Below are 55,288 nucleotides of genomic sequence, written 5' to 3'. Positions count from 1 at the left end.
TCCGCGGCGCGACCGTCGACGGCCGGGCGGACCACCGGATCGTGATGGCGCTCGCGGTCGCCGCGCTCGCGGCGGAGGGGACGACGACGATCCGCGGTGGCGAGCACGTCGACGTCTCCTTCCCGACGTTCTTCGAGACGATGGCCGACCTCGGGGCGAGGGTCGAACGCGAGGCGTGAACGCGACCCGGCGCGGTCGGCCCGGCCGACGCGACCGCGGAGCCGGCGCGGCCGTCGGCCCTACCCGCCCGCCGCCGGCAGCCGAACCGTGACGAGCCCGCCGTCGCCGTCGGCCCGGTCGCCGATCGACAGGCTCCCGTCGTAGTGTTCGATCACCCACTTGGCGAGCCACAGCCCGAGCCCGTTGCTGTGCTGTAGCTGCGTCTCGGTCCGGTCCTCATTGATGAGCGCCGTCTCGTCGTTCGGGAAGCCGTCGCCGTCGTCGAGGATCTCGATCCGAATCGTCCCGTCGGTTCGCTCTCCGGTGACGGTGACGGCGGGCGGGTCCCCGCCGTGTTCGAACGCGTTGTCGATCAGCTCCCCGAGCGCCGTGTCCACGTGGTCGCCCGCCAGCGCGGTACACCCCTCAGCGAGGTCCGTCTCGAGGCTCCCGTCCGGGTACTCCTCCTCCCAGCCGGATCGCCGGTCCTCGAGCGCCGCGGCGAGGTCGACGGCCGTTCGCTCGTCGTCGCGCTCGAGGACGTCGTCGAAGACGCGGATCTTCGACTGGGTTTCGCCGAGGTCGGAGCCGATCTCCGAGATCCGCCGGCCGAGGTCGACGTCGAGATCGAGATCGGCCTCCGTCTCCGTCCAGTCCGCCTCGCGGTCGTCGACGGCCGAGAGCTGCTCGCCGTAGCCGATCAGGAGCTGGGCGGCGTGTCGCAGGTCGTGACGGACGAACCGGTTCATCACCGCGGCCTTCTGGCGCTGTTTCACGAGCCGCCGGGCACGGATCCGCCGCACGTCGTTGAAGCCGATCAGGACGTGCGCGAACGCGCTCACGGCGACGACGAGCGCCCCGGAAACGAGGGGTTCGACCGCGCTCCCGCCGCCGGCGACCTGAAAGGAGTACACCAACACCAGGACCGCAGAGGTCGCGACGACGCCGAGGGCGTTCCAGCCGGCGATCCGGAGCAGGTGCCGCGACTCGACGTCGGTTCGATACCCTATCGGGCCGGTGACCACGAAGGCGACCCCGAAGAGGAGCGTCAGGCCGGTGACGACGAGGTCGGCGATCCCGGTCGTGCCGGTCGCGAACCCGCGGACCGCGATCGCCGCCAGCCCCGTGCCGGTGAGGCTGATGACGAGCGCGCCCGTGAGACGGCTCGTGTCCATGGAACCCGTCACCGAGTCACTCACATAACCGTGGTGGATCGGCTCGTTCGCGGACCGGATCGCTTCGAGGGTCGGAAACGGTCGCGGCGACGCCGCTCAGATCACGCGCTTGCCGAACGCGCTGGCGGCCAGTTCCGTCGCGAGCTCGGCCGTCTCGTTGTGCTGGTCGAGCGTCGGGTTCACCTCGACGAGCTCCATCGACCGGAGGCAGTCGGCGTCGTCGACGATCTCCATCGCGCTGTGGGCTTCCCGGTAGGTGACGCCGCCGCGGACCGGCGTCCCCACGCCCGGCGCCTCCTTGGGGTCGAGCCAGTCGAGGTCGAGGCTGACGTGGACGCCGTCGACGCCGGCCGAGGCCGCCGCGAGCGCGTCCTCCGTCACGTCCGTGATCCCTCGCTCGTCGATGTCGGACATCGTGTAGGCGGTGAAGCCGTGCTCGCGCAACAGCTCGACCTCCGCGTCGTCGACCGAGCGGAGCCCGACGAGCGCGACGTTCTCCGGGTCGAGTCCCCGCGCGTTCGCCCACTCGGTGTCCGCGAACTCGCCGATCCCGAGCGCCGCGGCGAGGGGCATCCCGTGGACGTTGCCCGAGGGCGTCGTCGACGGGGTGTTGAGGTCGGCATGGGCGTCGAACCACACCGCGCCGACGTCGGCGTCGCGGGCGGCCCCCACGAGCGAGCCGATTGCGATCGAGTGGTCGCCGCCGAGCGCCAGCGGGACCGCACCCTCCGCGAGCGTCTCCTCGGTCTCGTCCGCGAGGCGCCGACAGACGTCGGCGACCTCGTGAAGGAACTTCGCGTCGCCCTCCGCCGGCGCGTCGGTGTCCGGGTCCCGCTCCTCGGCGCGGGGAACGGTGAGGTCCCCCGCGTCGACGACGTCGACGCCCGCGCTCGCGAGTTCGTCCGCGAGTCCGCCGTAGCGGATCGCCGACGGTCCCATGTCGACCCCGCGTCGGTTGGCTCCGTAGTCGGTCGGCGCACCGATGATTCTGACTCTCGTCATATCGGTAGGGGGACTCCCCACCGCTTGAAAGGTGTGGATTTGCGAAGCGCCGGATCCGTCACGGTTTCCCCGTCGCCGTCGAACGAACGCGCATGGGCGGGAGCGACGTCGACGAAAGCGACAGCGCGGACGGAAGCGACCGCGATCCGGGACCGGTCGCCCCCGAGGAGATCGGTCCGGCCGGGGCGATGATCGCCGCCGCGTTTACGGGGTCCGTGATCGCCTTCGCCGGATTCGGGCTGTTCCTCCTCTTCGGCGACGTCGGACTGATTCTCGCCGGGATAGGCCTCCTCGTCGTGCTCGCGAGTCCCGCGGCGTACCTGCGATACCGGCAGCTCTACCGTTGAGCCCGCGAGACCGGGCGGACCGGTCTGCCGTGTCCGGTTCGCCGTGACCGGTCGCATTTATAAGTGGCTTCCATCGCCTTTATGCGGGGTCGCCATCTATCCGCACCCATGTCATCGATCGAACTCACGTCGAGCCAGAAAAGCATCCTCTCGGCGCTCATCAACCTCTACGGGGAGGAGGAGGACGCCGTCAAGGGGGAAGCGATCGCCGAGGAGGTCGACCGCAACCCGGGGACCATCCGGAACCAGATGCAGAGCCTGAAGGCGCTCCAGCTCGTCGAGGGCGTTCCCGGCCCGAAGGGCGGGTACAAACCCACGTCGAACGCCTATGAGGCGCTCGACATCCAGCGGATGGACGAGCCCGCACACGTCCCGATCAAACACGAGGGCGAGACCGTTGAGGGCGTGAACGTCGACGGAATCGACCTCTCGAGCGTCCACCACCCCGAGCTCTGCCGCGCGGAGATCCACGTCCAAGGGTCGGTACGCGACTTCCACGAGGGCGACTCCGTGACGGTCGGTCCCACGCCCCTCTCGAAGCTGCTCATCGACGGCACCGTCGACGGGAAAGACGACACCGCGAACGTCCTCATCCTCCGGATCGACGACATGCACGCGCCCGCCGGCGAAGCCGCACACTGACGCAGCGGGGGGAGCCACTGAGGAGTACGACCGACACGAATGGTCGTGAATTCGTTTTCATGCTCACTATCCCGGAGCGATGCGGCTCGGCGTCGATGAGTGGAGGATCGAGGATCTGGTTCCTGCGGGGTCCCGTTTTCAGACGCGGCATCGAGTGAAACTGCCGGTCGCTGAATAGTGCTTGTAGGACGGTTGTTTCGATGGGGACCGGGCTGATAGGAATGGGATCGTTGCTGGCGCGGTGAACACCGCCAAAGCCCCAGTCGTGAGGACGCCGCACGCTCGCTGTGGTCCTCGGTCGCTCACTGTGTTCGCTCCCTGCGGTCCTTACGTCGCCTGCGGCGTCCTCACGACTGCCCCTTTGAATCCCTCCCCGTACCACGACCGCACCGCACCTCACGCCTCCCCAGCCTCGCGGTTCGCACTCTCCGAGTGCTCACCGCATCCCTCGCGGGCTCCTCGCGCCCCTCCGGGGCACTCGGAGGCGTGCCACCGAATCGGTCATTACTTCGACTGTAGTGAGCATCCGCGAGCGAAGCGAGCGGTTCACCGACGGAGCCGTCGAAGACGGCGGAGTCGGCTTTTTCCCTCCAGGTTTTTCGAGGAGGGGTTCCCGAAGCGAACGCAGTGAGCGCCGGGAGCCCGACGAGAAAAAGGTGGTCTTACATGTCGCCGAACGCGCTCACGCCGCGTCCGGTCGAGGAGACCTTCGCGATCCAGCGCGAGGCGATCGCCTTCTTCAGGAGCTTCGCCGGGGTGCCGCCGAACGTCTTGATCGGCATTCCGACCACGTCGTGGGCGACCGCCTCCTCGCCGACGGAGACCACGGTCCCCTTGTCCTCGTGTTGCCACGACTGGAGCGGCGCGCCGCGGGCGGCCCGCGCGAGGTTCTCGCCGGCGACCTCCGCGGCCTGCCAGGCGGCCTGCGCGGTCGGCGGCGCGACGTCGTCGCCGCCCTGGTCGATCAGGGCGGTGTCGCCGATGGCGAACACGCGGTCGTCGCTCGTGGTGAAGTCGGACTCCGCGAACACGCGATTCGAGCGGTCGTCCTTCTCGATCTCGACCGCGTCGAGCTCCTCCTGACCGGTGATGCCGCCGGTCCAGATCAGCACGTCGTAGGCCAGTTCTTCCGGCTCCTCGTCGTCTCCGCCGCCGAGGTACACCGCGTCCTCGTCGGCCTTGGAAATGAAGTCGCCGGTGAGGATCTCCACATCCGCGTCCTCGAGCCGCTGGCGGAGCGCGCCCTGGACCTGCGGGTCGTTACCGGGGAACACCTCGTCGAGCCCCTCGACGAGCTTGATGTCTATGGGGGCACGGTGTTTGTCCCGGTACTCCGCGATCTCGCCGGCGGTCTGGATCCCCGAGAGGCCCGCGCCGCCGACGATGACGGTTGCGGGCTCGGAGCGGGTCGCGTTCCCGGCCGCCTCGCGGACGTCCTCGTGGATGGCGCGGGCGTCCGCGAGGCCCTTGAGCTGGTGGGCGTGCTCTTTCAGGCCGTCGATGCCGAAGAAGGCGGTGGTGGAGCCGATCGCTAAGAGCAGGTAGTCGTACTCGACCGTCTCCTCCCCGTCGGTCTCGACGACCTGCTCGTCGGTGTCGACGTCGACGACGCGACCCTGGACGAACTCGCCGTCCTCGGACATGATCTCGCCGACGGGGATGGTGATGCTGTCCTCGACGGCGGGGTTCCGGATCGCGCGGTGGACCTCGTGTAAGACGAGGTGGTAGTCGTGTTCGGAGATCCAGGTGAGCTCCGCCTCGCCCTCGCCGACCTCGTCTTCGAACGCCTTCACCGCCCCGGCACCGGCGTAGCCGGAGCCGACGACGACGACCTGAGTTGTCATGGGTTCCGATCCGCGGTCCGCGGGTAAAGTCGCTTTGGAACGGCTCTCACACGGAACCGCCACGGGATCGCGGCCGTCTCACCCCAGCTCAGATCGAGAGCCCGGCGTGCCAGCGATCGACGCCAGCCTCCCGTTTGATCTCGTCCATGCGCGCGAGCAGCTTCACGGCGAGGCTCGCGGTCTCCGCCGCCCGCGACTCCCCCTCGGTCCGGAACTCGCCGGTGACGCGGTTGGCGTACACCGAGCACACCGCGCCCGCGCGCAGACCGTACACGTTCGCGATCGTCAGTATGGCCGACGCCTCCATCTCGATGTTCTTCACGTTCGCGTCCCGGAGCGCCGCGACCAGCTCGTCGGAGCCGGCGGCCTCGAACCCCTCGAAGCCCGGTCGACCCTGGCCGGCGTAAAAGGAATCGGCGCTCATCGTTATCCCGGTGTGGTAGTCGTAGCCGAGGCGCTCGGCGGCCGCGACGAGCGCGGAGACGACCTCGCCGTCGGCGGTCGCCGGGTAGTCCTCGCGGACGTACTCGTCGCTCGTTCCCTCCTGACGAACCGCGCCGGTCGTGATGACCAGGTCGCCGACGGCCATACCCGGCTGGATCGCGCCGCAGGAGCCGACCCGGATGAACGTGTCGACGCCCACGCGCGCGAGTTCCTCGACGGCGATGGCGGCCGACGGAGACCCGATCCCGGTGGAAGTGACGGAGATCGGCGCGTCGTCGTAGGTGCCGGTCGCGGTGCGGTACTCGCGGTGGGAGGCGACCTCCTCGTGGCCGTCCCACAGCGCGGTGATCTTGTCGACCCGCTCGGGGTTTCCGGGGAGGAGGACGGCGTCGGCGACGTCGCCCGCCCCGACTTCGAGGTGGTACTGGACCTCGTCGTTCGGGTCCTCGCTGCCGCCGGCGGCCGGCGCGTCGTGCTCGTCGGTCATGTCCCCGACCTTCGACGAGGCGTTTAAAAGTAGTTCCGCCTCGAAGGGAGAGTTCCGCCTCGACGGAAGTCGGTTCGCTCAGGCGTCGCGCGCGTCGTCGAGCGTTCCCTGACTGATCGTGTTCGGAAGCAGATCGCCGAGGGTGTACTCGCTCGTCTCGCCGTCGCCCTCGTCACATATCACGGGAAGGTCCTCGTCCGCGAACTCGGCGAGGCTCTGTCGGCACATCCCGCAGGGCGTGACGCCGTCGCGGACGCCGGAGGAGACGGCGAGGCGGTCGAACTCCCGGTGGCCGTTCTTCACCGCCTCGGCGAGCGCGACCTCCTCGGCGTGGAGACTGTTGGAGTAGTTGGCGTTCTCGATGTTACAGCCGGTGTATACTGTACCGTCTGCGGTCCGGAGCGCGGCCCCGACGCGGTACTCGGAGTACGGGACGTGAGCGTCAGCGAGCGCGTCGCGGGCGGCCTCGATCAGGTCCATGGTCCGACCCTCGGCCGGCGACCCGATAAGCGGTCGGGTCGTCGAGGGAGCGGCGTCGGCGTCCGCGTCGAGCAGCGAGTGCGGCGACGTCACCGGCCGGTGTCGTACTTGTAGGTCGCCGTCTCCGGGTCGATCCCGAAGTCCTCGGCGGACTCGGTGGACCCTTCGGATTCCGCGTCGACGTCGCCTCCGTCGCCGCTTCCGCCTTGGGCGTCCGCGTTCTTGAACGCTTCACGGAGCCGATCGGGCATCTCGAAGTCGCCGACGCCGGCGCGGAGGCCGACCACGCCGCCGCCGAGGAACTCCCGCTTCTCCTCGAGTCGGTCCGAGAGCGCCGCCGGGAGGTCGTCGGTGTCGACCTCCTCGAAGCCGAACTGCGTCAGGTATTCGGGCTGGTCGGTGAGCACGTACACCGTCTCGAACCCCTCGGCGGCCGCGGTGTCGACGAGTCGCTCGACGACGTGCGCCCCGACGCCGCGGCCCCGCCACTCCGGAAGGACGCCGATCCCGGTGAGTTCGATCCGTTCCGCGTCGTCGCCCCGGTGGAGCCGGAGCCGGCCGAACCCGGCCCGGTCGCCCGTCTCCTCGTCGACCGCGATCACGTAGTCCCGTGACCGGAAGGCGACGTCGTCGAGCCCGAGTCGCTCGATCGCGTCCAGTAACCACGCCTCGTCACGGTTCTTGGCGTCGCGGACGTACATGTCTCGTCCTACGAGGCCGAGGATAAAAACGGTTCGCCGGTCGTCGCCTCGTCGACGACACGCGGGTGGATCGCGCTCCCTTCGAGCGAGTCGTTGTACGGGTCCGACACAATCATAATAAAACAGATACGTTTGGGGCGAACGACTCGATAGTATCCGACTCGTTCCCGCGTTTCGACGACTCGTGAAGGATCAAATTCATGTCCGTGTGGCGGTATTTCGGAATTCAGCGCAGCTTCACCTACGATCCCCGTCAGCTTTGGATCCGCCACGACGGGCTCTTTCGTCAATTTACACAATTATTCATCTGTAGAAATACAAGATAAAAGAATGAGGTAGCATTTCAGAAAATATCCTATCTCTGAGGGATCGGGTCCATAGTGCTACTCACTAATAAGTAAATTTATAATGGAGGATGCGAGACTACTAGATACATCCATGACAGATAGGCAGGCGGAAATCGACGAGTCGGCGGGAATCGATCGTCGGATGCTTCTCGCGTCCGGCGGCGCGCTCGCGACGGGTACGGTCTTCGCCGGGTGTCTCGGTGGCGGAGGCGGCGGAAGCGGCGGTGACGGTGGCGGCGGATCGACCACGCAGGTCGCGATCATCTCGAGCCCGGCCGGGTTCGACGACAACGCGTTCAACGACAACGCGGTCCAGGGACTCGAGCAGGCGTCCGAGGACTTCGATCTCGAGTACACGACGGTCGAGGAGACCTCGGAGGCACAGTACGAGTCCGTCCAGGCCGACGTGGCCGAGAGCGGGTACGACCTCATCATCTGCGTCGGTGACAACCACACCGACCCCCTGACGACGAACGCGAGTGAGTATCCCGATCAGAACTGGATGCTCATCAACAACGTCGTCGAGGACGCCGACAACGTCTCCGGCTGGATCGAGATGAACAACGAGATGTCGTTCCTCGCGGGCGTCGCCGCGGGCGTGATGACCCAGGAGGACTTCGAGTACGAGGGTAGCTCCACCGACCCCGACGGGTCGACGGTCGGCTTCGTCGGCGGCGAGGACATCCCGCTCATCAACGCGTTCGAGCAGTCCTATATCGAGGGCGTCGAATGGGTCGATGACGGCATCGAGGTCCTCACCGGCTACGGCGGGAGCTTCTCCGACACGGGCGCGGCCAACGACGTGGCGTCCTCCCAGATCGACGACGGGGCCGACATCGTCTGGCACGCGGCGTCCGCGGCGGGCGGCGGCGTCTTCTCGGCGGCCCAGGAGGCGGGACGCTTCGCGCTCGGCGTCGACGTCGACCAGTCAGTCACCGAGGAGCAGTACCAGGACGTCATCCTCGGGTCCGCCGTCAAGGCACTCAACGAAGCGACCTACACCGTCTCGGAGGCGGTCATCGACGGAAACTTCTCCGAGTACGTCGGTGAGAACAACCTCAGCATCGAGCAGGGCAGCATCGACTTCATCGTCGGACAGGCCTTCGAGGGCGAGCTCCCCGACGCGCTTAGTCAGAACATCCAAGACGCGAAGGACGGCTTCGAGAACGACGAGATCGAGCTGACTTGCGGTCCGACCAGCTGCTGAACGGTTCCTCTCAGTCCCGTCCCAATTTATAACCATTCACCATGAGAACACGATGACGCGTAACGCACCCGCGGTCCGCCTCGAGGGGATAACGAAGCGGTTCGGCGACGTGGTCGCCAACGACGAGGTCGACTTCACGCTCGAGAGCGGATCGATACACGCCCTCCTCGGGGAGAACGGATCGGGCAAGACGACGCTGATGAGCGTTCTGTACGGCCTCTACGACCAGAACAGCGGAACCATCCACGTCGACGGCGAGGAGCGAACCTTCGAATCGCCACGGGACGCGATGGACGCCGGGATCGGCATGATCCACCAGCACTTCCAGCTGGTGAAGCCGATGACCGTCCTCCAGAACGTCATCCTCGGTCACGAACCGACTGAGGGCGGAACCGTCGACGAGGCGAGCGCCAGAGCGGACATCGAGGAGATCTGCGAGCGGTACGGATTCGACGTCGACCGACATCTCGACACTCCGGTCGAGGACCTCGACCTCGGCGCACAACAGCGCGTCGAGATCGTCAAGAGCCTCTATCGAGGGGCGGAGATACTCATCCTCGACGAGCCCACGGCGGTGCTCACTCCCCAGGAGGTCGACGGGCTGATGGAGGTCATGAACGACCTCCGCGAGGACGGCAGATCGCTGATCTTCATCTCCCACAAACTGGACGAGGCGCTCGAGATCGCGGACGACATCACCGTCCTTCGGGACGGGAAAGCCGTGGGCACGGTCCCCGCCGCGGAGACGACCGAACAGGACCTCGCCCGGATGATGGTCGGCCGCGAGGTCCTCTTCGATCGGCTCGAACGAGAGCCGGGAACGGGCGATCCCGTGCTCGAAGTCGAGGGGCTTCGTATGCCGGGCGACCGCGGCCGAGAACAGGTCGAAGGAGTCGATCTCACCGTCCGCGAGGGCGAGGTCCTCGGCATCGCGGGCGTTCAGGGCAACGGACAGAGCGAACTCATCGAGGGCATCACCGGTCTCCGTCGGCCCTCCGGGGGGACCGTCCGACTGAGCGGGACCGACATCACGGATCGGAGCCGCCGCGACCGGATCGAGGACGGGATCGCCTATATTCCCGAGGACCGCCAGACCGAGGGGCTCGTCCAGGAGTACACGCTCCAGCGCAACGCGCTCCTCGGCAACCAGACGATCGAGCCGTACGCCGAGAACGGGATCCTGAACTGGGGGGCGGTGGACGAACACGCCGCGGACGTCATCGAGGAGTACGACGTCCAGCCGCCGAACCCCGAGGCGAACGCGGAGTCGCTCTCCGGCGGCAACCAGCAGAAGTTCATCGTCGGTCGGGAGATCGGCCACGACCCGGACGTGCTCGTCGCGTCGCACCCGACGCGCGGCGTCGACATCGGGTCGATCGAGTTCATCCACAAGCGGTTGATGGAACTCCGTGACGAGGGCGTCGGAATCTTGATGGTCTCCTCGAAGCTCGAGGAGATCCAGAAGCTCTCCGACCGCGTCGCGGTGATGTACGAGGGAGAGTTCATCGACGTCGTCGATCCCGAGACGGTCACCGAGTCCGAACTCGGACTCCTGATGGCCGGCCAGACGCTGGCGGAGGGGTCCGACGACGCCGATGACGAGACGTCCGCCGACGTCGACGGGGGTGTCTCGTCGTGAGCGGTTCCGGGCCCGACTCGAACGGCGGTGCGCTCGACGCGCTGGCGGCTCGTCTGCTCGACGCGTCGGTGCTCGAACGGGTCGGGATCGCCATCGCGTCGACGGCGATGGCGCTCCTCATCGGCTTCGTCATTGCGGCGGCCGCCGGATACGACTCGATACGGTTCGCCAACCAACTCCTCGTCGGGGCCTTCGGAAGCGAGCGGGCGATCGCTCGAACGCTCCGGAGCACGACGATCTTCGTCATGACGGGAGTCGCGGTCGCGGTCGCGTTCCGCGCCGGCGTGTTCAACATCGGGGTTCAAGGACAGTTCGTCGTCGGCGGATTCTCCACTGTGATCTCGATCATCTGGCTCGGCGCGTTCGTGCCCTCGGGAACGGTCGGCGGGATCGTCCTGATGCTCTTCGGGACCGTCGTCGGCGTCGTCGCCGGCGGCCTCTACGGCGCGCTTCCCGGCGTGATGAAGGCGTACGGGGACGCCAACGAGATCATCACGACGATCATGTTGAACTTCATCGCCACCGGGTTCGTCGGCTGGCTCGTCGCGGGTCCGTTCGGGGCTCCGGAGGCGACCGCGACACGGACCCGACGGCTCCCCGAGAGCGTGGAGCTTCCCCAGGCCGTCTTCGGCGATCCGAACCTGTCGATCGTGGGGATCCTCCTCATGCTCGGCGTGGTCGCGCTCGTCGCGGCGGTCATGACGCGGACCCGGTTCGGGTACGACATGGTGACGAGCGGGTATCAAGACACGGCAGCGACGTACTCGGGCGTCGACGCGAAGCGGATGGTCATCTCGACGATGGCGCTCTCCGGGATGGTCGCCGGGCTGACGGGCGCGCTCTTCGTTATCATGATCCAGGGATACTACACCGACCCCTCCGGCATCGGCAACTACGGGTTCGACGCGATCGCCGTGAGCCTGCTCGCCGCCAACAACCCGGTGGGCGTGCTCCCGGCCGGGCTGCTCTTCGGCGGACTCGAATCGGCGGGCTCACACGTTCAGATCAACAGCGACATTCCCGTCCAGCTCATCGACGGGATCGTGGGTCTCGTGGTCCTCTTCGTCGCGGCTCCGGAACTGTTCCGGATGTTCGCGGCGCGAACGGGACTCGGAGGTGACGCCGAATGAGCGGCTCCGAGTACCTCGACGCCGCTCGGCTCCGGCTCGGCGGGATCACGCTCGTCGTCCTCGCGGTGCTCGCCGCGGTCCTCGCTCTCGGGTTCGACGTCGACCTCTCCCGGCTGATCACCTGGGGGTTCGTCACTCGGTCGCTGGAGATGGCGACCCCGATCGCGCTCGCGGCGATCGGCGGGCTGTACGCCGAGAAGAGCGGCGTGTTCAACATCGGCCTCGAGGGGTTCATGATCATCGGCGCGTTCACCACGGCCGGGACGATGTTCGCTCTCGGCGGGACTTCGCCGACGCAGGGACACGTCTGGGCCGCGATCCTCGTCGCGGTCGCGGTCACGACGCTCCTGACCGTGATCTTCGCCGTCCTGTTGATCCGGTACAAGGCCGACCAGATCGTCGCCGGGCTGGCGGTCTGGTTCATCGGCCTCGGGTTCGCCCCGTTCGCGGCGGCGCTCATCTGGGGGAGCCGGTCGAGCCCGGGACTCACGAACATCAACGAGCTGGCGCTCGGGCAGTCGCCGCTCGTGTTCCTCACGATCGTCCTCGTCGGCGTCGCCTGGGTGTTCCTCTACCGCACCCGGTACGGCTACTGGGTACAGGCCGCCGGGGAGAACCCGGAGGCGCTCGACACTGCCGGCGTCGACGTGAACCGCGTCCGCTACGCGACGGTGATCTTCTCCGGCGCGATGGCGGGACTCGGCGGTGCCGTGCTGCTCGCTCACGCCGGGAACTTCGTGGGAACCGGTTCGACGATGGTCGACGGTCGCGGCTGGATCGCCATCGTGGCGTACCTGTTCGGCAACTACAACCCGGTTGGTGCCGCGGCGGCTGCGCTGCTGTTCGGCGCGCTGGACATGCTGAACGTCCAGTTCCAGACGGTCGGGATCGAGGTCTCGGCCCGGTTGGTCAACCTGCTGCCGTACGTCGCGGTGCTCGTGGTGCTCACGATCTACGGGAAGACGCGAATTCCGGCGGTCGTCGGCGAGCCGTACGAGACCGAGGAGTGAGTCCGGGGAAGCTCTAGAACCCACCCGCGACCGCTTTCACCGGTCCACGGAACGCTCGTCGAGCGCGACCGGGATCGACCGAGACGCGACGTCGCCGGCGAACGCCTCCCCGTCCGCCTCCAGGTCGTCGAAGGTGTCGTAGTGGATCGGGACGACCAGGTCCGGTACCATTCGTTCCGCGAGGTCGGCGGCGGCGTGACGGTCTGAGACGATCCCGCCCCCGCCGATGTTCGCGAGGAGGACGTTCACGTCGAGCTCGGCGAGCCCGTCGAGCGCGTCGCCGTCGCCGGGCCAGAGTACGGTCCGGTCCCCGATCGAGAACAGGAACCCGCAGCCGAAGCCCTCGGGGTGTGGAACCGTCCCGTCGTCGTTCGCGCAGGGACCGTCCGGCTCGTTGTGCGCGGCGACCGTCCAGACGGTGACGGTTCCGTCGCCGGTCTCGACGTCGACGCGGGCCTCGTCGTCGACGCGGACCACGTCGTAGTCGGCGGCGAGCGACTCGACGGATTCCACGTCGCGGCCGATCCGGTCGACGTCGACTGCCTCGTAGATCACGAGCGTCGCGTCCGCTTCGGCGACGGAGCGGATCCCCGCCGGATCGTAGTGGTGATCGTGGGTGACGAGTACCACGTCGCCGTCGCGGGCCCAGTAGTCGTCGAGGACGCCGTATCTCCCGGGGTCCGTGTACACCACCGGGCCGTCGTCGGCGGAGACGCGTGCGGTCGCGTAGCCGAGCCACTCCACGCCGAGGTCGTCGTACCTGACGGTCATACCCCGTGTTCCGCGCGCTCGATCCTTGAGGGTGGTCATCCGTTTCGACGGTCCGGACCGGGCCGTCAGTCGCCGTCCCCCTCCGCGAGCCTCGCGACCCGTTCGAGCGTGTCGGCCGCCTCGACGGACTTGTCCTCGCGGACGCCGACGAACCGGGGGAATCGGAGGGCGTAGCCGGAGCCGTACGTCGGCGACGTCTGGATCTCCTCGTAGCCCACCTCGAGGACGACCTCGGGCCGGATCCGGAGCTCAGTCCCCGACTCGGCGACGACGTGCGGCTCCAGTCGCTCCGTGAGATCCGCGAGTTCCTCGTCCGTCAGTCCCGTCGCGACCTTCCCGATCGGCTCGTAGTCGTCGCCGTCGCGGACCGCGAGCAGGAACGTCCCGAACAGCTCCGCACGACGCCCTTCGCCCCACTCCGCGCCCACGACGACCGCGTCCAGCGTCTCGACGTCCGGCTTCCGTTTCAGCCAGTCGCGGCCCCGATTGCCGGGCGTGTACGCCGACGCCGGGTTCTTCAGCATGACGCCCTCGTGACCCGCCTCGAGGGCCGCGGACTCGATCCGCGCCACCGCCTCCGCGTCGTCGACGACGCGGAACTCCGCGGCCGCCTCGGGCAGGACGTCCGTGAGCCGATCGTGTCGCACGCGGAGCGGCTCCTCCAGGAGGTCGTCGCCCGCGAGCAGGCAGTCGAACGCGTGGAGCCGACAGGTCACCGCCTCGCGCATCCGGTCCACGTCGTGTTTCCGGCGGAACCGACGGAGCACCTCCTGAAACGGCAGGGGCGATCCGTCGTCGTCGACCGCGACGACCTCCCCGTCGAGCACGACCGGGACGTCGACGCGGTCCGCCACGTACTCGACGATCTCCGGTAACGCCTCGGTCACGTCGTCCATGTTCCGCGAGTAGAGCTGCGGCCCGAACCCGTCGGGTCCCGGCGCGTAGTGGACCTGGACGCGAGCCCCGTCGAACTTCGTCTCGACGGCGACCTCCTCGAACGACTCGACCGCGTCCGCGGCGGTTCCCGCCTGCGCCAGCATCGCCTGGATCGGCCTCCCGACCCGGATCCGCTCGGCGTCCAGCCCCTCTCTCCCCTCCTCGCGGGCGAGACGGGCGACGCGGCCGTAATCGTTCGTCACCTGAAGGGCGCGCTCGACGGCCGCGTACGCCCCGTCCGTCGCTCGGCCGGCGGCGACTTCGTTCTCGTGGTCAGTGTCGTCGCCCTCACCGTCAATCCCCGTCTCCGGTCCTCCTTCGCCGTCAATCCCCGTCCCCGGGCCTCCCTCTCGCTCGGCGTCGACGTCCGCGAGAAACGCCTCGGCGATCGCGTCCCGCGCGGTGCCCTCGCCGACGCCGATCCGCATCTCGCCGAGCACCAGACGAGCGAGCGTCCTCGCCTCCGCCGGATCACAGCGGTTGAACAGACCGAACAGCGCGTCGACCTTCCGGGACTCGCTCCCCTGGCCGGTCGCGGCCGCCAGCTCTCGGAGCGTGTCGTCCACCTCCGCGACCGAGAGCGGGTCGCTCCCGTCGCCGAACGCCGAGAGCCCCCGCTGGCCGCCGAAGTCGAATCCGGCGGCGACCGCGCCGATCTCCCCGCGATCGGCGAGCCGCGCCTCCACGTCCTCGGCGGTGACGTTCGGGCCGGCGGCGCGGGCGATGGCCTCCCGGCACGACGCGGGGCCGACGTCGAGGGTCCGGTCGTCGTGTGCGGGGTAGGTCCGACCGAGCAGGAAGCGGACCGCCGTCTCGAGGTCGTCGCCGGCGTCGGCGAGCAGATCGGCGACGATCGACGTCGTCTCGAGGTCGGCCGGCTCGGCCTCCAGTCTCCCCGCCCGCTCGGCGAACGCGGCGAACTCCATACGCCGGTTCGGCGATCGGCGGGCAAAAACGCGCCGATGCGGGGCGGCGAGCAGCGTGGAGCGGCTCGCTGGGAAGCGGTCGGGCGGAATCGGTCTCGGTCGGGGCTCTTTTATTACAGGGGTTCGTCCGGCCATCGCATGAGCACCGAGTCGACCCTCGCCGACGGCGTCCGGGAGGCGCTGGCCGTCGACGCGGAGGAGTTCGCCGCGCGCGCCGAGGAGGAGGCGGAGGTCGTCAAACAGGGACTACACGACGGGGCGTTCGACAACCACCAGTCGATCGTCGGCTTCGAGTACGAGTTCTACGCGGTCGCCGACGGCCGCTGGAGCGAGGAGTCCCGCGCGGGCGAGTACGCGCTGATGCGCGTGCCCCGTCGACTCCTGGAGCTGATGGGGTTCGAGAAGGAGCTCGGACTCCACAACGCCGAGATGTCGACGAGTCCCCAGCCGCTCTCCGATCACGGGCTGCGCGCGCAGCTCGCGGAGGTCCGGGCCCGCCTGGAGGCCGCGGAGAACACCGCGGGGGTCGAGGGGATGCGGCTCGTCTCCGACGGCGTCTGGACCATCCCTCCCGCCGGTGAGACCGCCCGCGAATATCTCACCGACGACGTCGACCTCGACGGCGTGACGGTCGCGGCCAACATGAGCGACGCCGTCCGCTACCACGCGATGGCGAACGCCGGCGATGACGCGTCCGTCACCCTGGAGGCGCCCGGCGTCACGCTGCGGGCGGACACGGTGATGCCCGAGAGCCTCATCACCTCGATCCAGCCGCACTATCAGGTCGCACAGGCCGACACGCTGCCGATCCACTTCCGATACGCGCTCCGGATCGCCGGGCCGCTTTTAGCACTCGGCGTGAACTCACCGTTCCTCCCGCCGGACCTCTACGACGACGACTGGGACGCGGAGCGGGTCCTCGAGGAGGGCGCGACGGAGAATCGAGTCCACGTGTTCGAGTCCGTGCTCAACGCCCGGACCGACGCCGACAAGGTCAGATTCCCCCGCGACTTCCACGACGTCGAGACCGCCGTCGACCGGATCGCGAGCGACGAGACGCTGGTTCCCATGCCGGAGTCGCCCGGAACCGACCGCTTCGACGACGACTTCGCCACGTTCCGGACGAAACACGGCACCTACTGGCGATGGGTCCGCCCGGTGTTCGAGGGGGCGAGCCGCTCCAGCGCGAACGCCCGGATCGAGTTCCGTCCGGTGCCCGCACAGCCGACAGTCCGGGACTCGATCGCGTTCCAGGCGGCGTTCGCGGGACTGATGGGGGCGCTGCCGCGGCGTGAACACCCCGTCATCGGACAGGAGTGGGAGACCGCACGGGACAACTTCTACGCCGCGGTCGCCGACGGCCTCGAGGCCGACATGGAGTGGATCGGCTACGACGGCGAGCACACGACGGATCTCGACCGAATATACGACGATCTCCTCGACCACGCGGCCGCCGGCCTCCGGACGGCCGGCTGCTCGGAGACCGAGGCGGAGTCGTGGCTCGCCCCGCTGCGATACCGAGTCGACCACCGGGTGACGCCGGCCGCCTGGAAGCGCGCCGGCGTTCGATCGCGGCTCGAAGCGGACGAACCGTTCGCCGATGCGGTCCACGACACCCAGCGGGCGTACATCGATCGCCAGACGGACACGCTCGTCGACGGCGGCTTCTCGGAGTGGTGATCCGGGCGGTATCGGGTTCTCGGCCGGCCTCGACGCGGCGGCTCGATATCGACCGACGGAGACCGAACCGCGCGGTCGGCCCATTTAAGTATCGAACGGCGTAGGATCCGGTAGATCCGACCACATGCCGTGGCAGTCAACCCCCTACGTCCTCTTGCTCTTTCTGTCGGCACTGGTTGCGTCGCTGTGGGCGGGGTACGCGACCCTGTCGGTCCCGGCGGAGCGGCGGGATCGAACGGTCCTCGCGTTCGTCGTCCTCTGTCTCTCGGCAGCGGTGTGGGCCGCGACGTACGGGATCCAACTCGCGAGCACCACCCTCGAGGCGAAGCTGTTCGCACATCGCCTGTTACACGTCGGTGCGGCCATCACCCCATCTGCCTGGCTGGCGTTCGCGCTGGCGTACACCGGTCGCGGCGAGAACCTCACACCGCCGGTCGTCGCGGCGCTCACGGCAGTCCCCGTCGCGTTAGTCGCGTTGCTGTTCGTGAACCCGTACTCGCTCGCGCTCGTCGACGTCGGACTCGCAACGACCGGGTCGCTGACGCGGTTGGAGACGACGCTCGGTCCGGCGTATCAGTTCCACCTTGCCTTCTCGTACGTCGCAGTCATCGCCGGAGCCGCCCTCGTCGTGGGGAACGCGTTCCGCTCCGGTGGGCAGGTGAAACGGCAGGCCGTGTTGCTCATTTGTGGGGCGCTGATCCCACTCGCGTTGAACGTCTTCGAGGCCCTCTCGCTGCCGCCGTTCGGGACGGGACCGGTGAACCTGACTCCCGTCTCGTTATCGCTCTCGACGGCGTGTTTCGGAGTGGCAATGTTCCGCTACCGGCTCCTCGATCTGACGCCCATCGCCTCGCGGGTCGTCGTCTCGGAGATGGACGACGGCGTGGTCGTCGTCGACGCCGACGGGACGATAGTCGACGTCAATCCCGCGGCGGAGGCCGTCGTCGGCGAGCAACAGGCCGCGGTCGGCTCGGCGGCCTCGGCGCGCCTCCCGGAGTACGATCGGCTCGAAACCGCCACGGACGACGTCCTCGTGACTCGCGAGGGTCCCGACGGCGGGCGGTTCCTCCGGCTGAGCCGGTCGCCGCTCCGGCGAGACGGCGAGACGTACGGCTGGGTCGTCCTGATCGGCGACGTGACGACGATAGAGAAGCAGCGGCGAGCCCTCGAGGAGCGGAACGAACGGTTAGACGCGTTCGCGGGGGTCGTCTCACACGACCTCCGGAACCCGCTCTCGGTCATCTCCGGCTACGCGGAGCTCGCGAGCGAGACGGGGGACCCGGAGTACTTCGAGCGGATCCAGTCCACGACCGACCGCATGACGGCGTTCCTCGAGGATCTGTTACAGCTCTCGAGACAGGGCGAGACCGTGACCGAGTTCGAATCGGTCCCGCTCAAGGAGGCCGTCACCTCGGTCGAGGACGATATCGCGGACGGCGACCTCACGGTCGTCGTCGACGACGCGGTCGTCGGCGCGGTCGTCTCAGCGGACCGCGTCCGGTTTCGGCAAGTGCTCGACAACCTCGTGCGGAACGCCCGCGATCACGCCGACGGACCGGTGACGGTGACCGTCGGCCGACTGCCGGACGGGTTCTTCCTCGCGGACGACGGCCCCGGAATCCCCGAGTCCGAACGCGAGAGCGTCTTCGACGTCGGGTTCACGACGCGCGAGCCAGGAACAGGGCTCGGACTGGCGATCGTCCGCGACGTCGTCGAGGCACACGGCTGGTCGATCGAGGCGACGGACGGCGAGGACGGCGGCGCGCGGTTCGAGATCGTCGGCGTCGAGTTCGTCGAGGCCGACGAGCACGCCGACCCGATCGACGCGTCCTCAGAGGTGTCGTGAGCGGCCGCCGCCCTACGCCTCGCGGAACGTCACCCTGTCTCGGAGTTCTCGCGCTCGCGACAACAGCGCGTCGCGGGCGGGTGGCTCCAGATCCGCCGTCGCGTCGGTCAGCGTCAGGTGGCCCATCTTCCGGAGGGGGCGCGCGTCGTCCTTGCCGTACCAGTGGAGGTCAGCGTCCGGCGCGTCGAGGACCGTCTCGACGCCGTGGAGGGTCGCGGACCGGCTCTCGTCGGTGTCTCCGAGCACGTTCGCGGTCACCGCGGGCGCGACGAGGTCCGTCGGGCCGAGCGGCCAGCCGAGCACGGCGCGGACGTGGTTCTCGAACTGCGAGGTCCGCGTCCCCTCGATCGTCCAGTGGCCCGAGTTGTGCGGGCGCGGCGCGATCTCGTTGACGAGCACGTCTCCCTCGCGGGTCTCGAACAGCTCGATCCCGTAGACGCCGCGCCCGTCGAGGAAGTCGAGGACGTCCGCCGCGACCGCCTCGGCGCGGGCGATCACGTCGTCGTCCGCGCGGGCGGGGGCGACGCTCTCGCGGAGGATCTCCTCGCGGTGGACCGTCTCCGTCACGGGGTAGGTCCGGGTCGCGCCGTCGGCTCCCTTCAGTCCCATCACGGCGATCTCGCGCTCGAAGTCGACGAACCGCTCGGCCATCGCGTCGCCGCCGACCTCGGCGAGCGCGTCGGCGGCCTGCTCGGGCTCGCGGACCGGGAGGTTCCCGCGGCCGTCGTAGCCGCCGCGGCGGGCCTTGAGCATGACACCATCGAACTCCTCGACGACGCGCTCGAGCCCGTCAGCGGTCGCGACGGCGGCGAACTCCGGGACGGGGATCCCCGCGTCGGCGAGCGCCTCCGTCTGGACCAGCTTGTCCTGGATCGTCTCGAGGGTTCCCGGATCCGGCTGGACGGGCACGTCGTGTTCCGCGCCCGCCGCCGCCAGCACCTCGGGGTCGGCGAGCTCGATCTCGAAGGTGAGTGCGTCGACGCGCGCGGCGAGTTCGCGGATCCCGTCGGGATCGTCGAAGTCGGCGACGATCTGGTCGCGGGCGACCCCCGAGGCCGGGCACTCCGGCGTGGGGTCTAAGACGACCACGTCGACGCCGAGCGGCGAGGCCGCCTCCGCGAGCATCCGTCCGAGCTGTCCGCCGCCGACGACGCCCAGTGTCGGGCCGGGCAGGGTGATCGACATCTACGCCGGGATACCGCACGTCGGCGAATAAATATTCCTGAATCCACCGATCGATACCCATGTTCGTGGATATCAATTCCCGCCGTCGACTCGGGCCTCCTCACCCGCCAGCATCTCGAGGATCTGCATCACTCCCGAGTTGTCGTCGCGGCCCATGTCGTTCTGGACCATGGACTTGTACAGCTCGTGGGCGAGTTCGGTCTGGGGCATCGGAGAGCCGAACGCCTCGCCGGCGTCCGTCGCGATCCGGAGGTCCTTGTACTGGTACTCCGCGAAGAAGCCCGGATCGAAGTCGCCGCGGATCATCGACTCGGCCCGATTGTCGAGCGTCCAACAGCCCGCCGCGCCGCCGCTTATCGCGTCCACGACCGCCTCGAGGTCCGCTCCCGCGTTGTGTGCGAACACCAGCGCCTCGCTCACCGCGACCATCTGTGCGGAGACGACGATCTGGTTGCACGCCTTCGTCGTCTGTCCGGCCCCGCTCGGCCCGCAGTGTGTCACGGTCTCGCCCGTGACCTCGAGGGCCTCCCTCCACTCCGCGAGGACGTCCTCGTCGCCGCCGACCATGATCGAGAGGGTGCCCTCGATCGCGCCCGACTCGCCGCCCGAGATGGGCGCGTCGAGGACGTCGACGCCCTCCTCGGCGAGCCGCTCGGCGATCGCCTCCGCGACGGTCGGCGAGATGGTCGAGTGGTCGACGAGGGCCATCCCGTCGCTCACGCCGTCGATCACCGGATCGGGTTCGTCGCCCTCGCCGAGCACGACGTCCTCAACCGCCGGCGAGTCGGGAAGACAGAGGAAGACGACGTCGCTCCGCTCGGCGACGCCAGCGGGCGACCCGCCGTCCTCGCCGCCGTACGCCACGAGTTCCTCAACCGGCTCGTCCGAGCGGTTGTGCCCGACGACGTCGTACCCCGCGTCGAGGAGGTTCTTCGCCATCGGCAGGCCCATTATCCCGAGTCCGACGAATCCGGCGGTTGCTGTCGGCATACGTCCTGTGTCGCGGAACACGTCATAAAGCTGATCCCGGCGACAGTCGTTCGACTTGGCGGTCCTTCCGTCTCGGCGAGCGTTACACCTCGGGCGCTACACCTCGGGCGCTACACCGAGACGGTCGTGAGGTCGCTCTCCAGTCCCTCGACGAACTCGTTGTATGCCTCGACGAAGCCCGCGAACGGCTCGGCGTACTCGCGCACGTCGGCGGCGGAGGGAGCCTCGTACTGCGAGAGGAGGTAGAGCCCGCCGGAGCCGCCGACGCGGAGGTACGACACGGCTCCCTCCTCCCACTTGAGCTCCCAGCGGTCGCCGTCGACGCGGGCGGTGAACGTCCCGTAGTCGTCGCCCTCGTACCGGTACACCTCGCCGGCGATGACGCCGCAGGTCTCGCGGATCGAGTCGAGCACTCGGTCTCGCTCCGCGACGACCCCGTCGGTCGAGGCCGGCTCGGGGAACTCCGCGGACACGCCGTCGAGCACGCCCGACAGCGAGTCGACGTACGCGTTCCAGGCGGCGACCATGTTCGGGTAGTCCTCGAGGGCGGCCGAGAGCCCCGACGGCTCCGGGGGCTGTTTCGTCGAGACGACGTAGGTGTCCGATCCGCGCTTGGGGGAGAAAAGCAGGAACTCCAGCTCGCCGGCCTCGTGTTTGACGGTCCACTCGCCGCCCGCCGTCGACAGCTCCGTTCGACCGTAGTCGCCGCCCTGGAGCTTCGCGAGCCGGTAGGCGATCCCGCCGGCGTGGTCGCGGACTTCGGCGACCAGCTCGTCGCGCCGGCCGGCCACCGCCTCGACGTCGGAGACGTCGAGGTCGATGCCGAGCCCGGCGGTCTCGGAAGGGGAACTCACGTCCGGAACGGGGCGACGAACGAGGTTAACGGGTTCGGTCGCGGACCGCCGGGAGGGGCCGATCCCGTCTCGGACTACTCGGCTCGGTCGGGGATCGAGGTGCGGATCTCGCGTATCCGATCGGGCTCGTCGATCCCCGATCGCACCACGAGCGCGAACACCTCCCCGCCGCCGGGCACCGGCGCGTCCCCGCTCAGGATCGCGCCGGAGCCGGTCTCCTCGGCGAGCCAGCGCCGTCCCTCGGCGATCGCCTCCCGGTTGAGCCAGGCGGGCGGCCCGCCGACGACGAGCAGGGTCCGGTCGGCGCGCCCCTCGGGCATCTCCACCGTGTTCTTCCCGCGGGTCGCCTTCCGGATCACGGTCTCGACGGCCGACACCGCGGCGCTCGTGTCCACCTTCTCCGGTTCCGAGGAGCCGAACAGGCCGAGGCCGAACCGCGACTCCGTCTCCGGCGGCTCGACCTCCTGGGTGGCGTACCCCAGCGCCGCGGTCTCGCCGGCGTCGCCGACCGCGCGGGCGACGTCGCTCGCGTCGAGCACCTGCTGGGGCGTGATCGCGTCGTCGTCGCCCTCGCCGGCCCCGAAGAGCGCCGCGATCCGATCGGCGAGGACGCCGTTCAGCCGGTCGCTTGCGTCGTCGATCGTCTCGCCGCCGCCGAGCCACGCGTCCGTGTCGAAGGGGAAGACGGCGGCCGTCCGGTCGGAGAGCGCGCCGAGCGTCCGAGCCGCGTTCTTCTCCGCGAGGGGTCTCCGCGGGGTCGATCCCCCGTCTCCTCCGCGCCCGGACCCGCCTCCGCCCGCCGGACCTGCCTCCGCGCCCGGACCCGCCTCCCCGTCGGCGTCGCTCTCGGCGGGCGTCGGGAGGACGGCGATCGCGTACACCGGCGCGTCGTACAGCGTCTCGAGCTCCGCGGCGAGCGCCGGGGCGGCCCCGCCGCCGGCCGCGCCGCCGACGCCGAGGACGAGGACGAACGCCTCCGCGAGCGACGGGCACTGGTCGTCGAGCGCGCGGCCGAGCTCGCTCGCGTGGACCTCGCCGAGCTCCCGACCGGCGTGGAGGTCGCCGTCGAGCCCGTCGCCGCCGGCCGCGTCCCCGAACCGATACCGGCGCTCCTCCCCGATCGACTGAAGCGAGCCGAGCGCCTCCATGTCCGTGTCGAACGCGGAGATGCCGTGGAGGAAGGGGTCCCCGTCGTGGTCGGCCGCGAGCCGGTCGACGACCCGCCCGCCCGCCCCGCCGAGGCCGATGACGTGTACGCGCATACGTCTCCGGTCGGCGAACGGGGATTTATGACCTTCGGCCGCCCGCGGGGCGGTCGCGGTCGCCGGGGACGCCGGATCAGTCGTCGTCACTCCGGATCGGATCCGACGCGCCGGAGGCCGCCGACCCGGACGCGTCGTCGCCGGAGACCGTCCACTCGAACTCGTCGAGGCGGCGCTGGCCGTCCGGGAGCCGCTCCGTGGGATCCGGTTCCACGCCGAGCAGCCGCGGTAAGGCGGTGTCCGCGAACGTCAACACGAGCACCAACACGATCGGCGCGAGAAAGAGGCCGTGGAACCCGAACACGACTGGCCCGAAGATGTACGCGAGCATCAGCAGTCCGACGTGGGTCGTCTTCCCGCTGAAGTACGGCCGCAACACGATGTCGGGGATCGTGTCGACGACGACGACCGCCACGAGGAGGAACGCACCGACGTACACCAACAGCCCGGTGTCGCTTCCCATGATCGCCGGAACCGCGGTTGCCGCCGCCAACGGCAGGTAGACGATCTTCATGCCGATGACCGGGATCAGGCTCGCGACGCCGGTGAACGCGCCCGCGAGCGTCGGATACGGAACGGCGACGGCTTCGGGTGCCACCACGTTGTAGCCGGTGTACGTCGCGATCGCGATGATCGAGATGGCGATGACGTTGAGCAGGTTACCGTACAGCACGGCCTCGAGTTCCGCGTCTGCCGCCTCGAAGTACTCCCGGACGATCGCGTCGTCGTCGAAACGGAGGACCCACTCGTGGAACTTCGAGCCGTCCAGAAGCAGGTAGTAGGTGACCACGACGGTGATGAGCAGGTTGAGGAGTAGTCCGGAGACCGTGTTCGTCAACAGCGCGGCGTTGTCGACGAGGAAGTCGATCAGGGGATCGAACTGGCCCGACCGATACGCCTCGACGACGTTGCCGACGGAGAGGTTCGACAGTTCGCTCAGCCGCTGTACCCACTGGTTACCCGACCCGAGCGTCTCGGCGAGCGGGAACTCCTCGATGAACCGCCGCGTCTCGACGACCAGAAGCACCACCGCGGAACTCAAAAGCAGGATGAGCGGAACGGCGATCACCGAGAGTGCGGTCATCGCGCGGACGCGCGGGGGGAGGTGGAGCCGCTCGAGGTCGTGGTAGAAACGACGGGTGGAGTAGTACAGGAAGACGGCGACCGTGAGGGCGGCGACGAAGCGGTAGGCGATGAAGCCGGCGATGAGCGCGACCGTGAGGCCGAAGAGGGCGACGACGAAACGCTTCTCGTCCATGCGTGGACGTGTTCGACCCGGAACATAAACGATGTGGAAGGTTCGGGATTCGCTTCAGTTTCCCGCGGACTCGGCCGTGAGGCCGTCGTCAGTCCCGGTGTCCCCCGACTGCGAGGGTTCGCTTTCCGCGTCCGCGCCGCCGGCGTCCGACGCCAGTCGCTCCTCGACGACGCGGTCTTGCCGGTCCAACTGCTCGCGGTGGAGGGAGAGGATCATGTCGGCGAGGACGCCGAACACGAGCAGCTGCATCCCGAGGATGATCGCGCCGGTCGCGGCCACCGCGATTATCTCGTGGCCGACGTCGAAGACGAGCCACCGATACAGGACGAACGCGGCCATGATCGCCCCGGCGGTCGTCGAGATCGTGCCGACGCTCCCGAAGTAGAAGAGCGGGTTGTTGGTCTTCGCCTTCCGGTACAACTCGAGGAATATCACGCCGCCGTCGCGGATCGGGTGGAGGTTGGTCGAGGAGCCGTCGGGACGGGGGCGGTACGTGACGGGGACGACCGCCACCGAAACCCGCTGTTTCACGCACTCGACCGCCATCTCCGTCTCGACACCGAACCCGTCGGCGGAGAGGGTTAGCCGGAGGAACGACTCGCGGGTGAACGCCCGATACCCCGAGAGGATGTCCCCGTACTCCTCCCCGTGGACCGCGCGGAACGTCCCGTTGATGATGCGGTTCCCGATCCGGTTCAGCCGCGTCATCGCGCCCGGTCGCATGTCGGCGAAGCGGTCGCCGATGACGTGTTCGGCCTCGCCCTCGAGAAGCGGCGCCAGCATCGCCTCGGCGTCCGTCGCGTCGTAGGTGGCGTCGGCGTCGGCCATCAGGACGTAGCGCGCGTCGACGTGTTCGCGGACGGCCTCGCGGATCGCCTGTCCCTTCCCCTCGCCGGACTGGACGACGACGCGTGCGCCGGCCTCGCGGGCGAGATCGCGGGTGCCGTCCGTCGACCCACCGTCGATCACGAGGATCTCCCGGAGTCCCGCCTCGCGGAACGAGGAGACGACGGTCCCGACCGTCTCGGCCTCCTCGAAGGTGGGCAACAGGACGCAGACGTCGTCGAAGTCGCTCATCGTCCGGGCGATATCGGCCGAGTCGCTAAACTCTGTCCCTCCGGTCGCAAAACGGAGGCCGACCCATACGCTCATGTATCCCGTCGCCATACGTGGTAGCATGTCACAGGCACTCGAAGAACACACCGAGGAACTGCTCAGCGCGGCACGGACCGCGACGGGAGACGAGCTCCGGAGCCTCACCTACTTCACCGAGGAGGACGTCGAACAGCTCTATCTGCGGAGCGACCTGAGCCGGACCGCCGACCTCGTCGGGTTCGCCGAGAGCGAGCGACACGGATTCCACGCGCAGTCGTTGTACGCCAACACGCAGCTCGGCGACTACTTCTTCACCGTCCGAGTGTTCGAGAACGGTTACCTGACTCGCGTGATCGCCAACGGCCACGGCGTCTGGGTGACGACCGACTCGATGGAGATCGACCGTTTCGAGGAGCTGGCCAGCGCACTCGCGGAGATCCTCCGTTCGTTCGATTCTCCGTGATCCGACGACAGCCTCGCGTGATCTCGACGCGTGATCTCGACGCGTGATCTCGACGATCCGCCGTCGAGACGCCCGATCAGAACGGCGCGTCGGGGTCCGCTTCCGCGTCGTCCTCGGAAGCTGACGCTTCGAGCTCGCGGCCGTCCTCCTGCCACGCCTCGATCCCGCCGCGGAGGCTCTCCACGCGGGCGTCGGCGGTCCCCTCGTAGCTGCCGATCAGCCGTGCGGCCTGCTGGCTCGCGATCCCGTGCGGACAGACCGTCACGATCCGCTCTGCGCCCTCCAAGTCGGCGACGCGAGTCGTGAGCTCCGGGAACGGGATCGACTCGCTGTCGGGGACGTGCCCCCGGTCGAACGCCCGCTCGTCGCGGATGTCGACGATCCGCACGTCCTCGCCCTCGTCCAGTAGGGCTGCGAGCCCCGCCGGGTCGATCTCTCCGTCCATCACGGGAGGGGACAGAGGCTGGCCGTGAGCACGGCGCGTTCGTCGGTATCGTTTCGAGCCCCGTGGACGTCCCCGCGGGCGTTGTGGACGACCGCGGGCGCGGCGAGGCGCTCGGACTCGTCTCCCCTGATCACGGTCGGCTCCCCCTCGAGGACGTGGAAGACGTTCGTCGCATCCGCGTGCCCGTGCGGGTCGACCTCGCCGCCGGGTGCGAGGACGAACGCCTTCACGAGCACGTCGTCGGTGACGACGAGTTCGGCGCTCTCGACCTCGCCGTCGGCGGGGTCGAGAGCGCCGATCGCATCGGCGTATCGGTCGAGCGTCATACCCGTGCGGTCGGGCCGCGGGGGTTAAAACGCGTCGGCGAAGGCAGCGTCCGTCTCCGACTCCGTTTCGCCCGCTCTCACTCCCGTGCGCCCGGCGGCAGCGGGTCGGCGTGGTCCGCGACCGCCCTCGCGACGCGGTGCGGGTCCTCGTGGATCACCCAGTGGGTCGCGTCGTCGATCGTGAGGAGCCGCCCGTCGGCGCAGTGTTCGAGGCTCTCGCCGGCCAGCCGCTTCTCGAGGAACGGGTCGTCCGCGCCCCAGACCACGAGCGTCGGGACCCCCACGCGCGGCGTCTCCGGCGTGGGTCGCTCGCGGACGATGGCCCGGTACCAGTTCACCATCGCCTCGAACGCGCCGTCGCGGTCCCACGCCCGCCGATAGCGTCGAAAGTCGTCCTCGCCGAACGTCCCCGGTTCGCTCGTCTCGCGGAGGGTCCGCACGCCGATCCGCCAGTTTCCGGCCCGCGCGACCGCCTCTGGCAGCCGGGGCAGTTGGAAGGCGAGCACGTACCAGCTCTTGCGGCGCTGCCGCCAGGAGTTACGGAGCGCCCGCTCGAAGACGGTCGGGTGGGGGACGTTGACGGCGACGAGTTCCGAGAGCCGATCGGCGTGGTGGATCGCGAGCCACCAGCCGACGGCGGCACCCCAGTCGTGGCCGGCGACCGCCGCCGTCTCGCGCCCGTACGCGTCGATGAGTCCGACGACGTCGCGGGCGAGTTCCCCGATCCGGTAGTCGGCGACGGCGGGCGGCTTCTCCGAGAGGTTGTACCCGCGCTGGTCGGGCACGACGACGCGGTAGCCGGCGTTCGCGAGCGCGGCGATCGTCTCGTGCCAGCCGTACCAGAACTCCGGGAACCCGTGGAGGAGGACGAGCAGCTTCCCGTCCTCGGGGCCCGCCTCGACGACGTGGAGACGGACGCCGTTCGCCGAGACGAACCGCGAGGTCCCGGGAACGCCCTCGGGGATCTCGTCGGACGGGACCTCGGCCCCCTCTGCGGCCCCCGTCACGTCGTCCGCGGTACCGATCATATCGGGCGATCGGTCCCGGGTGACTAATAGCTACGTCCGACGGGTTCGCGTCTTCCGACTCGGGGCGCGGACGGACTCCGTCTACTCCGAAACCGGGACGAACCGCCCCTCCCCGTCGTTGAGGAGCATCCAGTACGTGATCAGCGCCGCGGCGTGTCCGTCACCGTCGTCGACCCGACGCGTCGTCGCCTTGTACGCCTCGCGGACCGCGGCGGTCAACGGGAGCGCGGTTCCCCGCTCGCCGGCGAAGTCGGTGGCGTAGCCGAGGTCCTTGTTCCAGATGGCCAGCGTCCCCAACCCCTCCATCGCCCGGCCGAACTCGCCGGTGAAGTACCCCTCGTACATCTCGAATTCGAGGAAATCGGTGAAGAGCGTCGGATCCACCCCGTTGTCGCGAACGAACTCGACGACCTCCGCGTCGACCGCGTGGTGGCCGGCGTAGCGCATCTGGAGCCCGAGTTTGAACACCGTCGCTTCGGGGACCGGTCCGACGCGGACGTGGTCGTCCGCGATGACGTCCAACACCTCCGCGGCTCGCTCGTAGCTCCCCTCGAAGCCGCCGGCCATGACGTGGTACCCCTCCCGCGGCGATCCGCCAGTGATGGGCGCCTCGAGGAAGTCGACGCCGGCCTCGGCGCACAGTTCCTCACAGGCGACCGACGTGGACGGGCGGGTCGTCGACACGTCGACGAGGAGATCCCCCGGGTCCAGTTCCGCGAGCAGCCCGTCCGCGCCCTCCATCGTCGCCTCGACCTCGGGCGATCCGGGCAGCGTCAGGATCACCACGTCCGATTCCCGAGCGACTTCGGCCGGGCTCGAAGCGGCACGAGCGCCGCGGTCGATCGCGTACGCCGTCTGGTCGTCCTCGACGTCGAACACGGTCACGCGGTATCCCGCGTCGAGGAGGCGGTCGACGAGCCGTTTCCCGATGTAGCCGACGCCGATCAGGCCGATCGCGGTCATTGTCGGATCGTCGAGGCGATTCGGTATAAGTCGTACCGGAGCGTCGCCGCCGGCCCGTCGGGTATCACGTGAACGACTCTTCTGCGGCCGAATGTGGGGGACGCGACCACGTCGATCCGGGCGAGAGGTAGTAAACGTCTTATACGTTGATTTCACACGGTACTTTGAGGAGTGTTATCACGTGAGTATCTCTGAAACGTACGTCCGATACCGCCGAACCCTCGGCGAGGACCCGCTCGCCATCGGGGTCGTTCTCGTGGCCCTGTGGATGGCGTGGGCGCTCGTGAGCGGGCTCTGGACCGGGGGGATCCGGGTCAGCAGCCTCGCCTCGCTCGTCTGGGACGGCCTGCTTCGAGGGCTGATCATCGGTCTGGCGGGCATCGGACTCTCGATGACGTACAGCATTCTCAACTTCGCGAACTTCGCACACGGCGACTACCTCACCAGCGGGGCGTTCGCCGGGATGGCCACCAGCTACCTCATCGCGGGGATCGGCGAGAACAGCGTCGGCGCGCTGTTGCTCGTCGGTGCCGGCGGATCGGTGTTCGGCGGTGCGATCGGGATCGGGATCACGACCTCTCCGATCGCGGTCGTCCTCGGCGCGCTCGTGGCGGGGGTCTCGACGATCGCGCTCGCGCTCCTGATCGACCGGTTCGTGTACAAGCCGATCCGCGACGAGAGCGGCATCGCCCTGTTGATCACGAGCATCGGGGTCGCGTTCGCGCTCCGCTACCTCATCCAGTTCGTCTTCGGGGCGGGCGTGCGCGGGACCACGGCGGCGGGCTCCGTCCCGCGGATCAACGTCCCGGCGTTCGACGGGACCTTCCGGATCACCGCTCACGACGCCTCGTTGATCGTCGTCGCGGGCGGCCTCATGCTCGGCGTCCACCTGCTCTTACAGCGCACCAAGCTCGGCAAGGCGATGCGCGCGATGTCCGACAACGAGGACCTCGCGCGGATCACCGGGATCCCGACCGAGCGGGTCATCCGCACTACGTGGATCGTCGGGGCCGGACTCACCGGCGTCGCAGGGTACATGTTCGTCCTCTGGAAGGGGACGCTCGGCTTCAACGACGGCTGGCTCCTGTTGCTCTTGGTGTTCGCCGCGGTCATCCTCGGCGGCATCGGATCGATCTACGGGGCGATCGGCGGCGGGATCGTCATCGGGCTGACCGCCTCGGTGTCCGTGGTCTGGATCCCCTCCGAGTTCGGACGGGCGGCCGCGTTCATGGTGATGATCGTGATCCTGTTGTTCAAGCCTGAAGGCATCTTCAGCGGGAGGACCACGGCATGAGCGCCGACGACCTTCGCGGACGGTTCGGGGGACTCCTCGACCGCGACGTGACGCTCGTGCTCGCGGTCCTCGGAGCGGTCTATCTGGCGTACGTGCTCGCCGGGGTCGCGTTCGGATACGGCCTCCGCGGGCAGTTGAACTCGATCGCGAACCTCACGTTCTACATCGGCGTGTTCGGCATGCTCGCGCTGGCGTTGAACCTCCACTGGGGGTACACCGGTCTGTTCAACATCGGCATCGTCGGCTTCATGGGGATCGGCGTCTACGTGACGGCGCTCGTCTCGAAGCCCCCGGTCGCACAGGGCGGCGCGGCACAGGTCGGCGGCCTCGGGCTGCCGCTCGGCGTCGGCATGGTCGCCGGCGTCGTGGTCGCGGGGCTGTTCGGGCTGCTGGTCGCGCTCCCCGCGCTCCGGCTGCGAGCCGACTACCTCGCCATCGTCACGGTGGCGTTCTCGGAGATCATTCGGTTCACGATGATGTCTCGGACGTTCCAGTCGTACACCGTCCCCGACACGATCGACCTCACGATCGCGGGCGTCCAGCTGTTCAGCTTCGATCCGACCGCTGACACGATCGGACTCGGCGGCGGCGGCGGCCTCATTCTGAACTATCCGGATCCGCTCGAGGCGCTCTTGCGGACCCTCTTCCTGTGGGAGCCGTACATGGGCTTCGTCGGATTCGTCCAGCGGACGCTGATCCCGAACAACCCGAAACCGGTGATCGACGGGCTCCTCTACGGGGTCCTGCTCCTCGTCGGCGTCGGGCTGTTCTACCTGCTGCTCTCGCGGACCGGCAAGTCGCCGTTCGGGCGCGTCCTGAAGGCGATCCGCGAGGACGAGGACGTCGCGAACGCCCTCGGGAAGGACACCGACCGCTTCAAGCTCACCGCGTTCGTCCTCGGGTCGGCCCTGATGGGCCTCGGCGGGATCCTGTGGTACTCGAGCCGGGGGAGCATCACGCCGCCGTCGTTCCGGCCGAACATCACGTTCTTCGTCTGGATCGCGCTGATCATCGGCGGTGCCGGCTCGAACACGGGAAGCTTCCTCGGCGGCGCGATCTTCGCCGGGGTGTTGTACGAGGGACCGCGGTACGTGAAGAACCTCGTCGAGACCGCCTTCGAACTCGGTGACGCGCCGCGGAACTTCGGCGAGGCGGTCGCGGCGTTCGGGTCGCTCGACCCGGTGCCGTTCATACTCTACACGCTCGACAGCGTGAGCCAACTGCGGCTCGTGATCATGGGCGTAGTGCTGATCTGGCTGATGCACAACCGCCCGGAAGGGCTGCTCGGTCACCGCAAGGAGACGGCCTCGAGCATCGACCTCTCGCGACCGAGCGGCGAGGACGCGAGCAAGGCTGCGACCGCGGCCGACGGAGGCGAGAACCGATGAGCGAGAGCGACGACACCACCCCCGACGGATCGACGTCGACGGAGGAACCGATCGAGAGCGACCCGGAATCGGAATCGGCCGAGAGCGATCCGGAGCCGACCGAAAGCAACGCGGAGCCGGCGACGGACGGCTCGGCGAGAGTCGGAGACGAACCGGACGGGGACGGCTCGACGGCGGGTTCCGGGGACGACCCGAACGAAGGCGGGTCGACCGACGTGGAGACGCCGGATCAACCGGTCCACGCCCCGGAGGACGCCGGCGTACCGACCGGTTCGACGCCCCTCGAGGTCGAGGGGCTCCGCCGGACGTTCGGCGGGATCGTCGCCGTCGACGACGTCAGCTTCGACGTCGAGGCGGGAACGCTGACCGGGCTCATCGGTCCCAACGGGGCTGGGAAGTCGACCACCTTCAACCTCATCACCGGGATGTTGGAGCCCGACGAGGGGACGGTTCGATTCAACGGCGAGGACATCACCGGGCTCGAGCCGCACGAGATCGCGAACCAGGGACTCGCCCGGACCTTCCAGATCGCCCGCGAACTCGAGGAGATGACCGTTCTCGAAAACATGATGCTCGCGCCGAAGGGTCAGGTCGGCGAGTCGCTGTGGCGGTCGGTCATGCCGATCACCCGCGGCGAGGTGCGCGAACAGGAGACAGACCAGCTCGAGCGCGTCTGGGAGGTGCTCGACTTCTTCGAGATCGACCACCTCGCCGAGGAGTACGCCGGCAACCTCTCGGGCGGCCAGCGGAAGCTGCTCGAGATGGCCCGCGCGCTGTTGACCGACCCTGACATGCTCCTTCTCGACGAGCCGTTCGCGGGCGTCAATCCCTCCCTGGAGAAGCGACTGCTCGAACACATCCACGAGCTGCGCGAACAGGGGTACACCTTCCTCATCGTGGAACACGACATGGACCTCATCATGAACAACTGCGAGCGGGTCATCGTCATGCACCAGGGCCGCGTCCTGAAGGACGGGACGCCGGCGGAGATCAAAGAGAGCGAGGACGTCATCGAGGCGTACCTCGGGGGTGAGGTGTGAGCCTCCTCGAAGTCCGCGGTCTGGACGCCGGCTACGGCGATCTCCAGATCCTCACGGACGTCGATCTCGACGTCGACGACGGCGAGTACGTCACGATCGTCGGTCCCAACGGGGCCGGCAAGTCGACCGTGATGAAGTCGGTCTTCGGGCTGACGACCCACATGGGCGGTACCGTGACGTTCGCCGGCGAGGACATCAGCGGGACGAAACCGGAGGACGTGATCCACAAGGGGCTCGGATACGTCCCGCAGAACGAGAACGTCTTCGCGGAGCTCTCGGTCGAGGAGAACCTCGAGATGGGCGCGTACATCTTGGACGAGGTGCCACAGGATGAGCTCCGGAAGGTGTACGACCGGTTCCCGATCCTCGAAGAGCGGAGGGATCAGCAGGCCGGAACGATGAGCGGCGGCCAGCGACAGATGCTCGCGATGGGGCGGGCGCTGATGCTCGACCCCGAGCTGCTGCTCCTCGACGAGCCCAGCGCAGGGCTCGCGCCCGACCTCGTCGACGAGATGTTCGACAAGATCGACGAGATCAACGGGACGGGAACCGCGATCCTGATGGTCGAACAGAACGCCAAGGAGGCGCTTCGACGCTGTGACCGCGGCTACGTGCTCTCGAACGGGCAGAACCGCTACGAGGACGAGGGAACCGCGCTGTTGAACGACGAGGAGGTCCGTCGCGAGTTCCTCGGAGGGTAGTCGGCGTCGACCGCGGACCGCCGTTTTTTCGAGACTTCTCACGGAGCCGTCGCTCGCGTCGGCCGGCTGGTCGAAAAAACGCGAGTTTCGGTGCCGGAGCCGCGGACGGCCCGACCGATCAGTTCCCGCTCGAGAGCGCCTGCTCGATGACGTTGGAGTACGAGGACTCGCCGATGTTGAAGCTGATCTGGTCGTACACCTCGCCGTCGAACGTGTCCTCGAAGACTTCGCTGAACCGCTCTGAGAGCTGCTGTCCGTAGTCGTTGTTCACGTACAGCGTCGCGGCGGTCTCGGCTTCGAGCCGCTCGGAGGCGACCTGGGCCATGACCCGGCCCTGGAGCTGGTCGCTCGGCGCGGTCCGGAAGATGTAGTCGTCGTCCTCGAGGTTCGTCACCGACAGCGCGGTGCTGGAGGGCGAACAGCCGACGACCTCGTTCGGGATGAGCGTCTCCTGACAGACCGGGACGTTAACCCCGGAGGAGGCGGTCCCGCACACCGCCGGGACGCCCGAGCTCACGAGCGACTCGGCGCCGCTGACCCCCTGGTCGGGCGAGGTGTTGGTGTCCTCGAACTGGGCGTTCACGGTGAGATCGAGGTCGGACTCGTTGACCTGCTGGGCCGGTAGCTCGGCCGCGCGGATCATGGGTTGACCCGTCGACGCCAAGTCGCCGGTCTCGGGGAGCAGGATTCCGACGCTCACCTCGCGTCCGAATCCGCCGGGCGAGGAGTCGGCGGACGGCCCCTCGCCGTCGGGGTTCTCGCCCTCGAAGTTCTGCGTCTCGGCGACGTCGACGGAGTCGGCGTCCTGCCCGGCGAACTCCCAGATGGAGTAGGCCGCGGACGCCGGGTCGCCGTTCTCGTCGAAGTTGACGGCGCTCGATGCCCCCTGATAGTTGATGTCCTCGCCGTTCGCGACCGCCTCGACCGCGTCGAGGAACCCCTCGGGACCGTACTCGGTACCGCCCGGATTCGCGATTCGCCGGAGCTGGTCGCGGATCGCGGTGCCGTCGTTCTCGCCGGCCGCGACGTTCGCCAGGATCAACGCGGCCGCCGAGTCGTACGACTGCGAGGTGAACACGCCCGGCGACTCGTCGTACGTGTCCTGATACAGGCTCTCGAACGCCTCCTGGTTCGGGCCGCCCGCCGCAGGCGCGGTACCGGTGACGTTGTTCATGTCGTTGCCGACCTGGCCGGGCAGCGCGGGGTCCTGAAGCCCGTCGGGGATCAGGATGTCCTCCGCGCCGTCGGACGCGCTGTAGTAGTCGCGGAAGAGTTGGATCCCGCTCTCCGGGTATCCGATCACCGTGATCAGATCCGGCGCGCCGCCGCCACCGCCTCCGCCGCCGCCGTTGCCCGAACAGCCGGCGACGCCGACCGCGCCAGCGACACCGATCCCCTTCAACACGTCACGCCGTCTCTTGTGGTATGACATATCCACCCATATAGGGTCCACTTTGATAAGTATATCCCTGTCAACATCCCCACACGTCTTGTCAGTCACGTGTATCTAACCAGTAATACCGCCTTCACGGCTCTCGTCGGCCGTTTCAGCGCTCATGATCGGGAACTGATGGGAGTTCGACCTCGAGCGCTCCGATAGCGTTCGACGGGGCGGGTCGTCGCCCGTCGTCGCTCCGGGCGTTCGGGTCGTCACTCCGGGCGTTCGGGTCGTCACTCCGGGCGTTCGGGGTACGACTGACGGGTGCCGTGGGACCGGCGAGCGAGGAGTCTCGCGGTCGCCCGTCGGCGATCGCCGGGGCGCTCCTCGGTCGTCTCGTCGTAGTGGAGAACCGTCAACCCGAGGCCCGCCCGGAGGAGTTCGTTCGCCCCGAACCGGTAGCGATCGGTGCTCGGTCCCGACGGCGTCGGCTCGGCCGATCGTAGGTGCCCCTCGACGAAGAGGTAGCCGCCCTCGGCAAGCGACTCACACAGGTCGGTGAACCGGTCGAGCGTGTGATAGAAGCTCACCGCGATCAGGTCGTATCGATCCGTCGGGAAGTCGTACTCGGTGGCGTCGGCGTGGACCGTCTCGATCCGCCCTCCGAGACCGCGCTCCGCCGCCCGCTCCCGGACGATCCGGAGCCCCTCCGCCGAGGCGTCGAGCGCCACGACGTCGTAGCCGGCCGCCGCGAGGAACAGCGCGTTCCGTCCGGTCCCGGTCGCCAGGTCGAGCGCCCGGCCGTCGGGGATCGAGGGCTCGTAGGAGCACAGGACGGGAGACGGCTCCGGATCTCGAGGGTACTCGCCGCTCGCGAACCGCTCGTCCCAGTCGGTCGGTTCGGCGTCCTCGGTCTGCCCGGTGTCGTCGGTCGACGTGGCGTCGTCGCTCACGTCCACGGCTACTCGCCCCCGAGGAATGAAGGTACCCCCGTGCCGGACGTTTCAAGCACGCCGCGGTCGGAGTCGTCTCCATGAGCGACGATCGAGAGACGGACCGCGACCGACCGCGGAACCGAGCACCGGAGACGCGAGACGAGTCACCGGAGGCGATCCTCGGCGAGCTGTTGACCGATCGGGGAGACACGCTCGCGACCGCCGAATCGCTGACGGGCGGACTCGTGGGGTCGACGGTGACCGACGTGCCGGGGTCGAGCGCCTACTTCGATCGGGGATACGTGACCTACGCGTACGACGCCAAACGCGAGGAGTTGGGCGTCGCCCGCGAGACGCTGGACGAACACGGCGCGGTCAGCGGACCGGTCGCCCGCGAGATGGCCGCCGGCGCCAGAGACCACGCCGACGCGACGTGGGCCGTCTCGACGACGGGGATCGCCGGTCCCGGCGGGGGGACGGCGGAGAAGCCGGTGGGGCTGGTGTACGTCGGCGTGGCTCACGCCGCCCCGTGGGGGACCGAAGCGTCGTTCGTGCGGAGCGTCCGCGCGGAGTTTCCCGGCGACCGCGACGCGGTGAAACGCGCGAGCGTCGAGCGCGCGCTCGCCGAACTCGTCAGGGCGATCCGCGAGATCGACGGAGCGGACTGAGGTCGGAGACGCTATCAGTGACCGCGACCCCGCGTTCACGCGACAACCCGTTTACGCGACCGCGACCCAGCCTTTCACGCGAGCACGACGCCGTCGTCCGCCTCCTCCACGTCGACGAGGCCGTCGATCTCGACCGAATCACCGACCGCGACGACCGATCCCCACGACCCCTCCGGGACGACCGTGTTCACCATCAGCCGGAAGTCGTGGTCGAACCGGTCGCTCTCGGTCCACTCGGGCAGCGTCTCCCGCCGCTTCCGGAGGAATCTCTCCCGAAATCCGTCGATCTCGGCCGCGGTGTCCGGGTGTCGCGACGGGACGACGCACCGCTGACAGGGGTTGACGCCGACGAGATCCGCCTCGCCGATCGAGAACCGGATCCCCGTTCCGCGATCGTCGAACAGCCGGTCCTCGAAGAAGGCCGGACAGTCCTCGATCACGACGTTCGGCCTGAACCGCCGGCGGGCCTCCGTCGCGTCCGCGATCCCGTCGAACCACGAGGCGACCGCCTCGAGCGTCCCCGCCGAGATCACCGTCGGGCCGGGGGCCGCCCGGTCGTCCGGGAACCCGCCCGTCGGGTCGCGGACGAGGTCGACCCCGTACCCGAGGTACTCGCCGACCCACGCCGCCAGCGCGTCCCTCTCCTTCGGCAGCGCGAACGTCCGCTCGTCGGCCGCCGCGTCGCCTCGCGCCGGGCGCTCCAGCGTCACCGCCGTCGGCGTCGCGTCCGTCGGACCGGCGAGTTCGTACGTCGCCCGCAGCCGCTGGATCGCCGGCTCGCTCTTCCCGTTCACGTACCCGCCGCCGCTCCCGACCGACGCGGCTTCGGGGTCGACGCCGGCCTCGACGAACGCGTACGAGCGGTCTCCTCGGAGCGCGCCCCGCGAACCGAGTTCAGCGCGATCGACGGCGACGCCGTCCAGCGATTTCATCGGATACGCGAGGAGTCCGCCGAGTCGTGTCATACGACCCGTTCGGGGGACCGAACAAAAAGGTGACCGTGAGCCGTCGTCCCCGCGGTCGGCTTCCGTCGAGTTCCGGCGGGTTATTCCCCGTCGCCGTCGGCGTCCGTTTCGTCGGTGCCGTCGTCGTCAGCGCTCGTCTCGTCGTCGTCCTCGTCGCCGGCGAGCCCGGCGGCCTCGAACGCCTCGCTCACCTCGCTTTCGGGGACGGTCCGGTAGCCCTCGGCCTCCGTGACCGTCGCGACCGCGAGGTCGCCGGGGACGAACTCCTCCTCGTGGGCCGCGAGCGCGCGGACGCCGAGTTCGATCCCCTCCGCGAGCGAGAGGCCCTCCTCCCACTCCTCCTCGAGGACACCCTGGATGTCCTGTCTCCCGCCGCCGATGACGGTCGCCTTCCACTCGTTGGGAGTCCCCGAGGGGTCGGCCGCGAACAGGCGCGGCTCGCCGTTCTCGATCCCGCCGATGAGCAGCGCCGCGCCGTACGGCCGGGTGCCGCCGCGCTGGGTGTTCTCCTGGATGTGGTCGGTGACGAACTTCGTCAGCGTCTCGACGCCGACCGGCTCGCCGTAGCGGAGGCGGTTGCCCTGCGACTGCCGGCGCGCGAGGTCGATGAGCTGTCGCGCGTCCGCGACGTGTCCGGCGCTCGCGGTGCCGAGGTGGTCGTCGAGCTTGTGGAGCTTCTCGATGCTCTCGGACTCCATCAGCGTCGAGGTCGCTCGCGACATCGCGACGAAGACGATCCCGTCCGCCGTCCGGACGCCGAGGCTCGGCGCGCCGCGCGAGACCGCCTCGCGGGCGTACTCGACCTGATAGATGCGCCCGTCGGGCGAGAACAGCGACGTCCCGCGGTCGTACGCCTGCTGGTCGTTGCCGCCCATCATCGCTTCTCACCCGCTCGCGCGGTGACGTGCTCGCTCATTACCCTTTATTACGCCGGACGGTTGAAAAATCCTCCTTAACCGGTACGCGGTCGGTGCCGATCCGAGCCGTTCGCGTCATCGTCCCGACTGCCCGAACTCCCGGCATCGGCCGAGGCGCCGTCGCCCCAGTCGCGCGAGACGGGGGACTCGCTGGCGTCGATCGTCCCGAGCAGCCACTCGCTCCCGGCGGCCAGCTCCCCGTCGTCGGTGCCGACGAGCTTCAGCCGGTTGTGGCCCGCCTCTCGGTCCGGATAACAGCCGACGGTGACCTCGTACCGCTCCATCGCCTCCTCGAGGGCGGGGACGATGTTCGCCTCGGGCTCGACCGTGTAGAGGAACCGCGACCGGCGCTCGCCCGCGAACTCGTCCGCGACGGAGTCGAACATCGCCTTCAACTCCTCGGGGATCCCCGGCAGGACGTACACGTTCTCGAGCACGCAGCCGGGCGCGAGCCCCGCCTCGTTCGACAGCGGTCGGCTCCCCTCGGGCAGCGCGGCCTCGCGATCGACGTCGACGTCGAGGTCGCGGTCCGGGATCCGGGTCGCGATCTCGGCCAGCCGCTCCTCGACGTCGGCGCGGGCCAGCTCCGAGACGGCGAGGTCGCGACCGAACGCGTCCGCGACGGCCTCCACCGTCACGTCGTCGGGCGTCCCGCCGATCCCGCCGGTGACGATCACTCGGTCGAAGGCGTCGCCGTAGGTCGCCACCCGCTCGGCGATCGTCTCCCGATCGTCCGGAACCGAGAGGATCCGCGTCACCGAGACGCCCCGATCGGCCAGCCGCGCCGCGAGCCAGTTGGCGTTCGTGTTCACCGTGTCGCCGGAGAGCAGCTCGTCGCCGACCGTGATCAACGCGACTTCCATGCTATCATCGTTCGGGCCGGCGGGGACATAAGCGGTTCCACGCCGGAGAGGCGTCCGGAACGTCTCTCACTCCTCGACCCGCTCGTAGGTGACGAACGCGAGGTCGCCCTCGCGCTGTCGATCGACCTCGACCCAGTCGTCGGGGTCCCATGCCGGGAAGCGCGTGTCGCCGTCGGGCGACTCCGGCACCTCCGTGAGGACCATCCGGTCGGCGAACGGGAGGAACGCCTCGTAGACGCTCGCGCCGCCGATCACGTAGATATCCTCGACGCCGCGCTCGGCCGCGGCCGCCCGCGCCCGCGCCGCCGCCTCCTCGACGCCGCCGGCGACGACGACCTCCTCGGGAAAGTTCGGGTCGCCCGTCGTCAACACGACGCTCGTCCGGTCCGGGAGCGGGCCGTCGATCCGGTCGGCGATGCTCTCGTAGGTGACGCGTCCGAGGACCACGGGATGACCCGTCGTCAGCCGCTTGAAGTGCGCCAGGTCCGCCGGGTAGTGCCACGGCATCCCGCCGTCCGCGCCGATGACGCCGTTCTCCGCGACGGCCGCGACGAGGACGAAGGACGCGTCGCCGGGGCCGGGATCCACCGCGTCGGCGGGTTCGCTCCCCGCCATCACTCCGCGACCGCGAACGAGATCCCCTCGGCGCAGTCGTAGTCGACGACCTCGACGTCGTCGTAGGTCAGTTCGTCGAGCGGCACGTCCGCGATCTCGATCCGGGGGCGCTCGCGGGGCTCGCGCGAGAGCTGTTCGAGGAGGCCGGGGACGTGGTCGTACCCCTCCTCGCCGTCGACCTCCGCGGGGGCGGCGTCCTCGAGCCAGGCCCTGACGTCGCGGTAGTCGGCCTTCCCCTCCGCGTCCGCGAGCCGATCCTGGAGTGCGGGGAGGTTCTCGTCGTACCACGCGCCGCGGTCGCCCCGTCCGCAGTAGGCGTGCGCGTCGACGATCGTGTGGCCGAACTCGCCGACCTCGAACCCGGTCCGTTGTGCGATCGCGTTCGCGAGCAGCGCGTACGCCGCGACGTTGAACGGGACGCCGAGCGCGATGTCGCCGGACCGCTGGGTGAGGTGGAGGTTGAGTTTCCCGCCCTGGACGTTGACGACGAAGGTGTAGTGACACGGCGGCAGCGTCGAGACGGTCGCGTTCGCGGGGTGCCACGCGTTCACGACCATCCGCCGGGAGTTCGGGTTCTCCTCGAGCGTGTCGAGCACGTAGGCGATCTGGTCGAAGGTGCGCCGCGTCGTGCCGTCCGCGTCCTCCTCGACGGTCACCCAGCGGTGGCCGTCCTCGGGCCACGTCTCGCCGGGAAGCGCGTCGGCGTCGTCCGGCACCGGATACCGCCGCCAGAACCGGCCGTACGCCGTGTCGAGGCGGCCCTCCTCGTCGGCCCACGCGTCCCAGATCTTCGTCTCCTCGCGGAGGTTCTCGATGTGCTCCTCCCCGGAGAGGTACCAGATCACCTCGTGGATGAGCGAGTTCCAGCGATAGCCGTCCATCCGCTTCGTCGTGAGGAGGGGAAAGCCCTCCGCGAGGTCGACGGTGTAGCCGGCGCTGAACGTCGCGATGGTGTCCACGCCGGTCCGATTCGGCTTGTACGTGCCCGTCGAGAGCGCGTCGTCGACGAGGTCGAGATACTGTTGCATCGTGTGGTGTCGTGGGGAGTCGCCCCGACGTTCGCGGCGTCGCCGCGATCGGTCTGTCGGAACCCACGCACGGCGAAATATAAAGCACATCCTTTGAGACTCATTAACCCGACCGCAGCAACTAACCTCGCGCCGCCCGGAGTGGGCGGCATGACCATCGACCCGTTCGGACTCGAACGGTGGTTCGCGAAGTACGAACACGAGGCGGACGTCATGCTCGCCGAGAGCGGGATCCGATCGCTCAGGGCGGACCGGTTCGACCTCGATCCCGGAGAGGTGGGGTACGTGATCCCGACGAACGGCGACCCGGAGTTCCGCGCCCGCGTCGGCGAGCGGTACGGCCGCAGCGCCGACGAGGTCCTCTTCACCTGCGGCACACAGGAGGCGAACTTCCTGACGTTCCTCTCGCTCGTGGGCTCGGACGACCCGGTCGGCGACGACGGGGTCGGCTCCGGCTCGCACGCCGTCGTCGTCACGCCGACCTACCAGGCGCTCCACGCGGTCCCCGAGGCGTTCGGCGAGGTCACCCGCGTCGAACTCTCCCCGCCGGAGTGGGAGCTGGACCCCGACGCGGTCGCGGACGCGGTCCGCGAGGACACAGCGGTCGTCGTCGTGAACAACCCGAACAACCCGACCGGCCGATACCACGTCGAGGAGTGGGTTCGGGAGGTGTACGACGTCGCCGTCGAGAACGACGCATACCTGCTGTGTGACGAGGTGTACCGGCTGCTCGCGTCGTCGCCGCAGGAGCCGGTGGCGAGTTTCGGCGCGCACGGGATCTCGACCACGAGCCTGACGAAGGCGTACGGGCTCTCCGGGCTGCGGTTCGGCTGGATCGCCGGCCCGGAGCCGGTGATCGAGCGCGCCTGGCGATGGAAGGACTACACCACCATCTCGCCGAGCATCTTCGGCCAGCACGTCGCGAAGCAGGCGCTCGGTCGACGCGAGGATCGGATCTTGGCGGAGAACCGCGAACTGGCCGACGAGAACCGCGAGCGGATCGCGGCGTGGGTGGACCGCCACGGGCTGGAGTGGCACGACCCCGCCTCCGTCAACGCCTTCCCGACGGTTCCGGAGGGGTTCGCGGACGCCCGCGAGTTCTGTCGGACCGTCGTCGAGGAGGCGGGCGTCGTGCTCGCGCCGGGCGACCTCTTCGGGTTCCCGGACCGCTTCCGCGTCGGGTTCGGGCACCGGCGGGAGACCCTCGAGGAGGGGCTCGACCGGGTGAGCGCGGTCATCGAGGCGCACGAAGGCGACGCGGAGACGGACGACGACGGGAGGACGGCCGACGACGCGGTCCCGAACGGGGGGAGCCGCTGAATGGGGCTCGCCGGCGACCTCAAGGACGACCTCGTCGGGCTCGTCCGGGATCCGACGGACGAACAGAAGTCGATCCTGGTCGCGATCGTCGCCATCGCGGTCGCGGACCGGTACTTCCTCTGGATCGACTTCCCGTTCGTGGTGCGGACGACCGCCGCCGTGGGGGTGGGTTTCATCGCGCTGTTCGTCGTCAGCTACCTCCTCACGGGACACCTCGTCCCGCCGGACGAGGACGACGAGGGGGGGTACGACGACGAGTTCCATCCGTAGTTCGTCCCGATCGACGGTCCGCGATGTTCCACGTCGCAGCCACGACGTTCCGGGCGTACTCGCGGCGTTCCGGACGCACTCGCGACGTTCCAAACCGTTTATACCCGCGCCGGGGGTAAGCCGGTGTATGCCGCGAGAGCAGAAGCAGGTTCGAGAACTCCAGGAGGGGAGCTACGTCATGATGGACAGCTCGCCCTGTAAGATCAACCACTACAGCACCGCCAAGCCCGGGAAACACGGCAGCGCCAAGGCCCGCGTCGAGGGGAAGGGCGTCTTCGACGAGAAGAAGCGCTCGCTCTCGCAGCCGGTCGACGCGAAGGTGTGGGTGCCGATCATCGAGCGGAAGCAAGGGCAGGTCGTCTCCGTCTCCGGCGACGACGCGCAGGTCATGGACCTGGACACCTACGAGACGTTCACGATGCGGATCCCCGAGGGCGAGGACTTCTCCTCGGACGACACCATCGAGTACCTCGAGTACGAGGGCCAGCGCAAGGTCGTCGGGTAGTCGGATGTTCCCCGGAGCGACCGCCGACCGCGACGCGGCATCGTACGTGGTCGTCGGCGCTCCCCTCGACGCCACGACCACGTTCCAGCCCGGAACCCGGTTCGGACCCGACCGGATCCGGCGATTCTCTCGATCCTACGACGACTACGACGAGCGGACGGACAGCCACTTCTCCGCGCTCGGCGTCCACGACGCGGGCGACGTCGCCCCCTGGGACGACACGCGCGAGTACCTCGACCATCTCGCCGCCGAACTCCGGAGCGTCGTCCTCGACGACGCGGTCCCGCTCGCGATCGGCGGGGAACACACCGTCACCTACGCCGGCGTCGAGGCCGTCTCGCCGGAGACGCTCGTCGTCGTCGACGCACACCTCGACCTCCGGGCGGAGTACGCCGGCAATCCCTGGAACCACGCCTGCGTCACCCGCCACGCGCTCGACGTCGTCGACCGCGCGGTGGTCGTCGGCGCGCGCGCCGGCTCGCCGGAGGAGTGGGACCGCGCCGCCGAGAGCGACGTCGAGGTCGTCGCACCCGAGGACGCCCGCGGGTGGATCGACGACCTCGATCCGGGCCGGTTCGCCGACGGGTCGACGTACCTCTCGATCGATATCGACGGGGTCGACCCGGGATTCGCGCCCGGAACGGGGACGATGGAGCCGTTCGGACTCCACCCTCGAGAGGTCCGGGACCTCGTGCGCGCGGTGGGGCCGCACGCGGACGGCTTCGACGTGGTCGAGGTGAACGACCGCGACGACGGCCAAGCCGCGGCTCTCGGCGGGAAGCTGCTTCGAGAGTTCGTCCACGCACGCGCCGCCGGCTCGACGGCCTGACGCCTCACGGACCGAACGACACGTCGATCGGCGCGGTTCGCGCGCGTTCCCCGCGTTCAGTGGCCCTCGGCGAGCCGACTGCGAGCGGCGGATACCGCCTCCATCGAGTCGATCCACTCGCGGGGGTCGGTACACCAGATCCGGTCGCCCTCGACGCTGACGCAGAACACCGACTCCGTCGACGGCGAGAGGGTCACGTCGTCGACGTCGGGACGGTCTCCGAGGTAGGCGTCGATCAGGCGTCGGGCCGTCTCGGCCTCCGAACGGAGGCGGTTCCCGGAGGCGTACTCGATGGCTATCTCGGCCATACCTCCCGATACGAACTACACGATTAATAACTACTGTTTCCGGGCAGCGATTGCGGGGTTCACGGATCCGAGCCGCGGCTCGCGTCCGTCTCGCTCACGCCTCCAGCGTCGCCTCGGTGTCGATCCCGTACACCGCGGCGGGCGTCTCGACGTGCGCGCGGCGGACGGCGTCCTCGTATCCCGACTCGAGCATCCACCGGACCCGCCGCGGGACGGTCTTCGGACCGAGTACCATCCCCGGTCTGTCGGGGTCGTCGACGAAGTCCGTCTCCATCAGGAACGGTTCGTCCGACTCCGCGGCACGTTTCAGCCGGTCCTTCTCGCTCATCACGCTCGGGATCGGCCCCGCGAGCCGCCCGGCCGCGTAGTGTTTCACCACGTTCGTCGGGTCGAGCCCGACCGACTCGGCGACCGCCGCGAGGTCGGTGAGGTCCTCGCTCGCCTCCGTGTGGAGCTGGACCGCGCAGCCGATCTCGGCGGCCCGTTCGAACGCGCGGCGGGTCACGGCGTTCGAGGCCTCCCACACGGCGTCGCTCACGTCGTAGTGGGGGCGACCCGATTTGAGCGCCAGCGCGCGGCCGGCATCGACGAACTCGCTCGCCACGTCGATCCCGCCGCACATCAGATCGCGCGCCTCCTCCGGCGAGAAGCCGCGGTCGTCGACGAGTCGGTTCACGAGCCCGGGGTGAACGCCGAGGACGGGCCACGCGCGGCCGGGCAGGGCATCGGTCGCGGCGTCGACGGCGTCGATCGTCTCCTCGAAGACCGCCTGGAAGTCCGCCGGCTCCTCGACGTCGACGCCGAGGAGCCACGAGGGCTTGTTGACGACGAGGAGGTGGGTCCCCCCGAGGCGGGCGAAGTCGTCGACTGCGTCGATGCCGCGGCCGTGCCGCGGGTCGAGATGGAGGTGGTTGTCGAGCACCGGCGTGTCGAGGTCGTCGGTCATGTCTCGGATCGCGTCCCCGGATCGGATAGGCGTTCCGTGCGGGCTCCATCGCGGAGGCCGGCCGACTGCGACAGCGACGCCGACCGCTCTCCGGGCGGAAACCCTCTTGTCGCGTCCCGGCGATAGCGATCCCATGTCCCGGCACGTCACCGTCGTGGTCCTCCTCGCGCTCGGCGGGCTACTGATGGCGAACCCGCTGTACCTCCCCGTCCCGGTCGCGGAGCCGACGACCGCGTACGCCCACGCGGTCCAACCGGTCGGCCCCGAAACGCAGCCCTACGACGAGGCCGACGTGGTCGACCGCGACGACCTCGAGGCGGCCGCGCGCGACGCTTTCGATCGGGCCCGCGAGTCGCCCGACGGCGGATTCACGGTGGAAGACCCGTCCGAGCGAGTCGATTCGCTCTCGTACCCGTCGGGGCCCACGCTCGGGGACGGGTTGATCGTCGTCGCTCACGACGGGACGCACTACGAGTTCTGGACTCGGTCGGTCGAACGCGAGCCGGGCGGGGTCGTCCTCCAGCGGCTGTTGGTTCAGCCGGTCGGGTTCCTCGCCGGGTTCCTCTCGGTCGTCGCGGCGGTCGCGGTCGTGGCTCGCGAGCGGAGCTGAACGGGGACGAAAGGGCCGGTACCGCCGCCACCGCGCCGTCTTACTTTGCTTCGTCGTCGTCCGACCCGGTGCCACTCTCGTCCTCGACGGCGTCCTCGTCGACGACCTCCTCGATCCGCTTGTCGACGGTCTCTTCGACGGTGTCGCCCACCGTCTCCTCGACCGTCTCTTCCACGGTTTTCTCGACGGTCTCCTCCACGGTTCCTTCCACCGTTTCCTCCACCGTCTCCTCGACGGCCCCTTCCACCGTCTCGCCGACCTGCTCTTCGACGGTCTTCTCGACGGTCTCGCCCACCGTCTTCTCGACCGTCTCACCGACCGTCTCTTCGACCGTCTTCTCGACGTCCTCCGACACCTTCTCGACGGTCTCCTCGACGTCCTTCGTCACCTCGCCGACCTTCTCCTCGACGGTCTTCTCGACGTCCTCCGAGACCTTTCCGACGCTCTCGTCGACCGCCTCCTCGACCTCGTCGGCGCGGGGGCGACGGTCGACGCGGTCGTTCACCTCCTCGAGGCGCTCGATCACTGCGTCGACCTCGGTCTTCAGCGTCTCCTCGACGTTCTCCGTGACCTCCTGAGTCATCCACTCGGGGTCGAACCGGGCCATCTTCCAGAAGACGTGGATGGCGTACGAGATGAGCACGCCGAGCCCGAAGGCGATCCCGACCTGGTTGCCGACGACCGAGAAGAGGACGACGGCGACGAATATCATGAGCCCGTACGCCAGATCGACGACGAAATCGACCCGGTTGGGGTTCACCGTTTCCCCCCTCCGAGCCGTTCGATGGGTCCGGTCATTACGTTTCGCGTGTCCCTTCGAGGCCCAGCGGGTAATACCGATCGTTTCGCCGGGACCGGCCGGGTCGGGTGAGCGGGCGACCGACGATCTCGACGGTCAGCGCGATCCGGTCCCGGAGACCGTAGTCTCGGACTCGAGGACGCGCTCGGTCGACTCGTCGACCTCGACCAGGTGACAGAGCGGGTTTCCGGGGTAGACGACGGGGTTCTCGAGGACGCCGATCAGCAGTCCGGTGAAGGGCGCTTTCACGCCGACCGCGTCCTCCTTGAACGGGTTGGTGATCGTCGCGATCCGCTCGCCCTCCTGAACCAGCGACCCGCTCTCGTAGTGGGTGTCGACGATCCCGCCGGAGTCCGCCCGGAGCCACGTCTTCTCGCCGGATCCCGCGACGATCGTGCGCCAGCCGGGCCAGCGGACCGACTCGGTCTCGAGCATTCCGTACTCCGCGAACGCCGACCGGACGCCCGCGAGCGCGTCGTCGATGAGCCGGCGCTGGAACCGGTGTGCCTCACCCATCTCGACCGTGATCGTCGGGATGCCATCGGCGGTCGCCTCCCCGCGGAGGGTCCCGCTCGGACCGTCGCTGTCGATGATCACGCTCGATCCGAACGCCATCGCGAGGCGGTACACCCCCTCGTCGGTCATGTCGCCGCGGGCGTGAAGCATGTTCGTGCGCCCCCGCGTCGAGGTGTGAAAGTCGATCCCGAAGTCGCACGGCTCGATGAAGTTCGCGTAGATCCGGTGGGCCATCCGCTTCGAGCTCGTGGAGCCCGGTTTCCCGGGGAACGACCGGTTCAGGTCCCGGTCGTAGACGGGGAGGTACCGCTGTTGGGCCAGGAAGCCGGGAACGTTCAACACGGGCAGACAGACCAGCGTTCCACGGAGGTCGGAGAGGTCCCACTCGTGGGCGACCTCTCGTACGACCTCGATCCCGTTGAGCTCGTCGCCGTGAGCGGCCGCCGTGAGGAAGCAGGTCGGGCCGTCGCGCTCGCCGTTGACGATGGTAACCGGGATGCGGACGGGGTCGCCGAGGTACGTCTCGCTTATGCCGTAACGGATGTTCTGCGTCTCGCCGGGCGGGACCGCGCCGCCGTTGTACGTGAACGCCCGGTCGTTTCCCATGTCACACGCGAACCGGGGGCCGGGTATATACGTGACGCACGCGGTGACGGAGTCGACGGAGCGACGTGTCAGACAGCTCTCAGGCATGTGAAACGATCGGACCAGTTTTCATCCCGGCCGTCGCACTCACCCGTATGACTACGGACCCGGTACGGGTTGGGGTGTTGTCGTTACACAACAGCAAGGAGACGAAGGCGATCTGTAACGCAGTCGAGGACCTCGGTCACGAGCCGGTGTGGCTCCGCGAGGAGAACGCCGCGATAAGCGTCGAGGACGGAGACGTGTCGGTGGAACCCGCCGTCGACGTCATCGCGAACCGCTTGCTCCTATCGAACACCGACCAGCCCGCGGAGCTGCTCGGACTCGCGGCGACCTTCGAGCGGATCCGGCCGATGTTGAACGAGCCGAACACGGTGCTCACGTCGATCCACAAGTTCGCCACCGCGGCGACGCTCGCCGACTGGAACATCCGCGTTCCCGACGCGCTCCTCGCGCTCTCGAACGACCGACTCAACGAGGACCGCGAGCGCTTCGGCGACGTGGGCGTGTACAAGACGGCGATCGGCACTCACGGCGGGGGCACCTGGAAGGTCGATCTCACGGAGCGGGTGAACCCGAAGGTGGGCAACCGGCAGGCGTTCCTCCAGCAGCTCATCGACCGCGACGACGAGAAGCACCGGGACCTGCGGGTGTACATCGTCGGCGACGAGATCGTCGGCTCGATGTACCGCTACGCGCCCGAGGGCGACTGGCGGACCAACGTCGCGCTCGGCGGCGCGGTCGAGGACGCCACCGACGACATGCCCGACGAGGCCGCCGACACGGCGCTGTACGCCGCCGAAGTGATGGGCCTCGACTACGCCGGCGTCGACCTCGTTGAGGGCTACGACGGCTGGTACGTCCTCGAGGTCAACCCGACGGCGGGATTCAAGGGCCTCTTCGAGGCGACCGGAACCAGCCCCGCGCCGTACATCGCCAAGCTCGCGATCGAGACGGTCGACGGCGAGGTCGACGACGACGACGTAGAACGGATCGCGGGCACGCTTGACGACTCACGTCCCTCGTGTGCGCCGAAGCCGAAGACACGTCCATCGGAACAGCCCGTCATCGGGTACATCGAGGAGGTCGTCGCAACCGGCACCTCCGGGTCGATCCAGGCGTTCGCGAAGTCCGACACCGGCGCGACCCGAACCAGTATCGACACCTCGCTCGCCGCGGAGATCGGCGCGGGGCCGATAAAGAGCATGACGCGGGTGAAATCCGGCAGCGTGAAGGGCGGGAAGGCCCGCCCCGTCGTCGACCTCGTGATCGGCATCGGCGGCAACCAACACACCGTCACCGCGAGCGTCGAGGACCGCGGACACATGGAGTACCCGCTGCTTCTCGGCCGGGACATCCTCACGGACTACCGGGTCAACGTCCGCAAGCGCGCGGACACCGACGAGGCGGAGCGCGGCGAGTCGGGAGAGATCCTCGAAGAGGAGTAGCGGAAGTCGATGTCGGAGGAGACGCGGATCGTCGACCTCGAGGCGGTCCCCGAGAACGGGTCGTACCGGTTCACCGCGGAGGACCCGTTCGCGAACGAGACGGAGCTGATCCTCGTCAGCTGTGACGAGGATCCGGGGGTGCGCGCGTGGATCAACACCTGCCCGCACGAGAGCCAGCGGCTCGACACTGGCGACGGCGCGGCGGTGCGGGACGACGCGATCGTCTGTCCGCGGCACGGGTCGCACTTCGACGCCTGCTCCGGCGAGTGCGACGACGGCCCGGCGGCGGGGACGACGCTTCCCGGCGTCGACCTCGCGGTCGAGGACGGCGCGGTCCACCTGGCCGACGACCGCTACGCGTTCCTCCGTGAGGGAGGGATCGAGGACGAGGACGGGCCGGGATCGACGTCGCACGTCTCGTTTTGAATCGGGGATCCGAGTCGCCCGCGCTCAGGACTCGTACTCCGCCCAGACGTACCGCGTCCCGTAGCTCCGGTAGGGCCGCCAGGCCTCGGCGATATCGCGCATCTCCGCCCGCGAGAGGTCGTCGCCGTCGTTGTACACCCGTTCCAGTCCCTTTCGCACCGCGAGATCGCCGAGCGGCAGCACGTCCTCGCGCCCGAGCGCGAAGATGAGGTACATCCGGGCGGTCCACTCGCCGACGCCGCGGATCTCGGTGAGCGCCTCGACGACCGCGTCGTCGCTCGCGTCCGCCAGCCCCGACCGCGTGAAGTCTCCGTCGCGGAAGGCCGCGGCGGCGTTCCGCAGGTAGTCGACTTTCGTACCGCTGAGTCCGGCCTCGCGCAGGGACGACTCGTCGGCCGCGAGGACGCGATCGGGAGTCGGATCGCCGCCGAGAAACGAGAGGAACCGCTCGTGGATGGCCGCCGCGGAGGCGGTCGAGAGCTGTTGGTTCACGATCGAGGTACAGAGGCGTGCGAACTCGTCGGCGGCGGGCTCGACGGGGAGCCACCCGTGACGGTCGACGAGCGTCGCCATCGTCGGGTCCTCGCGCAGGGTCGCCGCGATTCGGTCGTCCATCGCTCCGGCGTTGGGCGCGGAGACACGTGTACGTTTCCGGTCGGGGCGAGGATCGAAAACGGGAGTACGACGGAGTCGTCGGGGTGGCCGTCGGCGCACACAATAAACTTACCCTGCGTTTCTCGTTTGGGAAATGAAAACGTTGAACCCCGCCGCTCGCAACCCTCCCGTATGCGACTCGAAGACGTTCAGCGGGTGGCGGTACTCGGAGCCGGGAACATGGGACACGGCATCGCCGAGGTCGCCGCGCTCGCCGGCTACGACGTGGCGCTCCGCGACATCGAGGAGGCGTTCGTTCGGGACGGCTACGAGCAGATCGAGTGGTCGCTCGGCAAGCTCGCCGAGAAGGACCGCATCGACGACGAGGAGGCAGACGCGGCGCTCGACCGCGTCGAGACGTTCGTCGACCTCGGGGACGCGCTCGCCGACGCCGACATCGTGATCGAGGTCGTCCCGGAGAAGATGGCGATCAAGAAGGACGTGTACGACGAGGTGGTCGAACACGCCCCCGAGGAAGCCGTCTTCGTCACGAACACCTCCAGCCTCTCGATCACGGAACTCTCGGAGGTCACGGACCGGCCCGAGCGCTTCTGTGGAATGCACTTTTTCAACCCGCCGGTCAGGATGCAGCTCGTCGAGGTCATCTCCGGCGCCCACACCGACGAGGAGACCCTCGAGCTGATCGAGGGGCTCGCCGAGGAGATGGGCAAGACGCCCGTGCGCGTCCGCAAGGACAGCCCGGGGTTCATCGTCAACCGCGTGCTCGTTCCGCTGATGAACGAGGCGGCGTGGATCGTCGAGTCCGGCGACGCGACGATCGAGACCGTCGACTCCACGACGAAGTACGACGTGGGCCTCCCGATGGGGTCGTTCGAACTCGCGGATCAGGTCGGGATCGACGTGGGATACCACGTCCTCGAGTACATGCACGAGATGCTCGGCGAGGCGTACCGCCCCTGCCCGCTGCTCTCCGAGAAGGTCGAGAACGAGACCCTCGGAAAGAAGACCGGCTCGGGCTTTTACGACTACGAGGACGGCGGGGCCGAGATCCCCACTGGCGAGGGAGACGAGGACGTTCGACGGCGGCTGCTCGCCGTGATGGCCAACGAGGTCGCGGGACTGATCGGGAACGACGTGGCCGACGCCGAGGCGATAGACCGGGCCATGCAACTCGGAGCCGGTTTCCCGGACGGTCCGGCGAAACTCGCCGACGACGAGGGACTCGACGTGCTCGTTGAGACTCTCGACGACCTCCACGAGGAGACCGACGAGGAACGGTATCGGGCGACCGACTCCCTGCGCGAGGCCGCCGACGCGGGCGGGTTCCACGGGAGCGACGGAGCGGCGGGCGGGGGAGACGACGATCCGCTCGCCGACTACGACACGCTCTCCGTCACCGTCGAGGAGCGGATCGGCCACGTCGAGATCGACCGCCCCCATCGGATGAACACGATAAGCCACGAGCTGCTCGCGGAGTTCGAGTCGGCGATCGACCGGCTCGACGCCGACGACGAGGTGCGGGCGATCCTGGTGACCGGCGCGGGCGACCGGGCCTTCTCGGCGGGGGCCGACTTCCAGAGCATGGCCGCGAGCGGCGTGGACCCCCTCGAGGGCGTCGAGCTCTCCCGGACGGGACAGCGGACCTTCGGGAAACTGGAGGCGTCGGACAAGCCCGTCGTCGCCGGGATCGACGGCTACTGTCTCGGCGGCGGGATGGAGCTCGCGACCGCGGCCGACCTCCGCGTCGCCTCCGAGCGCTCCGAGCTCGGCCAGCCCGAGCACGACCTCGGGCTGATCCCGGGATGGGGCGGGACCCAGCGGCTCGCACGGATCGTCGGCGAGGGGCGCGCGAAGGAGATCATCTTCACCGCCGACCGCTACGACGCCGAGACGATGTACGAGTACGGCTTCGTCAACGAGGTCGTCGAGAACGACGCGCTGATCGACCGCGCGTGGGAACTCGCGGAGGAGCTCGCCGCCGGCCCGCCGGTCGCCCAGAAGTACACCAAACGGGTCATCCACGCCGGGCGGGACGATGGCGAGGCCGGCCTCGAGGCCGAATCGCAGGCGTTCGGCCACGCGATGAACACCGACGACCTCATGGAGGGGATCACGGCGTTCATGAGCGACGAGGAGCCGGAGTTCGAGGGGAAGTGACCGAGCGGGGAACGACGGACGCGCCCCCTAGACGTAGCCTTCCTCGACGAGCAGCTCGCCGTTCAGGATCGACGCGCCGGCCGCGCCGCGGATCGTGTTGTGTGCGAGGCAGTTGTACTGGATCCCGTTGGTCGTCGCCTCGACGCCGCCGGCGACGATGCCCATCCCGTCGGCGTACGTCCGGTCGAGCCGAGGTTGCGGGCGGTCCGGCTCGTCGGGACCGAACACCTTGATGAGCGGATCGGGCGAGCTCGGGAGGTCCGCGCTCTCGAACGCGCGCATGGCCTCGCGGACCGCCGCCGGGTCGGGATCGTCGGTCAGTTCGGCGAACACGTTCTCGAGGTGGCCGTCGAGCGTCGGGATCCGGTTACAGGAGGCGGCCACGTCGGCGTCGTGGAGGTCCAGCTCCGCGCCGTCGAACGAACCGAGGAGCTTGCGCGACTCGGTCTCCATCTTGTCCTCCTCGCCGCCGATGTGCGGGATGGCGTTGTCGAGAATCTCCATCGACGTGACGCCGGAGTAGCCCGCGCCCGAGACCGCCTGGAGCGTGGAGACGTGGACCGTCTCGAGTCCAAACTCGTCGAGCGCCGCGAGCGTGGGAACCATCGTGATCGTCGAGCAGTTCGGGTTCTTCACCAACGCGCCGTCCCACCCGCGCTCGTCGCGCTGGACGTCGATCAGCCCGAGGTGCTCCGGATTGATCTCGGGGATCGTCAGAGGAACGTCCGCCGCCATCCGATCGTTCGAGGAGTTCGAAGAGACGACGTACCCCGCCTCGAGGAACGGCGGCTCGACCTCGGCGGCGACGTCCGAGGGAAGCGAGGAGAAGAGCAGATCGACGTCGGCGTCGGCGATCGCGTCCGGCTCGGTCGCGACGACCTCCATCTCGGCGACGTCGTCGGGGATCGGGGTGTCCACGCGCCACTTCGCAGCCTCGCGATAGCTCAGGCCCGCGCTCGACGGGCTGGCCGTGACCGCCGCCAGTTCGAAGGTGGGGTGGCTCTCGAGCAGCTGGATGAATCGCTGACCGACCGCACCGGTCGCACCGAGGATACCGACTCGTACAGACATTGCGCGTGAGTCAGTCACAGGGACGTAAGTGCGTTCGGATACGCGACGACCCCGCTGCGCTCCGAATTGCGCCACCACCGACACCGTAACCGCCCGGATCGGCGAGCGTCCATCCGAGTAGTCGGAGTATACTTATCTATGTCAGGAGCGGTACCGCGACAATGACCGACTTCGGAACCCTCTCGATCGTCCCTCCGGTGCTCGCGATCGTCCTCGCGGTGGTCACCCGCAAGGCGGCGCTATCGCTCTTCCTCGGCATCTGGTCCGGCGCGGTACTCGTCACCGGTGGGCTCGGGATCGTGCGGACGTTTGAGTGGATCGTCGCCGCAGTCTCCGACGAGTTCCACGCGACGATCATCGTGTTCACGCTGCTTCTCGGCTCCGGGGTCGCCATGGTGTGGAACCTCGGCGGCACCGCTGCGGTCCACGACTGGGCGCTCACCAGACTCGACAGCCAGCGAAAGGCCGGGCTCGCGGCGTGGGGACTCGGCATCGTCCTCTTCTTCGACGACTACGCCAACACCGCCATCGTCGGCTCCGCGATGAAGGACATCTCGGACCGTCTCCGGATCTCCCGGGAGAAGCTCTCGTACGTCGTCGACTCCACCGCAGCGCCCGTCGCGACGCTCGGCATCTCCTCGTGGGTCGCCTTCCAGCTCTCGCTCATCGCCGAGGGGTACGACGCCGCCGGCGTCGACGCCGCGAACCGACCCGGCGTCTTCGAGGTGTTCGTCTCCTCCATCCCGTTCAACATGTACGCGATCCTCGCGATCGTGATGGTCCTCGTGATCGTCGGCTCGGGACGCGACTACGGCGAGATGCTCGCGGCCGAACACCGATCGTGGACGACCGGGAAGGTCACGCGTGACGGAGCGGTGCCGATGCAGGACGTCGCCGGCGAGCTCGGCCAACCGCCCGCGTCGACGCCCCGGCTCGCCTCGTTCTTCCTTCCCGTGGCGACGCTGATCGTCGTGACGATCGCGACCGCGTTGTGGTCCGGCGGTCTCTCGCCCGGAGGATTCCTCGGGGACCTCCTCGCGAGCGACCTCGCCGCCGCGGGCGGACGACTCTGGGACGCAGCGCTCGGCGCCTCCTACGAGGTCGCGCTCACCATCGGCTCGTTCGCGATGGTCGCGAGCGGGTTCGTTCTCGGGAAGGCGTACGGCGTCTTCGGGATCGGCGACGCGACCGAGTACGCGCTGGACGGGTTCGGGATCATGCTCACCGCGGTCTCGATCCTCGTCCTCGCGTGGGGGATCGGCGAGGCGATCGACGCGCTCGGCACCGGTACCTACGTCGCGGGGATCGTAGGCGACGCCGTCTCGCCCGCGCTGTTGCCGGCTCTCGTGTTCGTCGTCGCCGGCGTCATCGCCTTCTCCACGGGCACTTCGTGGGGTACGATGGGGATCGTCACTCCCATCGCGATCCCGATCGCGTGGGAGATCACCGGCGGCGGTGCGGCGGGTCACACCCTCGTGGCCGCGATGGTGGGCGTCATCTTCTCCGGTGCCATCTTCGGCGACCACAGCTCGCCGATCTCCGACACCACCGTCCTCTCGGCGACGTTCACCGGTTCCGATCTGATAGACCACGTCCGGACGCAGATCTACTACGCCGTCACCGTCGCGGTCGTCGTCGCCCTCCTGCTCGTGGTCTGGGGGTACACCCGTATCACGCCGCTTCTCCTGCTCCCGGTCGGTGCCGCGCTCCTCGCCGCGCTCGTGTACCTGCTCTCCGAGGCCGACGCGCGCCGCCGCGGGATCGAGCCCGTGTCGGTCGAGGAGCCGCAGGTCGAGGAGACACGGGTCGACGACCAGTCCACGAACGTCGCGGAGGCCGAACTCGACGACTGAGCGGACGGTTTAAACGACCCCGGTGAATACCCTCTATCGCGTGCCCTCAGTCCCCGCCCGAGTACTCCCGGCTGGGAGCGATGACCGCGCGGAGAACCCAGGCACGTGACATCCGGTCGCGGAAGCGACCCGCCCGTCGCCGCGCAGGCGACCGCCCGCCACGAGGGTTTCCCGGTCGACGCGGCACGCCGCCGGAGATGAGACCGGTCGTTAGTGTTGCGGGCGTACACCTTCGATTGTACTCCGTCTCAGGATGGTGTACGGTTTGAGTTACGCGGCCAACACCCGGCGTAATTCAAATTCCCACTAGTGTGCTCTGTTGAATCCGCAGAAGGCAGCAGGATAGCATCGCTCTGAAGGTGGAAGCGAAGCGGAAGAGCCGAATGTGTCCAAACTCCTCTTCCGCTTCGTTAAGCAAGCCGCGTCGCTGGCTCAAAAGCGCTGTGCCGCCAGTCCAACGGCGGTGAGTGATCCGACTGGCCACGGATTTCCCGGCTGGAAGCATGTCACGCTCCACTTTTTACGGGTTCACATGG

Annotated in this window: 55 protein-coding genes and 1 pseudogene (1 of these 56 cut by a window edge); 25 read left to right on the top strand and 31 right to left on the bottom strand. The window is 68.7% G+C overall.

The window, feature by feature from the left end; translation table 11 throughout:
* A protein-coding gene (gene aroA / locus FN829_RS14870) for a 3-phosphoshikimate 1-carboxyvinyltransferase (protein WP_142987727.1) crosses the window boundary here: on the top strand, positions 1-179 show its 3' end. 1,159 nt of this gene lie to the left of the window's left edge; 179 of the gene's 1,338 nt are visible here — the last part of the coding sequence; its start codon lies beyond the left edge, outside the window; it ends in the stop codon at positions 177-179.
* Positions 180-239: 60 nt separating this feature from the next.
* Here aroA and FN829_RS14865 read toward each other — a convergent pair whose 3' ends face one another.
* Together FN829_RS14865 and rocF are read right to left on the bottom strand one after the other, a co-directional pair.
* Entirely contained in the window at positions 240-1,334 is a 1,095-nt protein-coding gene (locus FN829_RS14865) for a sensor histidine kinase (protein ID WP_142987726.1), read from the bottom strand.
* Between the two features lie 96 nt (positions 1,335-1,430).
* Entirely contained in the window at positions 1,431-2,336 is a 906-nt protein-coding gene (gene rocF / locus FN829_RS14860; protein ID WP_142987725.1) for an arginase, read from the bottom strand.
* A gap of 92 nt (positions 2,337-2,428) precedes the next feature.
* On the opposite strand from rocF, the gene FN829_RS14855 reads away from it, so the two are divergent.
* Positions 2,429-2,683, top strand: coding sequence for a hypothetical protein (locus FN829_RS14855; RefSeq protein WP_142987724.1), 255 nt, complete (start codon positions 2,429-2,431; stop codon positions 2,681-2,683).
* A gap of 108 nt (positions 2,684-2,791) precedes the next feature.
* The gene (locus tag FN829_RS14850; protein WP_142987723.1) at positions 2,792-3,325 is read left to right on the top strand and encodes an Rrf2 family transcriptional regulator; all 534 of its coding nucleotides are present in this window, start codon (positions 2,792-2,794) and stop codon (positions 3,323-3,325) included.
* 662 nt (positions 3,326-3,987) lie between these two features.
* Here FN829_RS14850 and FN829_RS14845 read toward each other — a convergent pair.
* The 4 genes from FN829_RS14845 to FN829_RS14830 all read right to left on the bottom strand — a co-directional run bounded on the left by FN829_RS14845 (position 3,988) and on the right by FN829_RS14830 (position 7,281).
* Positions 3,988-5,169: an NAD(P)/FAD-dependent oxidoreductase gene (locus FN829_RS14845; protein WP_142987722.1), complete on the bottom strand. Its 1,182-nt coding sequence runs from the start codon at positions 5,167-5,169 to the stop codon at positions 3,988-3,990.
* Between the two features lie 88 nt (positions 5,170-5,257).
* The gene (locus tag FN829_RS14840) at positions 5,258-6,100 is read right to left on the bottom strand and encodes a nucleoside phosphorylase (protein WP_142987721.1); all 843 of its coding nucleotides are present in this window, start codon (positions 6,098-6,100) and stop codon (positions 5,258-5,260) included.
* Between the two features lie 78 nt (positions 6,101-6,178).
* Positions 6,179-6,580, bottom strand: a complete 402-nt coding sequence (cdd, locus tag FN829_RS14835) for a cytidine deaminase (RefSeq protein ID WP_142987740.1) — start codon at positions 6,578-6,580, stop codon at positions 6,179-6,181.
* 89 nt (positions 6,581-6,669) lie between these two features.
* Entirely contained in the window at positions 6,670-7,281 is a 612-nt protein-coding gene (locus tag FN829_RS14830; RefSeq protein WP_142987720.1) for a GNAT family N-acetyltransferase, read from the bottom strand.
* Positions 7,282-7,719: 438 nt separating this feature from the next.
* Here FN829_RS14830 and FN829_RS14825 point away from each other — a divergent pair, with 438 nt between their 5' ends.
* The 4 genes from FN829_RS14825 to FN829_RS14810 are packed head-to-tail and all read left to right on the top strand — an operon-like array spanning position 7,720 to position 12,614.
* On the top strand, positions 7,720-8,835 hold the full coding sequence (locus tag FN829_RS14825) for a BMP family lipoprotein (RefSeq protein WP_142987719.1): 1,116 nt from the start codon (positions 7,720-7,722) through the stop codon (positions 8,833-8,835).
* Positions 8,836-8,887: 52 nt separating this feature from the next.
* Positions 8,888-10,474, top strand: coding sequence for an ABC transporter ATP-binding protein (locus tag FN829_RS14820; RefSeq protein WP_142987718.1), 1,587 nt, complete (start codon positions 8,888-8,890; stop codon positions 10,472-10,474).
* 53 nt (positions 10,475-10,527) lie between these two features.
* Entirely contained in the window at positions 10,528-11,604 is a 1,077-nt protein-coding gene (locus FN829_RS14815; protein ID WP_142987739.1) for an ABC transporter permease, read from the top strand.
* Positions 11,601-12,614, top strand: a complete 1,014-nt coding sequence (locus tag FN829_RS14810) for an ABC transporter permease (RefSeq protein ID WP_142987717.1) — start codon at positions 11,601-11,603, stop codon at positions 12,612-12,614. The genes FN829_RS14815 and FN829_RS14810 overlap by 4 nt, the downstream gene beginning before the upstream one ends.
* Positions 12,615-12,650: 36 nt before the next feature.
* On the opposite strand, the gene FN829_RS14805 is transcribed toward FN829_RS14810, so the two are convergent.
* On the bottom strand, positions 12,651-13,385 hold the full coding sequence (locus tag FN829_RS14805) for an MBL fold metallo-hydrolase (RefSeq protein ID WP_142987716.1): 735 nt from the start codon (positions 13,383-13,385) through the stop codon (positions 12,651-12,653).
* Positions 13,386-13,450: 65 nt separating this feature from the next.
* Positions 13,451-15,247: an ATP-dependent DNA ligase LigA gene (gene ligA / locus FN829_RS14800; protein WP_142987715.1), complete on the bottom strand. Its 1,797-nt coding sequence runs from the start codon at positions 15,245-15,247 to the stop codon at positions 13,451-13,453.
* 138 nt (positions 15,248-15,385) lie between these two features.
* On the opposite strand from ligA, the gene FN829_RS14795 reads away from it, so the two are divergent.
* Positions 15,386-16,927: a hypothetical protein gene (locus FN829_RS14795; protein WP_142987714.1), complete on the top strand. Its 1,542-nt coding sequence runs from the start codon at positions 15,386-15,388 to the stop codon at positions 16,925-16,927.
* A 124-nt stretch (positions 16,928-17,051) separates the two neighbouring features.
* On the top strand, positions 17,052-18,773 hold the full coding sequence (locus FN829_RS14790; RefSeq protein ID WP_142987713.1) for a sensor histidine kinase: 1,722 nt from the start codon (positions 17,052-17,054) through the stop codon (positions 18,771-18,773).
* A 12-nt stretch (positions 18,774-18,785) separates the two neighbouring features.
* Here FN829_RS14790 and purK read toward each other — a convergent pair whose 3' ends face one another.
* From purK to aglJ, 6 genes are all read right to left on the bottom strand, one after another.
* Positions 18,786-19,958, bottom strand: coding sequence for a 5-(carboxyamino)imidazole ribonucleotide synthase (purK, locus tag FN829_RS14785; RefSeq protein ID WP_142987712.1), 1,173 nt, complete (start codon positions 19,956-19,958; stop codon positions 18,786-18,788).
* 72 nt (positions 19,959-20,030) lie between these two features.
* Positions 20,031-20,948 carry an NAD(P)-dependent oxidoreductase gene (locus FN829_RS14780; RefSeq protein ID WP_142987711.1) on the bottom strand — a complete coding sequence of 306 codons (918 nt, stop codon included), beginning with the start codon at positions 20,946-20,948 and terminating at the stop codon, positions 20,031-20,033.
* Positions 20,949-21,058: 110 nt separating this feature from the next.
* Complete coding sequence (locus FN829_RS14775) at positions 21,059-21,802, bottom strand: hypothetical protein (RefSeq protein WP_142987710.1); 744 nt, start codon at positions 21,800-21,802, stop codon at positions 21,059-21,061.
* A gap of 74 nt (positions 21,803-21,876) precedes the next feature.
* Positions 21,877-23,064: a cell division protein FtsZ gene (locus tag FN829_RS14770; protein ID WP_142987709.1), complete on the bottom strand. Its 1,188-nt coding sequence runs from the start codon at positions 23,062-23,064 to the stop codon at positions 21,877-21,879.
* A 76-nt stretch (positions 23,065-23,140) separates the two neighbouring features.
* Positions 23,141-24,322 (bottom strand): AI-2E family transporter, encoded by a 1,182-nt coding sequence (locus tag FN829_RS14765; protein WP_142987708.1) that lies wholly within the window; start codon positions 24,320-24,322, stop codon positions 23,141-23,143.
* A gap of 54 nt (positions 24,323-24,376) precedes the next feature.
* Positions 24,377-25,399 carry an S-layer glycoprotein N-glycosyltransferase AglJ gene (gene aglJ / locus FN829_RS14760; protein WP_142987707.1) on the bottom strand — a complete coding sequence of 341 codons (1,023 nt, stop codon included), beginning with the start codon at positions 25,397-25,399 and terminating at the stop codon, positions 24,377-24,379.
* Between the two features lie 100 nt (positions 25,400-25,499).
* Here aglJ and FN829_RS14755 point away from each other — a divergent pair, with 100 nt between their 5' ends.
* Positions 25,500-25,880 carry a DUF7522 family protein gene (locus FN829_RS14755; RefSeq protein WP_142987706.1) on the top strand — a complete coding sequence of 127 codons (381 nt, stop codon included), beginning with the start codon at positions 25,500-25,502 and terminating at the stop codon, positions 25,878-25,880.
* A 76-nt stretch (positions 25,881-25,956) separates the two neighbouring features.
* On the opposite strand, the gene FN829_RS14750 is transcribed toward FN829_RS14755, so the two are convergent.
* The 4 genes from FN829_RS14750 to FN829_RS14735 all read right to left on the bottom strand — a co-directional run bounded on the left by FN829_RS14750 (position 25,957) and on the right by FN829_RS14735 (position 28,642).
* A complete protein-coding gene (locus FN829_RS14750) occupies positions 25,957-26,325 on the bottom strand; it encodes a rhodanese-like domain-containing protein (RefSeq protein WP_142987705.1) in 369 nt (122 codons plus the stop codon).
* Positions 26,325-26,651, bottom strand: coding sequence for a cupin domain-containing protein (locus FN829_RS14745; RefSeq protein ID WP_142987704.1), 327 nt, complete (start codon positions 26,649-26,651; stop codon positions 26,325-26,327). Before FN829_RS14745 ends, FN829_RS14750 begins: the two co-directional genes overlap by 1 nt.
* Before the next feature lie 77 nt (positions 26,652-26,728).
* Positions 26,729-27,679 (bottom strand): alpha/beta fold hydrolase, encoded by a 951-nt coding sequence (locus FN829_RS14740; protein ID WP_142987703.1) that lies wholly within the window; start codon positions 27,677-27,679, stop codon positions 26,729-26,731.
* An 81-nt stretch (positions 27,680-27,760) separates the two neighbouring features.
* Entirely contained in the window at positions 27,761-28,642 is an 882-nt protein-coding gene (locus FN829_RS14735; RefSeq protein WP_142987702.1) for an NAD(P)-dependent oxidoreductase, read from the bottom strand.
* 181 nt (positions 28,643-28,823) lie between these two features.
* Here FN829_RS14735 and FN829_RS14730 point away from each other — a divergent pair, with 181 nt between their 5' ends.
* From FN829_RS14730 to FN829_RS14715, 4 genes are read left to right on the top strand one after another with little or no spacing between them, the layout of a single operon-like run.
* A complete protein-coding gene (locus FN829_RS14730; protein ID WP_142987701.1) occupies positions 28,824-29,936 on the top strand; it encodes a branched-chain amino acid ABC transporter permease in 1,113 nt (370 codons plus the stop codon).
* Positions 29,933-31,324 (top strand): branched-chain amino acid ABC transporter permease, encoded by a 1,392-nt coding sequence (locus tag FN829_RS14725; protein ID WP_142987700.1) that lies wholly within the window; start codon positions 29,933-29,935, stop codon positions 31,322-31,324. The genes FN829_RS14730 and FN829_RS14725 overlap by 4 nt, the downstream gene beginning before the upstream one ends.
* Positions 31,321-32,364 (top strand): ATP-binding cassette domain-containing protein, encoded by a 1,044-nt coding sequence (locus tag FN829_RS14720; protein ID WP_246066556.1) that lies wholly within the window; start codon positions 31,321-31,323, stop codon positions 32,362-32,364. The genes FN829_RS14725 and FN829_RS14720 overlap by 4 nt, the downstream gene beginning before the upstream one ends.
* Entirely contained in the window at positions 32,361-33,065 is a 705-nt protein-coding gene (locus FN829_RS14715; RefSeq protein WP_142987699.1) for an ABC transporter ATP-binding protein, read from the top strand. Before FN829_RS14720 ends, FN829_RS14715 begins: the two co-directional genes overlap by 4 nt.
* Positions 33,066-33,183: 118 nt before the next feature.
* Here FN829_RS14715 and FN829_RS14710 read toward each other — a convergent pair whose 3' ends face one another.
* Both FN829_RS14710 and FN829_RS14705 read right to left on the bottom strand, forming a co-directional pair.
* Positions 33,184-34,458, bottom strand: a complete 1,275-nt coding sequence (locus FN829_RS14710; protein ID WP_185955784.1) for an ABC transporter substrate-binding protein — start codon at positions 34,456-34,458, stop codon at positions 33,184-33,186.
* Positions 34,459-34,736: 278 nt separating this feature from the next.
* Entirely contained in the window at positions 34,737-35,396 is a 660-nt protein-coding gene (locus tag FN829_RS14705; protein ID WP_142987697.1) for a class I SAM-dependent methyltransferase, read from the bottom strand.
* A gap of 80 nt (positions 35,397-35,476) precedes the next feature.
* Here FN829_RS14705 and FN829_RS14700 point away from each other — a divergent pair, with 80 nt between their 5' ends.
* Positions 35,477-36,046 carry a CinA family protein gene (locus FN829_RS14700; RefSeq protein ID WP_142987696.1) on the top strand — a complete coding sequence of 190 codons (570 nt, stop codon included), beginning with the start codon at positions 35,477-35,479 and terminating at the stop codon, positions 36,044-36,046.
* A gap of 74 nt (positions 36,047-36,120) precedes the next feature.
* Here the strand turns inward: FN829_RS14700 and FN829_RS14695 are convergent, their stop codons facing one another.
* From FN829_RS14695 to thyA, 5 genes are all read right to left on the bottom strand, one after another.
* Positions 36,121-37,011, bottom strand: a complete 891-nt coding sequence (locus FN829_RS14695; protein ID WP_142987695.1) for an MOSC domain-containing protein — start codon at positions 37,009-37,011, stop codon at positions 36,121-36,123.
* A gap of 80 nt (positions 37,012-37,091) precedes the next feature.
* Positions 37,092-37,889 carry an archaeal proteasome endopeptidase complex subunit alpha gene (locus tag FN829_RS14690; protein WP_142987694.1) on the bottom strand — a complete coding sequence of 266 codons (798 nt, stop codon included), beginning with the start codon at positions 37,887-37,889 and terminating at the stop codon, positions 37,092-37,094.
* Positions 37,890-37,963: 74 nt separating this feature from the next.
* Positions 37,964-38,791, bottom strand: coding sequence for a competence/damage-inducible protein A (locus tag FN829_RS14685; protein WP_142987693.1), 828 nt, complete (start codon positions 38,789-38,791; stop codon positions 37,964-37,966).
* 66 nt (positions 38,792-38,857) lie between these two features.
* Entirely contained in the window at positions 38,858-39,406 is a 549-nt protein-coding gene (locus FN829_RS14680) for a dihydrofolate reductase (protein ID WP_142987692.1), read from the bottom strand.
* Entirely contained in the window at positions 39,406-40,434 is a 1,029-nt protein-coding gene (gene thyA, locus FN829_RS14675; protein ID WP_142987691.1) for a thymidylate synthase, read from the bottom strand. The genes FN829_RS14680 and thyA overlap by 1 nt, the downstream gene beginning before the upstream one ends.
* A gap of 150 nt (positions 40,435-40,584) precedes the next feature.
* Between thyA and FN829_RS14670 the strand changes: the two genes are divergently transcribed.
* The 4 genes from FN829_RS14670 (at position 40,585) to speB (ending at position 43,358) form a co-directional block, all read left to right on the top strand.
* Entirely contained in the window at positions 40,585-41,754 is a 1,170-nt protein-coding gene (locus FN829_RS14670) for an aminotransferase class I/II-fold pyridoxal phosphate-dependent enzyme (protein WP_142987690.1), read from the top strand.
* Entirely contained in the window at positions 41,755-42,024 is a 270-nt protein-coding gene (locus FN829_RS14665) for a hypothetical protein (RefSeq protein ID WP_142987689.1), read from the top strand. It abuts the gene before it with no gap.
* 127 nt (positions 42,025-42,151) lie between these two features.
* Positions 42,152-42,529 (top strand): translation initiation factor IF-5A, encoded by a 378-nt coding sequence (locus tag FN829_RS14660; RefSeq protein ID WP_094532605.1) that lies wholly within the window; start codon positions 42,152-42,154, stop codon positions 42,527-42,529.
* A gap of 4 nt (positions 42,530-42,533) precedes the next feature.
* Positions 42,534-43,358, top strand: coding sequence for an agmatinase (gene speB, locus FN829_RS14655; RefSeq protein ID WP_142987688.1), 825 nt, complete (start codon positions 42,534-42,536; stop codon positions 43,356-43,358).
* Positions 43,359-43,414: 56 nt separating this feature from the next.
* Here the strand turns inward: speB and FN829_RS14650 are convergent, their stop codons facing one another.
* Positions 43,415-43,666 carry a hypothetical protein gene (locus FN829_RS14650; RefSeq protein ID WP_142987687.1) on the bottom strand — a complete coding sequence of 84 codons (252 nt, stop codon included), beginning with the start codon at positions 43,664-43,666 and terminating at the stop codon, positions 43,415-43,417.
* Positions 43,667-43,760: 94 nt separating this feature from the next.
* Positions 43,761-44,612, bottom strand: coding sequence for a TatD family hydrolase (locus tag FN829_RS14645; protein ID WP_142987686.1), 852 nt, complete (start codon positions 44,610-44,612; stop codon positions 43,761-43,763).
* 133 nt (positions 44,613-44,745) lie between these two features.
* On the opposite strand from FN829_RS14645, the gene FN829_RS14640 reads away from it, so the two are divergent.
* Positions 44,746-45,222 (top strand): hypothetical protein, encoded by a 477-nt coding sequence (locus FN829_RS14640; protein ID WP_142987685.1) that lies wholly within the window; start codon positions 44,746-44,748, stop codon positions 45,220-45,222.
* A gap of 40 nt (positions 45,223-45,262) precedes the next feature.
* Here FN829_RS14640 and FN829_RS14635 read toward each other — a convergent pair whose 3' ends face one another.
* The gene (locus FN829_RS14635) at positions 45,263-45,982 is read right to left on the bottom strand and encodes a hypothetical protein (protein ID WP_142987684.1); all 720 of its coding nucleotides are present in this window, start codon (positions 45,980-45,982) and stop codon (positions 45,263-45,265) included.
* A gap of 135 nt (positions 45,983-46,117) precedes the next feature.
* Positions 46,118-47,143 carry a succinylglutamate desuccinylase/aspartoacylase family protein gene (locus tag FN829_RS14630; protein WP_142987683.1) on the bottom strand — a complete coding sequence of 342 codons (1,026 nt, stop codon included), beginning with the start codon at positions 47,141-47,143 and terminating at the stop codon, positions 46,118-46,120.
* A 134-nt stretch (positions 47,144-47,277) separates the two neighbouring features.
* Here FN829_RS14630 and FN829_RS14625 point away from each other — a divergent pair, with 134 nt between their 5' ends.
* Positions 47,278-48,630 carry a putative ATP-dependent zinc protease gene (locus FN829_RS14625; RefSeq protein WP_185955781.1) on the top strand — a complete coding sequence of 451 codons (1,353 nt, stop codon included), beginning with the start codon at positions 47,278-47,280 and terminating at the stop codon, positions 48,628-48,630.
* Positions 48,631-48,639: 9 nt separating this feature from the next.
* A complete protein-coding gene (locus FN829_RS14620) occupies positions 48,640-49,056 on the top strand; it encodes a Rieske (2Fe-2S) protein (RefSeq protein WP_142987682.1) in 417 nt (138 codons plus the stop codon).
* A gap of 24 nt (positions 49,057-49,080) precedes the next feature.
* Here the strand turns inward: FN829_RS14620 and FN829_RS14615 are convergent, their stop codons facing one another.
* Positions 49,081-49,671, bottom strand: coding sequence for a DNA-3-methyladenine glycosylase family protein (locus FN829_RS14615; RefSeq protein WP_142987681.1), 591 nt, complete (start codon positions 49,669-49,671; stop codon positions 49,081-49,083).
* Positions 49,672-49,842: 171 nt separating this feature from the next.
* Between FN829_RS14615 and FN829_RS14610 the strand changes: the two genes are divergently transcribed.
* Positions 49,843-51,828, top strand: a complete 1,986-nt coding sequence (locus FN829_RS14610) for a 3-hydroxyacyl-CoA dehydrogenase/enoyl-CoA hydratase family protein (RefSeq protein WP_142987680.1) — start codon at positions 49,843-49,845, stop codon at positions 51,826-51,828.
* Positions 51,829-51,855: 27 nt separating this feature from the next.
* Here FN829_RS14610 and asd read toward each other — a convergent pair whose 3' ends face one another.
* Entirely contained in the window at positions 51,856-52,899 is a 1,044-nt protein-coding gene (gene asd / locus FN829_RS14605) for an aspartate-semialdehyde dehydrogenase (RefSeq protein WP_142987679.1), read from the bottom strand.
* Positions 52,900-53,060: 161 nt separating this feature from the next.
* On the opposite strand from asd, the gene FN829_RS14600 reads away from it, so the two are divergent.
* Positions 53,061-54,752, top strand: a complete 1,692-nt coding sequence (locus FN829_RS14600) for a Na+/H+ antiporter NhaC family protein (protein WP_142987678.1) — start codon at positions 53,061-53,063, stop codon at positions 54,750-54,752.
* Positions 54,753-55,137: 385 nt separating this feature from the next.
* Positions 55,138-55,288: pseudogene (locus tag FN829_RS16290) on the top strand (IS5/IS1182 family transposase); the annotation flags it as partial.

The organism is Halorubrum cibi (genome assembly GCF_900182635.1).
GTDB lineage: Archaea > Halobacteriota > Halobacteria > Halobacteriales > Haloferacaceae > Halorubrum > Halorubrum cibi.
This window is presented reverse-complemented; position numbering and strand designations above follow the sequence as displayed.

Excerpts from the sequence above, each read along its gene's own strand:
- FN829_RS14865 (WP_142987726.1), bottom strand. The coding sequence starts at position 1,334 with ATGGACACGAGCCGTCTCACGGGCGCGCTCGTCATCAGCCTCACCGGC.
- rocF (WP_142987725.1), bottom strand. The coding sequence starts at position 2,336 with ATGACGAGAGTCAGAATCATCGGTGCGCCGACCGACTACGGAGCCAAC.
- FN829_RS14855 (WP_142987724.1), top strand. The coding sequence starts at position 2,429 with ATGGGCGGGAGCGACGTCGACGAAAGCGACAGCGCGGACGGAAGCGAC.
- FN829_RS14850 (WP_142987723.1), top strand. The coding sequence starts at position 2,792 with ATGTCATCGATCGAACTCACGTCGAGCCAGAAAAGCATCCTCTCGGCG.
- FN829_RS14845 (WP_142987722.1), bottom strand. The coding sequence starts at position 5,169 with ATGACAACTCAGGTCGTCGTCGTCGGCTCCGGCTACGCCGGTGCCGGG.
- FN829_RS14840 (WP_142987721.1), bottom strand. The coding sequence starts at position 6,100 with ATGACCGACGAGCACGACGCGCCGGCCGCCGGCGGCAGCGAGGACCCG.
- cdd (WP_142987740.1), bottom strand. The coding sequence starts at position 6,580 with ATGGACCTGATCGAGGCCGCCCGCGACGCGCTCGCTGACGCTCACGTC.
- FN829_RS14830 (WP_142987720.1), bottom strand. The coding sequence starts at position 7,281 with ATGTACGTCCGCGACGCCAAGAACCGTGACGAGGCGTGGTTACTGGAC.
- FN829_RS14825 (WP_142987719.1), top strand. The coding sequence starts at position 7,720 with ATGACAGATAGGCAGGCGGAAATCGACGAGTCGGCGGGAATCGATCGT.
- FN829_RS14820 (WP_142987718.1), top strand. The coding sequence starts at position 8,888 with ATGACGCGTAACGCACCCGCGGTCCGCCTCGAGGGGATAACGAAGCGG.
- FN829_RS14810 (WP_142987717.1), top strand. The coding sequence starts at position 11,601 with ATGAGCGGCTCCGAGTACCTCGACGCCGCTCGGCTCCGGCTCGGCGGG.
- FN829_RS14805 (WP_142987716.1), bottom strand. The coding sequence starts at position 13,385 with ATGACCGTCAGGTACGACGACCTCGGCGTGGAGTGGCTCGGCTACGCG.
- ligA (WP_142987715.1), bottom strand. The coding sequence starts at position 15,247 with ATGGAGTTCGCCGCGTTCGCCGAGCGGGCGGGGAGACTGGAGGCCGAG.
- FN829_RS14795 (WP_142987714.1), top strand. The coding sequence starts at position 15,386 with ATGAGCACCGAGTCGACCCTCGCCGACGGCGTCCGGGAGGCGCTGGCC.
- FN829_RS14790 (WP_142987713.1), top strand. The coding sequence starts at position 17,052 with ATGCCGTGGCAGTCAACCCCCTACGTCCTCTTGCTCTTTCTGTCGGCA.
- purK (WP_142987712.1), bottom strand. The coding sequence starts at position 19,958 with ATGTCGATCACCCTGCCCGGCCCGACACTGGGCGTCGTCGGCGGCGGA.
- FN829_RS14780 (WP_142987711.1), bottom strand. The coding sequence starts at position 20,948 with ATGCCGACAGCAACCGCCGGATTCGTCGGACTCGGGATAATGGGCCTG.
- FN829_RS14770 (WP_142987709.1), bottom strand. The coding sequence starts at position 23,064 with ATGCGCGTACACGTCATCGGCCTCGGCGGGGCGGGCGGGCGGGTCGTC.
- FN829_RS14765 (WP_142987708.1), bottom strand. The coding sequence starts at position 24,322 with ATGGACGAGAAGCGTTTCGTCGTCGCCCTCTTCGGCCTCACGGTCGCG.
- aglJ (WP_142987707.1), bottom strand. The coding sequence starts at position 25,399 with ATGAGCGACTTCGACGACGTCTGCGTCCTGTTGCCCACCTTCGAGGAG.
- FN829_RS14755 (WP_142987706.1), top strand. The coding sequence starts at position 25,500 with ATGTCACAGGCACTCGAAGAACACACCGAGGAACTGCTCAGCGCGGCA.
- FN829_RS14750 (WP_142987705.1), bottom strand. The coding sequence starts at position 26,325 with ATGGACGGAGAGATCGACCCGGCGGGGCTCGCAGCCCTACTGGACGAG.
- FN829_RS14745 (WP_142987704.1), bottom strand. The coding sequence starts at position 26,651 with ATGACGCTCGACCGATACGCCGATGCGATCGGCGCTCTCGACCCCGCC.
- FN829_RS14740 (WP_142987703.1), bottom strand. The coding sequence starts at position 27,679 with ATGATCGGTACCGCGGACGACGTGACGGGGGCCGCAGAGGGGGCCGAG.
- FN829_RS14735 (WP_142987702.1), bottom strand. The coding sequence starts at position 28,642 with ATGACCGCGATCGGCCTGATCGGCGTCGGCTACATCGGGAAACGGCTC.
- FN829_RS14725 (WP_142987700.1), top strand. The coding sequence starts at position 29,933 with ATGAGCGCCGACGACCTTCGCGGACGGTTCGGGGGACTCCTCGACCGC.
- FN829_RS14720 (WP_246066556.1), top strand. The coding sequence starts at position 31,321 with ATGAGCGAGAGCGACGACACCACCCCCGACGGATCGACGTCGACGGAG.
- FN829_RS14700 (WP_142987696.1), top strand. The coding sequence starts at position 35,477 with ATGAGCGACGATCGAGAGACGGACCGCGACCGACCGCGGAACCGAGCA.
- FN829_RS14695 (WP_142987695.1), bottom strand. The coding sequence starts at position 37,011 with ATGACACGACTCGGCGGACTCCTCGCGTATCCGATGAAATCGCTGGAC.
- FN829_RS14690 (WP_142987694.1), bottom strand. The coding sequence starts at position 37,889 with ATGATGGGCGGCAACGACCAGCAGGCGTACGACCGCGGGACGTCGCTG.
- FN829_RS14685 (WP_142987693.1), bottom strand. The coding sequence starts at position 38,791 with ATGGAAGTCGCGTTGATCACGGTCGGCGACGAGCTGCTCTCCGGCGAC.
- FN829_RS14680 (WP_142987692.1), bottom strand. The coding sequence starts at position 39,406 with ATGGCGGGGAGCGAACCCGCCGACGCGGTGGATCCCGGCCCCGGCGAC.
- thyA (WP_142987691.1), bottom strand. The coding sequence starts at position 40,434 with ATGCAACAGTATCTCGACCTCGTCGACGACGCGCTCTCGACGGGCACG.
- FN829_RS14670 (WP_142987690.1), top strand. The coding sequence starts at position 40,585 with ATGACCATCGACCCGTTCGGACTCGAACGGTGGTTCGCGAAGTACGAA.
- FN829_RS14665 (WP_142987689.1), top strand. The coding sequence starts at position 41,755 with ATGGGGCTCGCCGGCGACCTCAAGGACGACCTCGTCGGGCTCGTCCGG.
- FN829_RS14660 (WP_094532605.1), top strand. The coding sequence starts at position 42,152 with ATGCCGCGAGAGCAGAAGCAGGTTCGAGAACTCCAGGAGGGGAGCTAC.
- speB (WP_142987688.1), top strand. The coding sequence starts at position 42,534 with ATGTTCCCCGGAGCGACCGCCGACCGCGACGCGGCATCGTACGTGGTC.
- FN829_RS14650 (WP_142987687.1), bottom strand. The coding sequence starts at position 43,666 with ATGGCCGAGATAGCCATCGAGTACGCCTCCGGGAACCGCCTCCGTTCG.
- FN829_RS14645 (WP_142987686.1), bottom strand. The coding sequence starts at position 44,612 with ATGACCGACGACCTCGACACGCCGGTGCTCGACAACCACCTCCATCTC.
- FN829_RS14640 (WP_142987685.1), top strand. The coding sequence starts at position 44,746 with ATGTCCCGGCACGTCACCGTCGTGGTCCTCCTCGCGCTCGGCGGGCTA.
- FN829_RS14630 (WP_142987683.1), bottom strand. The coding sequence starts at position 47,143 with ATGGGAAACGACCGGGCGTTCACGTACAACGGCGGCGCGGTCCCGCCC.
- FN829_RS14625 (WP_185955781.1), top strand. The coding sequence starts at position 47,278 with ATGACTACGGACCCGGTACGGGTTGGGGTGTTGTCGTTACACAACAGC.
- FN829_RS14620 (WP_142987682.1), top strand. The coding sequence starts at position 48,640 with ATGTCGGAGGAGACGCGGATCGTCGACCTCGAGGCGGTCCCCGAGAAC.
- FN829_RS14615 (WP_142987681.1), bottom strand. The coding sequence starts at position 49,671 with ATGGACGACCGAATCGCGGCGACCCTGCGCGAGGACCCGACGATGGCG.
- FN829_RS14610 (WP_142987680.1), top strand. The coding sequence starts at position 49,843 with ATGCGACTCGAAGACGTTCAGCGGGTGGCGGTACTCGGAGCCGGGAAC.
- asd (WP_142987679.1), bottom strand. The coding sequence starts at position 52,899 with ATGTCTGTACGAGTCGGTATCCTCGGTGCGACCGGTGCGGTCGGTCAG.
- FN829_RS14600 (WP_142987678.1), top strand. The coding sequence starts at position 53,061 with ATGACCGACTTCGGAACCCTCTCGATCGTCCCTCCGGTGCTCGCGATC.